Consider the following 57,671-nt stretch of genomic DNA (forward strand, 5'->3'; position numbering starts at 1 on the left):
CATCACTACATGAATACATAGTGTAGTGAGGCGAACGAGGGGAACTGAAACATCTAAGTACCCTCAGGAAAAGAAATCAACCGAGATTCCCTCAGTAGCGGCGAGCGAACGGGGATTAGCCCTTAAGTCTTCGGGGTGTTAGTGGAATGGTCTGGAAAGTCCAACGGTACAGGGTGATAGTCCCGTACACGACAACTAACCAAAGATGAAATCGAGTAAGGCGGCACACGTGATATGTTGTCTGAATATGGGGGGACCATCCTCCAAGGCTAAATACTCCTGACTGACCGATAGTGAACCAGTACCGTGAGGGAAAGGCGAAAAGAACCCCTGTGAGGGGAGTGAAATAGAACCTGAAACCGTATACGTACAAGCAGTGGGAGCGGTTCTTGAGACCGTGACTGCGTACCTTTTGTATAATGGGTCAGCGACTTACGTTTTGTAGCGAGGTTAAGCGAATAGCGGAGCCGTAGGGAAACCGAGTGTTAACTGCGCGTTTAGTTGCAAGGCGTAGACCCGAAACCCGGTGATCTAGCCATGGGCAGGTTGAAGGTTGAGTAACATCAACTGGAGGACCGAACCGACTAATGTTGAAAAATTAGCGGATGACTTGTGGCTGGGGGTGAAAGGCCAATCAAACCGGGAGATATCTGGTTCTCCTCGAAAGCTATTTAGGTAGCGCCTCGGACGAACACCTTTGGGGGTAGAGCACTGTTAAGGCTAGGGGGTCATCCCGACTTACCAACCCTTTGCAAACTCCGAATACCAAAGAGTGCTATCCGGGAGACAGACGGCGGGTGCTAACGTCCGTCGTCAAAAGGGAAACAACCCAGACCGTCAGCTAAGGTCCCAAAGTAATTGCTAAGTGGGAAACGATGTGGGAAGGCTTAGACAGCTAGGATGTTGGCTTAGAAGCAGCCATCATTTAAAGAAAGCGTAATAGCTCACTAGTCGAGTCGGCCTGCGCGGAAGATGTAACGGGGCTAAGCAATTCACCGAAGCTACGGGTGTGCACGATAACGTGTACGCGGTAGAGGAGCGTTCTGTAAGCCGTTGAAGGTGAAGGGGTAACCCACACTGGAGGTATCAGAAGTGCGAATGCTGACATGAGTAACGATAAAGGGGGTGAAAAACCCCCTCGCCGAAAGACCAAGGGTTCCTGTCCAACGTTAATCGGGGCAGGGTGAGTCGACCCCTAAGGCGAGGCCGAAAGGCGTAGTCGATGGGAAACGGGTTAATATTCCCGTACTTCTGCTAACTGCGATGGAGAGACGGAGAAGGCTAGGCCAGCACGGCGTTGGTTGTCCGTGTTTAAGGTGGTAGGTAGTGTGCTTAGGCAAATCCGGGCACACATATACCGAGAGCTGATGACGAGGTGCTACGGCACTGAAGTGGTTGATGCCATGCTTCCAGGAAAATCTTCTAAGCTTCAGGTTAGCAGGAATCGTACCCCAAACCGACACAGGTGGTCGGGTAGAGAATACCAAGGCGCTTGAGAGAACTCGGCTGAAGGAACTAGGCAAAATGGTACCGTAACTTCGGGAGAAGGTACGCTGCTGTTGGTGACGGGACTTGCTCCCTGAGCTGACGGCAGTCGCAGATACCAGGTGGCTGCAACTGTTTATCAAAAACACAGCACTGTGCAAACTCGCAAGAGGAAGTATACGGTGTGACGCCTGCCCGGTGCCGGAAGGTTAATTGATTGGGTTATCGCAAGAGAAGCTCATGATCGAAGCCCCGGTAAACGGCGGCCGTAACTATAACGGTCCTAAGGTAGCGAAATTCCTTGTCGGGTAAGTTCCGACCTGCACGAATGGCGTAATGATGGCCACGCTGTCTCCAGCCGAGACTCAGTGAAGTTGAAATTGCGGTGAAGATGCCGTATACCCGCGGCTAGACGGAAAGACCCCGTGAACCTTTACTATAGCTTGGCACTGAACATTGACCCTACATGTGTAGGATAGGTGGGAGACTTTGAAGCGGGAACGCCAGTTCTCGTGGAGTCGACCTTGAAATACCACCCTTGTAGTGTTGATGTTCTAACCTCGGTCCGTGAATCCGGACTAGGGACAGTGCCTGGTGGGTAGTTTGACTGGGGCGGTCTCCTCCCAAAGAGTAACGGAGGAGCACGAAGGTTGGCTAAACACGGTCGGACATCGTGTGGTTAGTGTAATGGCACAAGCCAGCTTAACTGCGAGACAGACACGTCGAGCAGGTACGAAAGTAGGTCATAGTGATCCGGTGGTTCTGCATGGAAGGGCCATCGCTCAACGGATAAAAGGTACTCCGGGGATAACAGGCTGATACCGCCCAAGAGTTCATATCGACGGCGGTGTTTGGCACCTCGATGTCGGCTCATCACATCCTGGGGCTGAAGTCGGTCCCAAGGGTATGGCTGTTCGCCATTTAAAGTGGTACGCGAGCTGGGTTCAGAACGTCGTGAGACAGTTCGGTCCCTATCTGCCGTGGGCGTTGGAAGATTGAGGGGGGTTGCTCCTAGTACGAGAGGACCGGAGTGAACGAACCGCTGGTGTTCGGGTTGTCATGCCAATGGCATTGCCCGGTAGCTACGTTCGGAATCGATAACCGCTGAAAGCATCTAAGCGGGAAGCGAGCCCCAAGATGAGTCTTCCCTTGGACCTTGAGTCCACTGAAGAGCCGTCCGAGACCAGGACGTTGATAGGCAGGGTGTGTAAGCGTTGTGAGGCGTTGAGCTAACCTGTACTAATGACTCGTGCGGCTTAACCATACAACCCAGATGGGTTTTGACTGATGGTTGAAGTAGATAGTCTTGAAGAAACCAGACTTGATTGAAGTGATAACTCAAGCTCGATAAGCGCATCAGCTTTCTAAATTGCATGTTCTTGCTGATAAGCGAGGGCATAACGAATTTGCTTGGTGACAATAGCATTGTGGAACCACCTGATCCCATTCCGAACTCAGAAGTGAAACGCAATCGCGCCGATGGTAGTGTGGGGTCTCCCCATGTGAGAGTAGGTCATTGCCAAGCGCCCAATAAGTGAAGAGGCCACCCAAGCGGGTGGCCTTTTTGCATTTGTTCTACAGCCCGATTATTTCAATTGCGTGCGTCAGTTGGCACTATTGCGGTTCAGAACTGAGTGATTTTACTTTCAGCGGTATAATCGGAGAAACGGAAGTGGAATGTCGTTTGGGTTGTGGTGCATGCTGTATCGCCCCCTCTATCAGTAGCCCCATTCCGGGAATGCCGGATGGCAAGCCAGCAGGCGTACGTTGTGTGCAGCTCAGCGATGACAACCTTTGCCTTATCTTCGGCCGCGCTGACAGACCCAATGTCTGCAGTGACTTTAAAGCCACCATAGATGTCTGTGGCTCCTCCAATGCCGAAGCACTTTGGATTATTACTTCCCTCGAGACACAAACCAGCTGATTGTAGGTGAGCTAAATGCAACTGACCCGCTATACGGATTTTGGGATTCGCACCCTGATGTATATGGCTGTTCAACCTGAGCGTACGGCTCTGTTCCGTATTGCAGAAATCACGGATGTATTTGATTTATCACCAAACCACGTATCCAAAATCGTACATCATCTGGGTAAAGCCGGCTATTTGCACACTGTCAGAGGCAAGGCTGGAGGCTTTCGGCTTGCCAAACCGGCTGCTGAGATAAACCTTGGTGCCCTGGTTCGTGAGCTTGAGCATTCCCTGGCTCCCATCGATTGCAGTAAACCCTATTGCCGCTTGCTGCCAGCGTGTCAGTTAAAGGGGGTTTTGGCCAATGCAGTGCAGGCATATTTGGCTGTGTTGGATCAGTACCAGCTGGCCGACATAGTCACCAACAGAGAAGAGTTGTTGGCTTTGCTGCCAGACTCGACTATTTCAATCTTACAACTGGACTAGCACCTTGTTGCTGAGCCAGGCGGTAGGGCAGTAGCTCAGAGGTTGGAACCAGGTTAATTCCTTCGTCCCTGAGCCTGTGAAGGTTGGCTTTGAGGAACTTTACCGTTGCCGGATGGGGGTGGGCGATAGCCACCACAAATCCCTGCTGATGTGCCTGTTCCATCATGAGTTTGAATTGCTTTTCCAAGCCACGTTTGCTGGTGTCATTATCGAGAAAAACATGACGTTTAAGCAAAGGAACGCCGAGCTGGTCGGCTTTGGCACCTGCCTTGCTGTACTTGGTTGTTAAACTGTCGACAAAGTATAAATTGTTGTGCTTTAGCCTCTCCATCACCCACTGCATATGGCTGTCCAGCTGTGTGAGCATGCTACCCATGTGATTATTTGCCCCCTTGGCAAAGGGAATTCTCACCATGGCGTCATCTACTTTGCGTTTGATCTCCTGTTCATTCATATCACTGGTAAGCCCCCCCTGACCGAGCGGTCTGGCGTTCAGTGATTGCATGGGGAGATGGAGCATGATCTCATGGCCCCGTTGGTGCCCTTTACCCGCAAGTTTGACGCCGAGGGGGCTAGATGGGATCACAGAAAGGGTGATGTCTTTTGGAAGTGACAGGACGTCCTCATCGGTATGACGATAGCCAATATCGTCGATGATGATAGCCAGTTGGGCCCCGTGGGCTGTAAACATCCCTGCTGCTAGCAGCAAACCAATCAAATAGCGCACTAAGTTATCGTTTTTATGTAGTTATTTTTGGTTTTCAATCCAGGCAATGGCCGATGCCAAGGTCTGATCTTCAAGTTGAGTTTTCGGTTGTTCTGAGCCGATTATAGGCATATCGGCGGCATCTTTAACAGTATTCTGAGCGGCAATTTTAATATCAGGCTCTATGCCTTTGGCATGAATATTATGGCCTTTTGGGGTGTTGTAATGGGCAATGGTAAGCTTGATGGCGCTGTCCATATTGACGGTGGGGATAAGGCTTTGCACAGTGCCTTTGCCAAAGCTGGTTTCACCGATAAGCAAGGCTCTGCCATTCTCCTGCAGCGCTGCGGCAAGTACTTCCGAGGCTGAGGCAGACCCCTTATTGATAAGCACCATCATGGGGACGTTGGTCATCAAGGTTTGCGGCGAGGCGAAGTAGTCAGAATTGGCATCGAAGTACCGCCCAGATGTGGAGACGATACGCCCCTTTGCCAGAAACAAGTCGGCAATTCTGATGGCTTGATCCAAAAGCCCCCCCGGATTATTCCGCAAATCGAGGATGAGTCCCTTGGGGGATTTCCATTGGCTGAGCTGCTGTACGAGCTCTTCTGTGGTGTTGTCCTGAAAACTGGTGAGCCGAACATAGGCAATGTCGCCCTCTAACCAACGTCCCTGAACCGATGCCACAGAAATGGTCGCAGGCCTTAGGGTGACCTGATAGCTGAGTTTGTCACTGTGCTCCAGTGTCAGGGTGATGGGTAGGTCATTCAGGCTGTGGTAGCGAATTTCTGCCAGCACAGTATTGAGATCCATGTCAGCCACCTGATGCGCATTCACAGCAATAATGGTATCGCCGGCCATAATTCCGGCTTTGTCGGCGGGAGAGCCGGAAAAGGGCGACACGATACGTATGAGTTTGTTGTCAGAAGCAATTTCAAAGCCGTAGCCGAAGTACTCACCCCGGTTGGTATCGCGGATATTGATAAGATCCTGATGAGACAGGTAGCCCGAATAGGGGTCGAGCTTTTTGAACATGCCCTCAATGGCGCCTTCGACGAGTTCATCCCTGCTTATCTGATTCACATAATAGGTCTCTATGGTGTCCATGATGTCTACCAACAATGGGTAGTCATACTGGCTGAGCACTGAACGGGCGTTTTCCTGCCCGGAGAGACTGACTGAAATGCCCAGCGCCAAACCGAAGACCATGGCACCGAGATAACGGATGAACTGCTTCATAAAGGCCCCCTGTTCAGTGGGAGCCTGATATCAACGCCTGCAGTAGTTTGCCGGGTCGACAGCCTGCCCCTTGTGCCTTATTTCAAAGTATAGGCCAGGCTGAGTTTGGCCACCGGAACGTCCAACCAGTGCAATGGTTTCGCCACTGCTGACTGTGTCTCCAGGGCTTTTAAGCAGTGCTTGGGCATGGCCATAAAGGCTCATGTAGCCCTGGCCGTGATCCAGCACCAACACCATACCAAAGCCTTTTAGCCAGTCGGCGTAAATGACTTTGCCATCAGAGATAGCGGTAATGCTCTGACCTTCCGGCGCAGAAAGGAGCACACCTTTCCACTTAATTTGTCCTGAACGGGTATTGCCAAAGGCCTCAGTCAAGCGTCCTTTGGTGGGCCAGTTCAGCTTGCCACGCTGATTCCCCAGGCCAATCAGTTTGGGGCTGGCCTTAACTGCTTTTACGGCCTGCTCCAGTACACGTTTGAGGCTGGCTTCTTCTATTTGCAGTTGCTCCAGTTCAGCGCCGCGCGAGCTTAGGGTTTTCTGCAGCTCCTTCAGCGTTGCCTGGCGCTGTGCCTGTTCGGTTTCCAGCGCCTTCACCTGCGCCTGCTGTTCAATTGCAAGCTGGTTGAGCTTTTCTTGTTCATCCAGCTGCTGCGCATGGTTTTGTCTCAGCTCATCCATGGTCTGTTTCAGCTCATTGATGGCCTTGATGCGGGCATTGTTGAGATATTGGTAATAGGCCAGCATGCGCTCTATGGTGGCGGGATTTTGTTGGCTGAGCAGCATCTTGGTGTAGTCGTGGTTACCGGCCAGGTAGGCGCTTGCCAGTTGTTTGGAAAGGGATTCCTGCTGAGTGGCTTTCTGGGCGTTGAGGGTTTTGCTGCGACTCTTGAGGCCATCGAGTTTACTGTCGACTTGTTTGAGGCTTGCCTGGGTAATTGCCATGGCCTTGGCGACCTTGGCAATAGCTTGCTCGTCTTGCTTCAGCAGACCCTGCAATTTTTCACGCTGTTTACTGGTGTCTTTCAGTGCACTTTGCTGTTTGGCTATCTGACTTTGGAGCGATTTAAGCTCAGCCTGACGCCGCGCCAGATCATCGGCCTGGAGCGGCAGTGATAGCAAAAGAAAGCCAGCGATAACGCCGGCTTTCCACAGTAAGTGCTGTGACAAATGGCTTACTCTTTAGTGGTGATGAGCACTCGTCCGGTCATTTCTGCCGGGATGTCCTGTCCCATTAGGTTCAGCATGGTGGGTGCTATGTCGCTCAGTCGACCACCTTCAGCGATGCTGGCATCCCGGCCCACATAAATGAAGGGTACCAGCTCGCTGGTGTGGGCGGTGTGTGCCTGACCCGTCGAAGGGTCTCGCATCTGCTCGGCGTTGCCGTGGTCGGCAGTGATAAGACATTCACCCCCCACTTTGGCCAGAGCATCTACCACGCGGCCGATGCAGGTATCAACGGCTTCACAGGCTTTGACGGCGGCATCGAAGTTGCCGGTGTGCCCGACCATGTCCCCATTGGGGTAGTTACAGATGATGACATCATACTTAGCAGATTCAATCGCTTCCACCAATTTATCCGTCAGCTCTGTTGAGCTCATTTCGGGTTGCAGGTCGTAGGTTGCTACCTTGGGTGAATTGATGAGGATACGGTCTTCACCCTCAAATGGCTGTTCTTTACCGCCATTGAAGAAGAAGGTGACGTGGGCGTACTTCTCGGTTTCGGAGATGCGCAGTTGTGTCTTGCCGCTGTTTTGCAGCACTTCGCCCAGGGTGTTAACCAGGTCTTCCGATGGGAAGGCGATGTCGCCCTGAATGTCACCGGCGTATTCGGTCAGCATCACAAAGTGGGTTTTTGGCGTAACGGTACGCTCAAATCCGGCAAAGGCAGGATCGGTAAAGCTGCGGCTGATTTGACGTGCGCGGTCGGCGCGGAAGTTCATAAAAATCAGCGCATCATTATCGTTCAGGCTCACGCTGTTGCCATCTGCATCCACAACCGCAGTGGGGGCAACAAACTCATCGTTCTCTTCTCGGCTGTAGGCGGCTTCCAACGCTTCGACAGCGTTGCTGGCAGTGTGCTTGCCCTTGCCTTGAGTGATGAGGTCATAGGCCTGCACAACGCGATCCCAGCGATTATCCCTGTCCATGGCAAAGTAGCGGCCCACGATAGAGGCAATGCGGCCCACGTTCAGCGAGGCAAACAGCTCGGTGAAGTGCGCCAGGCTGCCTTTGGCACTGCGTGGCGGGGTGTCGCGGCCATCGAGGAAGGCATGGAGGTAAACCTTGTTGGCACCGCGTTTTGCTGCCATGCGGATCATGGCTTCAATATGTTCTTCGTGGCTGTGCACGCCACCGGTTGACAGCAGGCCCATGATATGCACCGCGCCATTGGCGGCAATAGCGGCATCCACGGCCTTGCACAGGGCAGGGTTATGGTCAAATTCACCGTCTTCGATGGCCTTGCTGATGCGGGTCAGTTCCTGATACACAATTCGACCGGAGCCCAGGTTGATGTGGCCCACTTCGGAGTTACCCATCTGGCCATCGGGCAGGCCCACATCGTGGCCTGAGCCAGAGATAAGGCCGTTGGGGTAATTGGCTTTCAGACTATCCAGTACAGGTGTTCTGGCGTGAAAAATGGCATTGCTCTCCTGATCTTCACGATAGCCCCAGCCATCGAGGATCAGTAATGCCAGAGGACGTTTGGTTGTCATCTTGGTGTTAACCTCAAAATTGATAATTGGAAGAAGTGTTGGAATCGGAAAATTGTTCAAATATTACTACGACAGCCCCCGGGGGACAAAGGCATTTGCCCCGATTGCGACCATCGGCGGATTTTGTGAATAAGGCCGCCTTATTGACGGAGTGCCGGGCTGATTTGCTGCATTCTGGTGTCTTGATGGTATACTCTCTGCCCACATTGTTTCAGGTATCCTTACAGACGGAATATCATGCAAGAATACATCGAGTTTTTCAGGGCGAACCCCATGCTCAGCCTGGCTTGGCTGGGTCTGTTTTTGGCAGTGGTGATTACTACTGTTAAGTCTATGACTTCCAAAGTTAAGCACATCAGCACCCAAGAGCTGGTGCAGCTGGTTAACAAACAAAACGCCAAGGTAGTGGATGTTCGCGGCAAAGAAGAATTCCGCAAAGGCCACATCGTTGATGCGCTGAACATCACCATGTCAGAAATCAAAAATAATCAGATTTCTGCCCTTGAAAGCGCCAAGAAGAGCCCCATTATATTGGTATGCAACGCTGGCATGACTTCTGCCCAGGCGGCGCAATTACTGGTTGCCCAAGGTTTTGAGCAGGTATACAGCCTCAAAGGCGGTATGGGTGATTGGCAAGCGGCCAATCTGCCGGTGAAGAAGCGCTGAGCACTGCGCTACACGTTGTTTTGGGGAGTGACACTGACGTTGCTCCCCCGGGTGCATCAAGTACCCTTTTTAGTCGGCAAAGGCTTTTGAAGTTTTTTTAGCTGGCAAGATCTGAACCGGGACGGTACTGAGATCCATTGCGGCCTCAAAAGCCCAGCCCATAACTATATGGCTTTCAATGAAAAAGCCGACTTAACATATTGATTGACAGGTAGGAAATTATGGCTGAAGTAGCAAATAACGAACAACAAGCCCCACAGTTCAACATTCAACGTATTTACACCAAGGATGTGTCTTTTGAGACACCAAACAGCCCAGCCGTATTCCAGAAAGAGTGGAATCCAGAAGTGAAACTGGATCTGGACACCCGCAGCACCAAGCTGGCCGATGACATTTTTGAAGTGGTTCTGTCTCTGACCGTCACTGCCAAAAACGGCGACGAAACCGCATTCCTGTGCGAAGTACAGCAAGCCGGTATTTTCCACATTGGTGGTTTAACCGAGCCACAACTGGCACATTCTCTGGGTGCATACTGCCCCAACATCCTGTTCCCGTATGCCCGTGAATCTGTGGCCAGCATGGTTTCCCGCGGCACCTTCCCTCAGCTGAACCTGGCGCCGGTAAACTTTGATGCTCTGTTTGCCCAGTACGTGCAACAGCGCGCCGCTGCCGCTCAGCAGACTGAAGAAGCCAACGCGTAACAAGCGATGAAAGACACTGCCGATATCACGGTACTGGGGGCGGGCTCTTATGGCACCGCCCTTGCCATTTCTTTGGCCAGTAACGGACACAAGACCTTGCTGTGGGGTCATGACCCCGAGCACATCGCCACCCTGAGCCGTGAGCGCTGCAATGCCGCTTTTCTGCCCGGCATAAGCTTCCCCGATTGTCTGGTGATGGAAGCCGATTTAGGTAAAGCACTGGCTGCATCGCGCAACGTGCTGGTGGTGGTACCCAGCCATGTATTTGGTGATGTACTGCGCCAGGCCAAATCATTACTGCGTGCCGATGCCCGCATCGTGTGGGCGACTAAAGGCCTGGAGCCCGAAACCGGACGTTTGCTGCAGGATGTCGCCCGCGATGCGCTGGGCGATGCCTTCCCGTTGGCGGTGCTTTCAGGGCCTACCTTTGCCAAAGAGCTGGCCGCTGGCTTACCAACGGCAATCTCGGTCGCGGGCACAGATGCTGGCTTTACTGAGGATTTGGTGGAGCTGCTCCACAGCCCCAAACGCCTGCGGGTATATGCCAACGACGATTTTATCGGGTTGCAACTGGGCGGCGCGGTGAAAAACGTGATAGCCATCGGCGCCGGTATGAGTGACGGCATTGGCTTTGGTGCCAACGCCCGCACTGCGCTAATCACCCGTGGTTTGGTTGAACTCAGTCGCCTCGGTGAGGCCCTGGGTGCACAGCAGGCAACCTTTATGGGGATGGCTGGTCTTGGGGACTTGGTGCTGACCTGTACCGATAACCAGTCCCGCAATCGTCGCTTCGGTTTGGCTCTGGGCAAAGGTTGTGATGTGAATACTGCCCAGACCGAAATCGGTCAGGTGGTTGAGGGCTATCGCAACACCAAGGAAGTCTTCACTCTGGCGAAACGCCTTGGAGTAGAAATGCCCATCACAGAGCAAATCTACGCGGTACTCTACCAGGGTAAATCCCCGCTGGATGCCGCCAAAGAATTGTTGGCTCGAGAGAAAAAATCCGAGACCGCTGCGGCCGATTAAAAGCCGTACTGAGCCCGAAAAAAGGATGCTAGAATTGGCGTCCTTTTTTTATGTCCGGGAGTAACAGGCGGATGTCAGAGTGTAAGCATCATCAGGTCATCATTATCGGCGCGGGGGCGGCGGGGCTTATGTGTGCCCTGACGGCAGGTTACCGTGGCCGGGATGTGCTGCTGCTGGACAACGCCAAACAGCTGGGACGTAAAATTCTTATCAGTGGTGGTGGGCGCTGTAACTTCACCAACCTGCAAACCCAGCCATCGGCATACCTCTGCGCTAATCCACACTTTGTAAAATCGGCGCTGGCGCGTTTCACCCAATGGGACTTTATCGCCATGGTGGAGCGGCACGGTATTGCCTACCACGAAAAGACACTCGGTCAGCTGTTTTGTGATGAGTCGGCCAAAGACATAGTGGAGATGCTGACCACCGAATGTGATTGGGCCGGTGTGAAGATTCAGCTTCGCACTGAGGTGCTTAACGTAAGCAAAATCGAATCCGGCTTTCTGCTGCAAACCAGCGAAGGTAACTACAGCTGCGAGTCTCTGGTAATTGCCACCGGCGGCTTGTCTATGCCAAAGCTTGGCGCAACGCCCTTTGGATTCAAACTGGCACAGCAATTTGGTTTGCGGGTGCTGCCCACGACCGCCGGCTTGGTACCCTTTACCTTACAGCCAGATGACAAGAGCCATTTCGAGTGCCTGGCCGGGGTGAGTTTGCTGGTTACTGTCACTTCCGAGTCCGGTCAGTCGTTTTCTGAGGCGCTGCTCTTTACCCACAGAGGGATTTCCGGGCCTGCCATATTGCAGATTTCGTCATATTGGAAGCCGGGCGAAGCCGTGAGTATTGATCTCTTGCCGGGATTGAATTTTGTCGATTGGTACAAAACAATTAGTGTTGAATCGCCAAAATTGTCAATCAAGAACGCACTATCACGCCTGCTTCCCAAGCGATTTGTGGAGCGATTGCAGGAGATAGGTGCAATTCCGGATAAGGCGCTTAACCAGTTTTCCAGGGCAGAAGTGGATGCCATGGCAGACTACTTCGCCCATTGGTCCATTTCGCCCGGTGGTACTGAGGGTTATCGTACGGCCGAAGTGACTTTGGGTGGCGTCTGTACCGATGGGTTGTCTTCCAAAACAATGGAGGCCAAGGCCTGCAAAGGGCTTTATTTCATTGGTGAAGTGGTAGATGTTACGGGCTGGCTGGGTGGCTACAATTTCCAGTGGGCCTGGAGCTCGGGCCATGCCGCCGGCGAAGCCGTATAAACACAGCCATTGCGTCAGGTGTGGCAGTTGGCGGGTTGTGGCACTGCCCTTTGTGTTCTTAAGGTTTAGCGTGGCCCACGTCTTGTAATCTCAAATCTGGAGGGCTGGGCATCATGGGGCGGCTTCATACAGGTACGTTTAACCGCTTTAGCCATGCGCTTGCCAGCTAACAAGTAAGTTCATAAAAAATAATAAGTTTTACGTTTGTTCTCCCTGGGCTTGCCTTCAGCTTAACCGGCTTGAATCAGCAGTTGTACAGCAAGCTCGCGGGATCCGTAACGACTGAAGCCTCAGATAGCTTCGGTGCGACTCCTCGTTTTTCCATACTTTGCGGCCTTTTCATTCCCACATTTGCTTTGCTGCGCTCATTGCCTCTTGAAGGCTAAAAGAGGCATTTTCCCAATAAAATAAAGGCGTTTACCCATCGGGATCTTTTTCTGCTGCTACACTTTTTCTGACAGGGAATAACAGGGATGCAGGTCGGGAGCAGACAGTCGAGATGATGGAACCATACACAGTACTCGTCGTGGACGATGTTATAACAAACCTGATGATAATTGGGCAGAGCCTCAAGGGACTTTACCAAGTCCGTGAGGCCAGCAGTGGTGCTCAATGTCTGAAACTTGCCCGCAGCGAGCCCCAGCCCGACTTGATTTTGTTGGACGTGGTGATGCCTGACCTGGACGGTTATGAGGTTTGCAAGGCGCTGAAGAGTGACCCTGCAACCGCTGAGATCCCCATCATTTTCGTGACTGGCAAAGACTCGGATGAAGACGAACAGCATGGACTCGAACTGGGTGCCGTGGATTACATCACCAAGCCAATCAGGCCGGCCATAGTGCGTGCCCGGGTATACGCCCACATACAGCTCAAGCAGCAGCGAGACAGGCTGCAGTCGATGGCTATGCACGACCAACTCACCGGACTGTACAACCGTCACTTCCTGATTGAATGCGCATCACAACGTTTGGCCAGGGTGGTGCGTCATCGTAATCCCATGACGCTGGTGCTGCTGGATATAGATCATTTCAAACGGGTAAATGATAACTATGGCCACCTCATGGGCGACAAGGTACTGATTGAAGTTGCCCGATTGCTCAGCACCAACACCCGCCGGGAAGATGTAGTCGCCCGCTTGGGTGGAGAAGAGTTTGTGATATTGATGGATTGCAACCTGGATACGGCCGCCGCCAAGGTTGAGCATCTGAGAGGTATGTTGGAGGCGCTGTTGCCTGAGGGCATTCGGGTAACCGGCAGTTTTGGTTTGGTGGAAGCCAGCCCCTATAACGCTGACTTCTCGCATTTGTTGGTATTGGCCGATGACGGGGTGTACCGCGCCAAAACTCAGGGGCGGAACTGTGTTGTGTGTTACCGGGCTGAGGCGTCTGCCCTGCGGGGCAAGATGCAGATGGATTAACGGGGAACAAAGGCATGCGAAATAGTTGTCTGTTGTTGATGATGTGGCTGCTGCTATTCGGTTGCAGCGAGCCCAGGGAAAAAATCATCATCGCCATTAATCCCTGGCCCGGGTATGAGGTGCTTTATCTGGCCGAGCAGCAAGGCCTTTATGAGGCAGCGGGGCTCAATGTTGGATTTGTGCAGGTGGCGACTCTGTCTGATGCCCAACGTGCCTACTTGTCCGGCCGGGTTGCGGGCTTTACCAGCACCATGATTGAGGCGGTCCAGGTGGAGGCATTTGGAGGAAAACCGGTCAAGGTGGTGTTGGCTGCGGATTATTCTGACGGTGGCGATGTGATCCTCGCCCAGAAAGACTACGGTGATATTCCTTCTCTGAAAGGCAAAACCATAGGCTGTGAGGTAAGTTCGCTGGGCATTTTTATCCTCGCAAGGGCCCTTGCGGCCAACGGCCTGACGCTGGATGACGTCAAGGTCATCAATGTTGAGCAAGGCGACGGTCCTCGCCACTTGCAGCTTGGCCTGATAGACGCCATGGTGACTTATCCACCCTATTCCCTGGCCGCACTGAAGCAGGAGGGGGTGCATCAGGTGTTTTCCACCAAAGAAATTCCCGGCGAGATCCTGGACACACTGTCCATTTCAGCCGACACGCTTGCCCACAACCCAGACTTTGTTCCCAAACTTCGCCATGTATGGCAGCAGGCCCTGGACTATGTTCAGGATCATCCCAACGAAGCCATTGCCATCATGGCAAGGCGAGAGGGCATCCCCTCCGAAGACTTCCGGCAGGTACTCAATGATATCCATTTACTGGATGCCAGAGAAAATCAGGCATTGTTCGATGATGTTGCCGGCTTGGAAAACATGGCCAGATCCGTATGCACCACGTTAAGGCGGATAGATGCGCTTGAGAGTGACTGCAGCCATGTAATCGGGATGTTTGATGTTGCCGGGAGCCATTGATGAAGTGGTTTGGCGGTGGTAAGAGTCTTGGATACAAGCTGAATACGGCCACGGCGTTGCTGGCGGTGGCTGTGTGTGTGTTGGTTGGGCTTTACTACAAAAGCGATGTGCGTGAACGAATACGGGAAGTCGCGCGACACGAAATGGCCGACTTGGTTAATAGTTTGAATCTGGCGCTTGAAACCAAAGCCAATCGCAACGATGTGCAGCGCGTGATTGGGGCGTTATCAACCAAAGAGTCCATCCGCCGTTTAAGTCTTATCGAAGGCGAAAAAATTACCGCAGACAACCACGCTGAGTACATCGGCCGCACCGTGGCCGAAAGCTTTGGCAGCCAGGTCCAACAATTAATCAGTAATACACGCACCAAAAGCAGTGACGACCCCTTTTTGGAAAAGGACGGCGTGATCCACCAAACTGCACTCCTGTATCTGATTTCCCCCGAGCGACAGCGACTGAGGCCATTTGTGCTTTATGTCGCCTATGATCCCGCCGCCCTTGAATTGGCAGCCGAAAAAGGTTTTATGGAGTTCATCCTGATCCAGTCTTTGGGCTTTTTGCTGCTGATTATTATTAACACTTTGGTACAGCAAAGGGTGGTACTCGGCCCCATTAATGCCATTCGGCGACAGATAGAGGCCGATCCCCAAGCCGAGCTTGCACTCAAATCCGACGATGAATTGGGGCTCTTGATTGAAAGCTATAACGCCTCCATTCGCCAGCGCATTGAGCAGGCCAGAGAGCTTGAGGATTCGCGCCGCTACATAGACACAGTCATCAATGTCATTCCTGTGCAACTGGCGTATGTGGACTCAGCGCTCTGCTATCGTTTTATCAATCGTCGCTATTTGGTTTGGCTGGGTAAGAGTGAGCCAGAGGTTCTGGGTCACTTGGTGACAGACGTGCTGCCCCCTGCGGTTGAAGAGTTGATCATGCCTTACCAATTGAAGGCACTGAAGGGGGAGCTGCAAGTATTTGATGCCGAGGTTGAAGCCAAATACTTCCAGGCCACCTACGTCCCGGATGTGACCACAGACGCTGAAGTCGTTGGCTTTTTTGCCTGTGTGGAAGACCTGACCCCCATCAAAGCCAACGAGCGTAAAATTGAATCTTATGCGTTGGAGTTGGAGCATAAAAACGCCGATTTAGTGGAGGCCAGAGAAAAAGCCGAGGCAGCGTCGCGGATCAAAGCCGATTTTCTTGCCTGCATGAGCCACGAAATTCGTACCCCCATGAATGGCGTGCTCGGGATCCTCTCTTTGCTGGAAAAAACCGAGCTGTCCATCCAGCAAAAACACTATCTGGATGTTGCTTCCACCAGCGCCGAGTCACTACTGACACTGCTAAACGATATTCTCGACTTCTCCAAAATAGAATCCGGTAAGTTTGAAATTGATGAAGTGCCATTCGACCTTGTTCAGCTGCTGGATGATTTTATACAGCCCTTTGCGATCCGCGCCGAATCCAAAGGCCTTAAGCTGTTGATGGACATTTCCGGTGTTCATCTGCGTTGGGTGCGGGGGGACCCCGGCAGGATCAGACAAATTCTGGTCAATCTGGTGGGTAATGCCATTAAGTTCACTGAAGTCGGTTGGATAGCTGTGCGGGTTCAGGCGTCTGAAGACACGGCAAACGGCGTGTCCCTGATGGTGAGCATCGAAGACACAGGGATCGGGATCTCCAAAGACAAACAGGAGCTGCTGTTTACGCCCTTTACTCAAGCCGACTCTACCACTACCCGCCACTTTGGCGGCACAGGGCTTGGGCTATCTATTGCCAAGCGTTTGTGTGAGCTCATGGATGGCGATATCCGGGTAATCAGTGCAGAAGATGCCGGCAGTACGTTTAAGTTTCATTTACGGCTCAAATCCGAGGCGGCTTCAGGTACAGAGTGGCCGCCCACGCTGAATTGCCGCGCCCCCTTGCTGGCCGGCGAACTGGGCGCCGCTGAGCGAATGCTGTTCGAACTACTCGATTCATGGCAGCTAAGACCAGAGCTGCTGGATGCCAATACCCGCCTGGAACAGGCTCCTGCACTGGCAACTGCGGATTGGCTGATTTATTCGGTGCCTGAGCATCTGGTCTCCATCACCGATGAGCTGCAGAAGATGTCAGCATTGGCCACTGAAAAAGGGCTTAAGTTTCTGGCGATTATCTCCCATCGGCAACAAGTGGGGTTGGCTCCGGCAATACTGAGCAGTTGCCACTACCTGTGCAGGCCCATGGAAGCGCTCAAGCTGGTGGATATATTAAGTGATCGTGATGGCAATGAGGTGGTGCTGCCAGATGACACACAAAGCCAGATTAACGAAACCGCCCAGATACTGCTGGTGGAAGATAACAAGGTGAATCAGATGGTCGCGCTTGGCATGCTCCGCAATCTGGGGCTTCAGCATGTGGAAGTGGCGACCAACGGTTTACAGGCGCTTGCGGCACTGCAGAATCGGCAATACGACCTGATTTTGATGGATTGTCTGATGCCAGAGATGGACGGTTATCAGGCGACCCAGGCAATTAGAAAAGGTGAGGCAGGACAGAAGTTTAAAGATATCAAAATCGTCGCTATGACTGCCAATGCCATGAAGGGCGATCGGGAAACCTGTCTTGAGGCAGGTATGAATGATTACATCGCCAAGCCACTACATCAGGCGGAAGTTGCCAGGGTGCTTGAGCGCTATATTCCCCTGGACCGCTCATGCTGTGCGCCGTGCAACCCTCTGTCGGCAGACACCATACTGTTTGACCGTCACTGCGCCATTGAGCTGATGTCCGGTGACAGTGAGTTACTTGGCGACATACTCAAGGTGTTTGCCGAAGAGATGGCGGTGTACCTCGAGGCCTTTGAGAGCGCCATGGGCCGCAAGGACTTCGCTGCGGTGCGCACCGCGGTGCATGCCATCAAGGGTGCAGCAGGGAATCTGTGTATGTCGCCGCTGGCCGGTGTCGCCAAAGACATGGAAATGGCAGCCCGCAGCCTGGATTGGCCCTATCTGGAAGCTCATCAGGCGGAATTCATCGACGTACTGCAGCGAACTCTGGAACAAAGCCAATGCCCGACGACATAATTTGACTCCCGTCGTCTTATTTGGCCAAGAGACTTGGGCGTGCCGCTGAATATGCTATTTTAGGCAACTGTTAAGTTGCCGTATCGGCAGCCAATTCTCGCCATAAGGAAGCTCACATGGCCAAAGCCAAAATCGGGATTGTTACCGTCAGTGACCGTGCCAGCGCCGGCATTTACGAAGACCTGTCGGGTCAAGCCATTATTGAAACCCTCAATGCCTACCTGACCAGCGAATGGGAAAGCCTTTATCGACTGATACCGGATGAACAGGCCGACATTGAGTCCACGCTGATTGACCTGGCAGACAATCAAGGTTGTTGTCTGATTGTCACCACTGGCGGAACCGGGCCCGCAAAGCGCGACGTGACGCCGGAGGCCACCGAGGCCGTGTGTCATCGCATGATGCCGGGTTTTGGTGAACTGATGCGGGCCGAGTCGCTGAAGTTTGTGCCCACCGCCATACTGTCAAGGCAAACGGCAGGCCTGCGGGACGATACCCTGATAGTTAATTTACCCGGCAAGCCCAAGTCCATTCGTGAATGCCTGGATGCGGTGTTTCCCGCCATTCCTTACTGTATCGATTTGATGGACGGACCCTTCCTTGAATGTGACGAGTCAGTTATCAAGCCATTCCGCCCCAAAAAATAGGCGCTTGAGCCAGATGCATACCGCTGTGGTCAGGGGCCTCGTACTCTTGCTGCTGGCCATGGCGGCGGTAGGGTGCAGCTCCCGTTCCGGGCAGGTGCCGCCAGTGGCGCCGCAGGAAAGCCAGCCCCTGTCTCAGGCGCGGCTCCTGGCGCTTTACAGTGAATGGCGGGGCGTTCCATACCGGCTTGGCGGTATGAATAAGCGCGGCATCGATTGCTCCGCCTTCAGCCTATTGGTTTATCGCGATCTTGCCGGACTGAATCTGCCCCGCACCGTGGAGGATCAGCTCGCTCTGGGGCGCAGGGTATCAGAGGATGAAATTCAAAGCGGCGACCTGGTGTTTTTTAAAACCGGCTGGACTGTGTGGCACGTTGGCGTGTCCCTGGGAGATAGGCGCTTTGTTCATGCTTCCACCAGTCAGGGGGTGATTATTTCAACCCTCGATAATGGCTACTGGCAGCAAAAGTTCCGTCAGATACGTCGCTACGATTAACGGCATTGGCCCCGAACCTGGTCCGGAGAAGGGGTTCAGGGCTGCGGGAATCGGCAGCCAATGGCAAACGCCACCAGATCGCTTGGCACTTCCGCCAGCAGGTTCAGCGGCGTAGATGAAATAATGAGAGGGTGCTCGCTGTCGAGACGGGTGTCACCTATGCTGAGCTGGCCATGGCGCAGAAACACGCCGTAGACGCTGGCGCCGGTTTCAGCGGCCTGATGCCAGCGCTGTTGACCTGCCAGTTGTTGCCGGCTGGCCGATTTCAGCCTTCCTTTGGGTACAAACAGGTTAAAGTCTTCCACCACTGTGGCCATTAATTCCGCATGCACATTCAAACCGCCATCGAAGGCCCAGGCACTGCTGTCGGCGTGTTGAATCCTGGCTTCTGTCAGGGCGCTGCTGCTGAGCTTCATGGCGCCCTCCAATACCAGCAACAGGCGATCGTAACCACTGAAGTCACTGAACTGGCCGGATTGTTCAACCCGGGCGCAGCTCAGGCGGAATTCAAAGTCCCGGGCAGCCAAACTGCTGCCTTTGGGATGGATAAGCAGCTGAGTGGTGCTGCCACCGGCCCAGTCATTGGTCACGAAATCTTTGGCTGCCACCAGATGTATTGGCATTAGGTTTCCTTTAACCGCATGTCTTAGAGGAATTTTTGAACGTACCAACAGCTGGCGTGAATGTCGAGTCCCTGCTTTCTGGCCCATGCCAGTCCGTGACGGACCAGTTTTTCTGCCAGACCCTGTCCCCTGAGTTCAGGAGGAACGAAGGTGCGATTGAAGTCGATACTGTCACCCTGGCGATGATACTCCAGCCTGGCTTCCACGCCGTTGGCCGCTAATAAAAATACCTGATTGGTTTTATCGTGGATCACAGCATCCATGTTATGCCTTGTTAGAACGCTCACGCTTGCGTTGTTCTTTGTAGGTTTTGGCGGAGTCAGGCAGTGGACTGACCTTGCCGGTTTCAAGCCATTTTTTCAGGCGTCCGGCGTCACCGAGGTGGGTTTGTTTACCGAAAGAGTCGAGAACAACAAAGGCCACATCCCGTTTGGCCATTTTAGTCAGCATCACCAAACAGTGTCCGGCGGCATCGGTAAAGCCGGTCTTGGTTAAGCGAATGTCCCAACTATCTTTATTTACCAGTCGGTTGGTGTTGTAAAACGCCAAACTGTACCTGGGTTTGCCGAAAGTCACCGACTTGCTTGGCGTCGAAGAGAGCTGACCCAGCAGCGGGTAATCCTGCGAGGCCTTGAGCAGCTTTACCAGGTCGGCCGCAGTAGACACGTTGTGCACCGATAATCCGGTAGGCTCCACAAAGCGGGTGTTGGTCATGCCCAGTGCCTTGGCTTTGGCATTCATTGCCTTCACAAAGGCGTGATAACCGCCGGGATAATGATGTGCCAGGGTGGTGGCGGCACGGTTTTCCGACGACATCAGGGTCAGCAACATAGCCTCTTTTCGGCTCAGGGTGCTACCCAGACGAATACGGGAGACGACATTCTTCATCTCGGGGTTGTCTTTGACTTCAACCGCGATTTTTTCCCCCAGTGGCAGCTTGGCATCCAGGGTGACCATGGCAGTCATCAGCTTGGAAATCGAGGCAATGGGAACAACCTGATGAGGATTACTGGCGTAGAGCACTTCGTTGGTTTTGGTATCCACCAGAAGTGCACTGTATGAAGCCAGCTCCTGAGTGGGTTTGGCGTCTTTTTTAACCGCGCCCTGTGCGCTGGCGGCCGACAACAGGCCGAACATCAGCAGTGGACTGATGTACTTGAACAATTTGGATTTCATGCGCAATGCCAATGATAAAGTGATTGTTTGCTTGCCGTCTTCGCGGCAATACCTCAAGTGTAATCAAGGGTAAGACAATCACAAGCCTTCAAGGTTCGCTTTTTGAAAGATTTTTCAGGGTTGCCAGCATTTCTGACGGCATATCGGCTTTGCGTCCCAACTTGAAATCAAACATCACGGCGATGGAGCTGCCCGTGGTGGTGATGGCTTGCTGTGCCTCGCTGAACACCTCGTAATGCAAGGTGAAGCGATCCGGGTGTATGTCGGTCACGCGCACCCCCACATGCAATACGTCCGGATAGGTGACGGGTCGTTTGTATCTGGCCTGATTTTCACTGATCACGGGGCCAAGGCCATGGCGATACATGCTCTCCAGCGGGAAGTGCTGTTCAAAAAAGCCAATGCGGGCGGTTTCGAAGTATCTGAAATAGGCCACGTTGTTCACGTGTTGCAGGGCATCCATTTCACCCCAGGCAACAGTAATCTTGCTGACGTGGGAACAGAGTTCTGAGACTGATTTCATAATTCAAACGATTGTTTAACAGGTTTTCGAGCTTAACAGGGGTCTGCCCTGGGCTCAAGGGCAACAAAAACGCCCCGCGGTGCGGGGCGTTATTAGCAGTTTGAATTCAATCGAAATTCAGTTCGCTGAAGCTTTGGATGATGCGGTACTTACCGGTACGTTGTGCCGGCTCGCGCACCATTTGGCAAGTGATCATACCGGCCGCTTCGGCGGCTTTCAGCTCTTCAACCACATCGGAGACAAAGAGGATCTGTCTGGGGCTCAAGCTGATGGTATTGATAATGTTGGCGTAGGCCTGCTTGTCGAGCTTGTTGCCTGTGCGGGTATCGAAATGGCCGTTGAACAGCTCGGTCAGGTCGCCGCCATCACTGTGGCTGAAAAGCAGTTTTTGGGCATCCACTGAGCCGGAGGAAAAGCTGTATACCCGCAAACCCTGTGCCCGGTAGCTCTTAATGGCGTCGATAAAATCAGGGTAAATGTGGCCCTTGAACTCATCATTGGCGTAGCCCTGTTTCCAAATCAGTCCCTGCAGGGTCTTCAGTGGTGTGACTTTGCGGTCTTCTGCAATCCACTGCACCAAAATCTCGGCGACCCGCTCAATGTCGGCATCGGCTTCAAGGGCAATATCACGCACATCGCCGATGCAATAGTCCACCAGTGGATTGTGCTGGTGTTCGCGCAGAAAATCGGCCATGACCTTGGCGGAGTAAGGGAAGAGCGTTTCCTGAATAAAGTTGAGATCCGTGGTGGTGCCCGCTGTGTCTACGACTATGGCTCTGATACCCATGATATTTAATTACTCCACAAACTGATGCCTGGAAGACAGTGCCCAAGATGCAGGCAGATCCTAAAGTGAAATAAGGCTAATGACCAGATAATTCGGTCATTTTACGCCTTTGGCATGGGAACTTTAACCCATGGGCATGGCGTTTTTCCGTGTTCCTGCGCCCGGGTTTGTTTAGCGTCATAACAAGAGGTTAAACGACAATTAAATACAGGAACACTTATGCAGGAATCATCGGGATCCTCTCGGTTATCTGGATGGGCTGTTACACCACGGCGGCAATAGCCGCTTCCGACTGACTGGACCATACATCCTTTTGGCCGCACTGCTATCAGCGTATGCTGAGTCAGCCTGCGGCAGTGAGTTGGTGTGCTGCTTTCAACTGCGACTCTATATAACTCAGCAATTTGAGTCAGGCAGCCACTGCCCGGGTTTGGCACACTAACGTCGTTGAATTGCACCCCCCTTAGGTTAGGGGGCGATATTAAAGAGGCTGTAAGAGAAGCGAGTGAAACCAAAAGATATGCCATCAGACATAACTTCAGAGCTGGAAAGTGCCCTGGCGGCGACGTTACCGACAGGGCTCGACCCCAGGCTTGCGCGGGTGTGCGCCTACATAGGTCGTCATCTGGATGAGGATTTGAGCCTCGACAGCTTAAGTCGGGTGGGGCACTTGTCGCGGTTTCACTTTCATCGGTTGTTTGCGGCTGGGCTTGGCATTCCGCTGGGGCGCTTTGTGCAGCTGCAACGGCTGAAACGGGCGTCGTTCCGGCTCGGATTCGAGCATTCCATGCGGGTGCTCGATATCGCGCTGGAGGCGGGCTTTGATAGCGCCGAGGCCTTCAGCCGTGCCTTTAAGCGTGAGCTTGGCCTGAGCCCTTCTGCATTTCGACAGGCACCTGACTGGGCGCACTGGCACTCGGTTATGGACATCATCAACGTGCCCCGGCAAGGGTTAGCAGGAACCGATATGGACGTAAAACTGATTGAAATGCCAAGCCTGGCAGTCGCCTGGCTGGAACATAAGGGTAATCCGGCGCGGGTGCTGGACACCAGTGCCCGCTTTATCGAGTGGCGCAAGCAAACCGGTCTGTCACCTATCGCCAGCGCCCGCACTTTCGGCATTCCCAATGGCGACCCATCAACCATGGCTGCCCAGGACTTTCGCTTTAAGGTGGCGGGCAGTGTTAAAGCGCCCGTGCCTGCCAACCCGCATGGGGTGGAAAATGGTGAAATCGCTGGTGGACGCTACGCCGTTATCCGTCACCTCGGCAGCCACGCCAATATGGATGCCAGTATTTACGGTTTTTTCCGCGATTGGCTGCCCCAAAGTGGTGAGACTGTGCGCGAGGCGCCGCTGTTTTTTGAATACCTGAACTTTGTGCATCAGGTGGACGAGTGTGACCTTATCACCGACATCTATGTGCCCCTGAACTGACGGTGAGGCTTAATTCATCCGACAAAGACACTACTCCCCGGCTCGGGCATTAATGCTGTCGCCGGGGAGTAATCCTGCTTGCATTAAAGCTTGTGGCGGATCGCCTGCAGCAACGCCTCTGTCGTCCAATCCAGGCCGTTGTAAGGCAGGTCGGGGGCATAATATTCGCCGTTGCCGCGGCTGCGGTTGACATACATCTTGTTGGGAATGATCACCGCCCCAAGGCCGGATGGAAACGGCACTGTGCGGATATCCATGTAGCTGGAGTCGGCGCTGCTTGGCGCGCCAAACAGCCGGGTGTTGTCAAACAACTTGAATGCATCCAGCGCATCCAGGCAGGCACTGGCGCATTGGCCCGGCACCAGCGCAATCACCGCCGTTGTCAGCGCCGGGATGTCCCCGGGCCGCTCCTTCATGGCCTCGGCCATGCTCATTGCCGGAACCTCATCTTTTTGCTTGAAAAAGGGCTCGTTTTGCCTGAGTGAAGCCGCCATGCCATCGGCGGCCTCGGTGAAATACGGCAGGTACTCTGTCTGGCCCTCGCTCTCGAGCTCTTTAACGATACCTTGAACATATTCAGTATTACCGGGCGATGCCCGCCACCAGACTTCGGTGGCCGCCCCCTGCGCCTCAAGCCGGCGTAAAACCCGGCCTTCGCCCCACAATGCCTTAGCGACACGTTGGCTCCATAAAGATGAACCGCCCTGATTGTGGCGCAGGTCGAGCACTATGGTTTTTGCCTGAAGCAGTTTGCCCCGCTGCGCCGTGAGTTCACTCACCAGCTTGTCATAGGCGGCAGTATCATTTTCATCCGGGGTGAAGGTTGGCATGGCTACCCAAGCCGTATCCTTATGCCAACTCAGCCCCACCGGCAGGCGATCGCCGTTGTAATCGGTCTGCAATGCCTCGAGTGCCGCTTCCGGCCGCACTGACCAGCTCAGTGTAAGGCTCAGCTTGCCTTTGGTGGTATCAAACTCGCAGCGCTCCAGAGGGGCAATAAAGGGATTGCCATAGTCCGCGAGCACCCGGTGGCCGGAGTTCCACTTATGACCCGGTTGGGCTTTTTGCCCCTGAAATTGGAATACCCGCTCATCGAACAGTGTATCGACGGATTTACCGTCGCAGCCCAGTACCTTATCGCCGCGCTTAAGCTGTGGCAGGTCGCTGTAAGACACCCACAGGGCATCGCCACGCCAGACAGTATTAAATCCCGGCCAGCGGGTTTGCGGGACGTCCGCATCTTCAATGTTTGCGTAGGCACCGGCGTGGCCGTCCTGAAGGCCGGTGCTGAAACGGCTGATGGCGGCGATATAGCTGCTGGCATTGGTCACTCTGGGAATCAATGCCAGCGCATCGTCCCTTGCCATTTCGAGTTGGGCGCCGAAGCCGGGATTGAGCGGGTCGAACATGCCGGGGTGGTTGTCGCGGGTGATCTCAAAGGCGGCTTCGATGTCGGCTCTGGCGGCACTGGCCCAGGCGGCAGCGGTTTGCGGCAGCGCTGGTTCGGCGGCGGCCACAAACAAGGGGAATAGGGCAGAGATAGCGGCAGATATTTTCAGCTTCGATAGGTTCGTTTTCGATGCTTTTGTTTTCGATATTGTTTTCATGGGCCTTCCTGGCTCAATATTTGTGGTTGCTAATGGACCAAACTGGCGCGCTCGGCGGTTAACTGTCCAGCCAGCGGCGGAATTCGGCGCTGCGGGTCTTGCTGGTGATAAGGGGTTCATCGAGGCAGGAAAGATACACGGCCAGAGTATCTTTGCCATAATTTTCAAAGCGTTCGATAAAGTTGATATTGACCATGTCGCTGCGGCTGATGCGAAAGAACACCTCAGGGTCGAGCTGGGTTTGCAGTTCGTTGATGGAGCCGGAGGTGAGCATATGGTGCTCGCCGCTTGTGTCGCAGGCCATCACCACCCCGCCGGAGGTGCGAAAACAGGCCACTTCGGTAAGCGCTAATACCTGCATCCCCTGGGCCTTTTTCAGCAGCAGCCGACTCTTATAGCTGCCCGCTTTGGCGGCGGCCTTGGTGGCGAGGCTCAGTTTGAGCTGCTCGAAGTTGGCCATGGCTTCGCTGAAACGCTTGAAGGAAAAGGGCTTCAGCAGATACTCGATGCCCTGATTGGCAAAGGCCTGCATCCAGTATTGCTCGTAAGAGGTGGTAAAAATCACCGGGCAGGGCAAATCCAGCGCCTGCATGGCGGTAAATACCTGACCATCCAGCAATTCCACATCAGAAAATATCAGCTCAGGCGCCGCTATCCCCTGTGGCTGCTCAAAGAAGCGAATCACCTCATCCACCCGTGACAGCACCGCCAGCACTTCGGCGCCGTCGAAATAGCGCTCGATATAGCCTATCAGTTTCTCTGCTGCCAGCGGCTCGTCTTCAATGACCAGTATTTTCACGGCTTCTCCCTGTGTGATGGCCGCCGGTCAGGCGGCGGTGTGCGTTGCGGTGGTATGAGTTGTGGTGGCGGTTTGTGCCTTTGCTGCCGCCGCGTTTTGCAATGGAATGGTAATGCAGAACTCGCCATCGTCCTTGGTTACCCGAATGTCCCGGCCGCACAGGCTCAGGCTGCGGGCGGAAAGATTGGCAAGCCCAAGGCCGCTGGAAGCCGGTTTAAAGGCCTTTTCACGCATCGGGTTGCGGATTTGGATTTCGCCCTCGCAGATCTGCACCCTGATGGGCAGCGGCGCGGCGCTGTCACCCTGATTGTGTTTCACGGCATTTTCGAGGGTTAACTGCAAGGTGCAGGGCGGCAGCAGTTGACTGAGTGCTGCGGCATTGTCGGTGAAATCCGGCAGCTCAAGCCGATAGGCGCCATTAAAGCGAATATCCAACAGCGCCATATAGTCCCGGGCAAAATCGAGTTCCTGATGCAGCGGCACCAAAGGCCGCTCACGGTTTTCCAGCACATAGCGGTAGATGTCGCAAAAGGTGTGCAGAAACTCCTCGGCCTCGTCAGGGTCTTTACTGATTAGTGCCGACAATACATTGAGATTATTGAATAAAAAGTGTGGGTCAAGCTGAGCCTGCAACAGGGCAACCTGGCGTTCGAGGGCGAGTTTTTTCTCCCGCTCAAGCGCCACGGCTTGCTGCTGGTGGTTGTCCAGCACCTTGAGCACCAGAGTAACGCCGCCCACCATCAGGTGCAGCGCCAGATTGGTGGCGATAGACAGCAGCAGATGGTAGCCATCGATATGCTGCAAACCGGCGGCGATTTCGATGGGCAGGGTGGCCATGCTCATCAGCAGGGCAAAGGCGATGGCGGAAACCAGATACACCTTGATGTAGTGGCTCGGGTGGGGGCTGAGCCCTTGGCCTTTGCTCAGCAGCCGATAACATTTGAGGGTGAGCCACTGGGCCACAAAGGATTGCAGCGCAATCCAAACTGGGGCATCAAAATGCACCACCAAAGGCTCATCGGGGCCGGTTCTCAGCAGGGCGGCGTAAAAGGCCACCGCCAGTGAGAATGCAAAAATTGCCAGAATGTTGAGTAGCTTAGCCATTGCCATTAGTTAGTCCCTTCAGGAAGACGGAGTATAACCTGACCTTTTTCGTCGAGGAACTCCAGCTTGGCTTCGCCGCTTTCGGTCACGACCATCTGGATGCGTTTGTTGCCATCGGTGTCGTGCAGCTGCAACTTGGCATCGCCATTGAGAGTGCCGTAAAAGGCGCGGTAGGTGCCAAGCTGCTTGTCTTTCTCAAGCTGGGCGTAAATGGCTTCGGCCGTGGCAGTGTCGCCTGCTTTGCTCGCCTCCAGATATTCGCGCACTTTGGCGAAGTCCATTTCCTGGTCGCTGCGGTCCATCACAGTCAGGCCACTCAGCTGATAATCGCCCTGCTCTATGTGCTGCATCATCAGGGTTTGGTCCTGGTTGTAGCGGTCAAAGCTGATGTGCAGGCCGTGGTCTACCTGGCCGTCTTTTTTGTGGCCGCGGAACACAAAACCGCCGTTTTCGGTGCCTTCGTCGTTGTAGAAAATCATGCCGGGGCGGGCTTCTTCGCTGCGCCATACTTCCTTGCCGTACTTGTCGACCCCGGGGGAGCGCTCGGAGTTGGCCAGTACCATGCGGTTAAAGCCGCTCTTTTCGATGATGTTGATCCGCTCTACCGAGATTTCATCGAACACTTTGGGGGCGCTTGCCTGATACAGCTGCAAGGCGCCAAGGGCAACCAAGCCGCCCAGCAGCACACCATTGATGAGTTTTTGGGTTGAAAGCTGTTTTTCTAATTTATTGAGTGCGTTATCCATTGTTGGCTCCGTGAATTTATGGGGTTGCGACTGCATCGCCGCTGTTGTTGGAGCCAGAATAGGCAAACAAAAACCCCCGCTACAGTGAGAAACCCTGAGCGGGGGGAATTTGCCGATAAGCGGGGGAATTGGCGGTTAAAAGGTTAACCGCGTTTTTGCAGCACGAAGAACTGATAACCAAACTGGCCGAGGAAGCGGCTGAAAATATCAAGCTCCCGCTGCACATTGGCTAACGCCTGCGAGCCTGCCAGCTGCTTGGAAACCTCATCAACTCTCGCGGCGAGAGGGCCGGTAAAGCTCTGCCAGGCCTCATTACTCAGGCTAAAGCTGCCTATAACCTCAAAGCCTGCCGCCTGCATCTGTGCCTTTCTCGCCTCGACTGAGGTCATGGCGGGGTAGTCCTGCTGCCAGAAGGCTACGGCCTCAGGGTCTTTGTCGTCTGTCAGCCACACCAGATCGCTGAGTACCAGCACGCCGTTATCGACCAGCAGCTTACGCCATGACTTGAGCGCCTGTTCGACCCCCATGATATAGGCGCTGCCTTCGGCCCAAATCAGATCGGCGCTTGCCGCTGGCAGTGGGATGTCCGTCATGCTGGCGCACAGGGTGCTGACCCGGCTGGTTAGGCCGCTGTGCTGAAGCTGCTGTTGCAGCTCGGCCAATGCACCTTCTTCGTTGTCGATGGCGGTGATGCTGGCCTGGGTGTGCCTGGCCAGTACCCGGGTCGCCAGACCCTTGCCGCAGCCGATGTCGAGAATGCGCGTTGGCGTCAGCGGCACGGCTGCCAGTGCTTTTAAGGTATCCGCCTCGCTGCCCGGTGCCCAACGTGTCAGTGGGGCGAAAATGTGCATAAAGTCGGCCATAAATTTGTCGTGTTCGTTCATATCTTTAGATAACCATGTCAGGTGCAGTGCTTCTTTTTCGCTGAAGCCCTGGGTTTGTAACCAATCCAGATGCGCCTCGGGCGCTTCTTTTGTGAGGGACTCGTGCCACGCCTTCAAATCGCCTTCGCCCAGAAGGGCTGCAAGCAGTGTCCGCGCGGCCTGCTTTTGGGCAATCTCGGCGTCCAGCTCGGCTAGGCGGGTTTGCAGCAGTTCCCTGTCGATTCGCTCATCGAGGCAGGCCAGACACTCTTTTAAGGTGAGGCCGCCTGCCTGCAGCTTTTGGATCAGGGTCAGCCGTTGTACGTCCTTTTCGCTGTATACCCGGTAGCCGTTATCCAGCCGCTTGCTGTGGATAAGCCCCTGTTTCTCGTAGTAAAGCAGGGTTGATCGCGATAATCCGAGCCTTTGTGCCAGTTGTGAAATGCGTAATGCCATCGGCTTTGCCTCTTGTCCTGATAAGAGAACTTAAACTATGAAGCTATAGACAGGCCAACGGCGTTGCCGCGGTTTTTCTAAGTGATTGGCTGTGGCTGAAGTGGTTTGAAAACGCAACAGGGATGTCGAAAAACTATCCACCTGAGTTGCCGAGTGGCTTTGTCAGATGGGGTTATCTTCCTTTAGCCAACGCGGCTGCTGCTTTCTAAAGCCACTTGCCGCTCAATGATTGATGGCGTGTCGGCACGCCCCGGACTAATCGGTATACGTGGAGTCTTTGACCGGCTCCGAAGTGGCCGGGATCAAAATATTCATCCTCCGGGAATTCAGGATTTGTTGTCCGGGGATGCAGGCAGCAGGTACTTGAGTCCGTGGGTAAAACCCCGCGGTGCCACGCTTAAATGATCTTCGTCGTTGAGCACATCCAGCTTCAGCTGCAGAGAAGGATATTGGCGTGACTTAAGGGTTTTCTCGAAATAGCGCGCATCCGTGACCATGTTGTAACGGGTGGCATAACGTGCATCACTGGGCTTCATATCTTCGTATTCCCCGACATACAGGTACACTTTTGCGGGCAAATCTTTGTGGGATTTGGCATAACGTTTTTCGAAAGACCACATCACCTTGTTGTCATACCAAAATGATGGGCTGCCGAGCACATACCCGGCAAACATATCCGGATCGGTTAACAGCGCCTGCGCCCCCAACAGCCCGCCGTAGGAATGGCCCAGGAATAAGCGCCTTGCCTCATCGGTACGGTATTTGCCTGCAATAAAGGGCATGGCGCTGTGTTTAAGGTATTCAAGATACAGTTTCCCCTCACCATGGACACCCTTGGCGACATCTGAACCCGGGCCATTGGGCGTGGGGGTGTAGTCACGTCGGCGGCTCGGCATGCCATGATCGCCAACAGAATATGACAGGCCCACCAGAATAAAGTCTTCAATGGCGGGGCCGTGCCCATTCAGGCGCCTGGCAATCTGTTTCACCATGGCAAAGGCATAGTCCGCATCGGTGACATAGAGCACCGGATAGCGCCGCGAAGGCTCCTTTTCATAGGAGGCTGGCAGCGCCACAAACACCTGATAATCGCGGCCGCTCTTGGGGTCCGGCACGTCCCAAACCTGGGTATCTACCACTTCATAGAGTTGCCCACTGCCACGTTGCCCGCCGAGCAGAGATGCGGCCTGCACCCCGGTCGCCTTGGGGGTTGTCGGGGTGTTGGCAACGGTCAGGTTTGCTGTTGCCAGGTTAGCGGCGCAGGCAAGCAGAAGCGTGAATATCCGTGTCATGCAAAGAATTCCTTTCGGTAAGATGTGCCGAGAAGTCAGGCGGCAGGTACGCCGTAGGCGCAAAAGAGGCCATTGTTATGTGGTTTATGCGGCTTGTCTATGGAGATGTCAGGTGCTGTGCACAAGCAATGGCAAACAAAAACTGGTTGAAGGGAGCTTGACCTGGGTAGCTAAGCCCTTTGACCGGCGGCTTAAAACGACTATTGGGTTTTGGGAGTTGTGCCTGTCCTGTCTCTTGAGGTTTGCGGATGCAAAACCCGTCACTTTACAATAGGGGCAGGGTGCTCAAGGAGTTATTGATGAACAAAAAACGGAACAACAAGAAGAAGTGTATGCTGTAGCCAGCAAATTGATGCAACCGCAATCAAGTGTCACGCATGCTCTGGATATCAACTACCGTTATTTAAATACATTGAACCCTCGACCGCGATTAATACCTTATTGGCGATTATAGGTATCGTATGGAGCTTTTTTGTTTTCTTTATGCCGATGTATTTGGATAGCAAACCAAAAGAAACAATTTTAAAGATCGCTGACATATCTGGAGGGTATGTCGATGGCCTTTCCTTTAGAATTTTCAATGGTGGTAAGTCAAAGACGTTTATTAAGTCTGCTGAGATTGTCAGACCCTTTTACGGAGGGGAGGGATGGTACCATATCCATACATCGGCGGCAGATGTGTCATTACCGGTAGGGGAAACCTTAGTGGTGAAAACAGACTTTATTGACAAGCGGATCAGGCCCGCTAATGTTCGGAATCGCTTTCAACCTGATGAGTACGATACATGCTCCATAGTTGTCACCTATATAAATTCACTGGGAGAGTTAGCGAAAACCCAAGAAGGTTACCTTTGCGAGAGGTTGGATGATTTTGTTCGATTTGAAGAATTTGAAGTCAAAATGAACGAAAAATCGGTTAATTGAAATACTTGTGAATACAACAGGGACTGCTGAGGGATACACCGATCCCCTTCGAAGCGGCTGAGGGTGTTGCTGGATATGGCGTAGCGAGGCATGGATGCCGATGCAGCGCCAGTCGAATCAGGGATAAGCGTCTGGCGCGTTAGCCAATTTCCAGCATAAACCCGAAGGGGTTATCCGCTTCGTCGGGGCGTCGTTTGGGACGCAAGGGGCTTTTGGACGAGCAAAGCCCCTTGCCCGGGTGTGGGCAGGAAGCCCACGATCTTCTGCCAAGCGCAGCTTGGCTACAAACCATTCGCCAAACGCCAGTTTGGCACCGACGCTTTGGCACTGACCCTCTTCAGTCATAACAGCCTTGCGGCGACTGAGGCTCAGCATCACTGATGAATCAGTCTGCCACCCTTCACCACATCCACCAGAGGGTTCACGCCGTAGGAATAGGCCAGCTCCGCCGGGGTAGAGATACGCCACAGGCAGAAGTCGGCATCCATTCCTTCACGCAATATACCAACGCGCTGGTCACGGCCCAGAGCGCGGGCGGCGTTGCGGGTCACACCGGCCAGTGCTTCTTCGGGCGTCAGGCGGAACAGGGTGCAACCCATGTTCAGCATCAAGAGGGTAGAGCAAATGGGTGATGAGCCGGGGTTGAAGTCGCTGGCGAGCACCATGGGTACCTGATACTGACGCAAGAGATCGATGGGTGGCTTCTTGGTTTCCCGCAGGAAGTAGAAGGCGCCCGGCAGCAGTACGGCGCAGGTGCCGCTCTGGGCGATGGCTTTTACGCCGGCTTCGTCGAGGTATTCGATATGGTCCACCGACTTGGCGCTGAGGCGCGCGGCCAGTTCACTGCCGCCAAGGTTGCTGAGCTGCTCGGCATGCAGCTTGATATCCAGCCCAAGCGCCATGGCGGCGCTCAGTACCCGCTCTGTCTGTTCGAGGTTAAAGGCAATGTTTTCGCAGAATACGTCGGCGGCATCGGCAAGATTCTCGGCCACCACGGCGGGCAGCATCTCGTTTACCACCAGATCCACATAGGCATCGGTACCTGCCTCGCCCTGACCCTTGAACTCGGGCGGTACCGCATGGGCGCCGAGGAAGGTGGTGACTACATCCACGTGGTGATGTTTGCCAAGCTCGCGGGCAACCCGCAGCAGTTTAAGTTCGGTGTCCAGATCCAGGCCATAGCCGGATTTGATTTCCACCGTGGTTACCCCTTCTTTGGCCAGCGCATTCAGGCGGCGACGGGCGAGGTCGAACAGCTCGGCTTCGTCGGCTTCACGGCAGGCCTTCACTGTGCTGACAATACCGCCACCGGCGCGGGCGATGTCTTCGTAGCTGGCGCCTTGAAGACGCAGCTCAAATTCGTTGGCGCGGTTACCGGCAAACACCAGATGGGTGTGGGCATCGATAAGGCCGGGGGTCAGCCAGCCGCCATGGCCACGGTGTACCGGGGTGGCCAGCACATCAAATTCGGGTAGCTCACTGCGTTTGCCAAGCCAGGCGATTTTGCCATCTTTCACGGCCAGCGCAGCATCAGGGATGGCGCCATAGGCCTCGCTCCTGGATGGGTCCATGGTGGCAATGTTGATATCAATCCAAACCTGATCCCAAGACATGCTGACTCCTGCTGTGGCTGTGTTGTAGGGCATTCTACCAGTGTGACTGCCCAAAATATGATGAGGCAACCGACTAATCTATTGTTACGGCTTGATCTTTAGCTGACCAAGCAGTATCTACTTGTATATACAAGTTTGGATTATAGCCGACACTCAGGCGAGAAAGACAGCCGCAAACCGCGTCAGGCGGAAATTAAGGGATGCCCATGGCCACAGCCAAGTTTGCCGAAATCAAAGAATACATACGGCGCCATATTGAGTCGGGTCAGTGGGAAGAAAACACCCGGGTGCCCTCTGAGAATCAGCTGGCAGAGCAGTTTGGCTGCAGCCGCATGACAGCCCGCCGGGCCCTGACCGAGTTGGTTGAGGCAGGGGTGCTGGAGCGCTCTCAGGGACTGGGTACCTTTGTGGCGTCGCTTAAGTCGCAATCGAGCATGCTGTCTATTCGCAATATCGCCGATGAAATCAAGGGGCGAGGCCATGGCTACAGTGTGCGTGTGCTTGAGCTTGAGGCAATGGATGCCATCGCCCCCATCGCTATTGCGCTGGGATTGGAGGAAGGCGACGAGGTGTTTTATTCGCTGTTGGTGCACTGCGAGCAGGGTTTGCCACTGCAGCTTGAGGAGCGCTTTGTGAACCCTGAGCTTATTCCCCACTATCTGAAACAGGACTTCAGCAGCCAGACGCCACACGAATATTTGTCGCAGGTGGCGCCGCTTACCGAGGCGCGCCACACCATTGAGGCGATTATGCCCAAAGAGCAGGTACGCAGCCGCCTGAATATGCCCGAAGGCGAGCCTTGCCTGCAGATCATTCGTCGTACCTGGTCACGCCATGGCGTGGTGAGCTTTGCCCGTTTGATGCACCCCGGCAGCCGTTTCCGTCTTGGCGGTCATCTCACCTTTAAATAGCCCAAGCCCCATTTCAGCAGAACCGTGGCTGAGAATAACACCTTCAGTGTGCGGTTTTGCGAAAAACACCGTTTCAGTCGAAGGTTGAACAAGTTTAAATTTTAATTTATTTCAAACTGTTAATTAGTTTAATTCTTATTTGTCGGTGAATGGTTTTTTGCCAAGATCCCCGATTGTGGATAGCATAGTGCTTCGTTGGTTTTTGTTTGCTGGATAACGCTTTGCCAAGACTGCCGCGCCTGTCCCTGGCCCTGATGGCACCCCTGTGCCTGATACTGCTCTACCTGAGCCTGGTAGGGGCAGAGTTTTATTATGAAAAATCCCTGAAACAGGAGCAGGTGGCTGAAGCTCAGCTGGCACAGGTCAGGCAGCAGATGTTCCGCTTGCAGCACATAGTGTCGGACGCCATGGCGGTGCAGGATACCGACCGTATTGCCCAGGAGGTGTCGCTGGCGGCGACTGATCTTGAGTTGATGGTGCTGGTGCTGGTGGACCCTGCCAGCAACATTCGTTACGCCAACCATCTGGTTTGGCAGGGCAGTCGTGCCAGTCAGGTCATCGACGGTTATGAGCCCGCCCGGCACGAGCAGACAGTGGCCGGCCAGAAGCCCTGGGTACAGGTCAACCCCGACCGCTTGTCTATCCAGGCATACTACCCTGTTAGCCACAGTGGCGTTCCCCGCTATAGCGAAATCAACCTTATCTATCTGGAATACGACCTCTCCGGTGCATACAGCCGTTCCATCAGCGAGCTACAGCAACGCTTTTTGCAGATTTGGGGCGGCGGCGCTGTGCTGATCCTGATGTTTTTAACCGTGTTCCATTATGTGGGCGTCAGACCGCTGCGCAGTTTGCTGCGCTTGGCCCGTCTTAAGCAAGCAGAGCCTTTGGCGCAGACTGTGCCCATGGCGTCCAGCGAAGTCGCCAAATTGCAGCAGTACATGTATCAGACCGAACTCAAGCTCAAACGCACCCTGAAGCAGCTGCGGGATTCTGAGCAGCGTTGGCTGTTTGCGGTGGAAGGCTCGCAAACCGGTATTTGGGATTGGCAGATAAGCATTGGCGAGCTGTTTTTATCGGACCGCTGGAAAGAGATGCTGGGCTACGGCCCCACGGAGCTGAAAAATGAGTACAGCTCCTGGGAAAGCCACTTGCACCCCGACGATAAAGCCCGGGTGCTGGAGCGGCTGCAAAGCTATCTCAAGGGTGAGTCGGACGTGTATGAGAGTCGCCATCGTTTGAAACACCGTCAGGGGCACTATATTTGGGTGCTCGATCGCGGCATGGTGGTGGAGTGGGAAGAGGACGGTCGCCCGGCGCGTGTGATAGGCAGTCAGCGTGATGTGTCGGAAGATGTGCGTAATCAGCAGGCCATTGCCCATCAGGCCAACCACGACTCTCTGACCAACCTGGCCAACCGCCGGGCCGTGATGGATGCCCTGTTTGAGTTCCAGCAGGCCGGTCCCGGCAGCATGTTACGCCTGGGCGCCCTGCTGTTGATTGATTTGGACAACTTTAAACTCGTCAACGATGCCCTGGGCCATCACCACGGCGATCGTCTGCTGATTCAGGCGGCGGCCAGGTTGTCGGGCTTTTTCAGTGGTAATGCTCTTGTGGCACGATTGGGCGGCGATGAATTTGCGATTATGGTGCTTGACCTCGCGACCGACAATGAGCAGGCAGCCCATCAGGCGATGCAGCTTGGGGCCGAGCTTAAGCAGCAGATTGCCCGCAGTTTTCAGCTCTCGGATCAGCAAATCAATGTCACCGCCTCCGTGGGCGTGTGCCTGTTTGATAACCATCATCCGGTTGAGCCGGCGCAGCTGCTCAAGCATGCCGATATGGCTATGTACGCAGCCAAGGACGGCGGCCGCAACGGCTGTGCTCTGTACAGTGATGAACTGGAAGATAAGGCCACCGAAAACCTGTGGCTGCAAAACGAGCTGCGTCATGCCATTGAGCGTGAGCAGCTGTCGCTGGTATTTCAGCCCATCTTTAATCACGATGGTGAGCTGGTGTGCTGCGAGGCCCTGTGCCGCTGGCACCATCCGGAGCGCGGCGCCATTTCTCCGGCGCAGTTTATCCCGGTTGCCGAGGATTCCGGGCTTATCATTGGCATCGGCCAATGGGTACTGCTGGAAGTGTGCCGCACCCTGAAAGCCATGGCCGACAAGGGCACCCCAATGCCGGCGGTGGCGGTTAACATCAGTGCCCGCCATTTTAACCAAAGTGATTTCGTCGAACGTTTGCTGGCCTTGCTCAAGGCCCATCAGGTGTCGCCTGAACAGATTGAGCTGGAGCTGACCGAATATGCGCTGCTGTCCAACCTCAATGCCATCAGCGAGCGGATGCAGCGGCTGCGCAGCGCGGGATTCTCCATAGCCATCGATGACTTTGGTACAGGTTACTCGTCACTGAGTTATCTGCAGAGTCTGCCGCTTTCAAGGCTGAAGCTGGATGCTGCGTTTGTGGGCCGCATTGGCACCGAGGCGGGCAATGCCATAGTGAGGGCGATTGTTGAAATGGCCCACAGTCTCATGTTGAAGGTGGTGGCCGAAGGGGTTGAGACCGAGGCTCAACAGGCATACCTCTCAAGCCTCGATTGTGACTTCTTCCAGGGCTATCTGCTTGGTAAGCCGATGCCGGCTGCATCCTTGGTGGCACTGCGAAGCGGCGAGCAGCCTACAAGCACACATTACTTGGGCTGAACTGGCTGTAAAGACAGGGCATGCGTCAATGCATGCCCTTGTATTTGCGCAATGCCCCGAATCTTTTTTTCCTTTCGAGTGCCTGCGCTGGGATCAGTGCTCAGGCGAATGGCTGGCAAAAAAGTCCAGCATCGCCGTTATGGCTTTGGTGCGCGGGCCGTCGCATTCCATCAGGATTTCATGGCGGGCATCGTCAATCAGCAAGCGCTCGCACAGTCCTCCCAAGGCTCTATTCTGGGCCTTGTTGTCGACAATGGTGTCTTCACTGGCTTGCAGAACCAGCAAAGGGATTTTGCTCTCCCGCGCCGCCAATACCGCCTCGTCACAGGCATCCAAAGCTTCCAGCAGCCAGCGGTTGGTGGGGGAGCCCAGCTGCAGTTGCGGGTTTTGCTCATAGAGCTCGCGATATGCCTGATAGCGTGCCTCGCTCTTGGTGAGGTCGTTTTTGGCAAAAGGCGCCGGGGTATAGTCCTTGCCCCCCAGAATATAGTTGGGCAGCCCTTTGGCGCTGGCATCGAGCTTGTGCGCCAGCCAGCGCACAAACACCTTATTCATGGGCAGGCAGATGCCGTACATGGGGGCCGAGAAACAGGCGGCACTGAACACACCCGAATGCGCCTGCAAATACAAAGTACCTATGGCGCCACCCATGGAGTGGCCCGCCAGAAACAGCGGTGCTTTGGCCCGTGGGCGCACCACCTGCTCCATAAAAGCATGAAAGTCGGTGAGGTAGTCACCAAAGTGCGCCACATGGCCCATATGACGATTAGGCGTAAGACGACTCGATAACCCCTGACCGCGATGGTCGAGGGCATAGACACTGTAGCCGGCCTCATAAAAGGCCTGGTACAGCTCCAGATACTTGAGAAAGGCCTCAACCCGGCCGTTGGAAAAAACAATGCTGCCCTTGGGGCTGGGGTGTTCCAGTGCCAGCCAGGCGATGTCGACGCCCGGGCTGGTGGCAAGGCTGCCAAGCTCACAGCGCTGATACAGCGCCCTGAGGGCGGGTGGAATAGTCAAAGATGTGTTCAAAGCTGGTGTATGCATGTGAGACTGTTAAAGATGCCGGGGCCAGTGGCCCCGGACTTGATTCAGGCCGCTTTGGCGGCGGCGATAAAGTCGTTGATTTGTTGCTCCAGCACCGACAGGGGCACGCTGCCATGTGCCAGCACGGCATCGTGGAATGCGCGGATATCGAATTTTTCACCCAGCTCGGCTTCGGCCTTGGCCCGCAGACGCTTGATGGTCAGCTCGCCAATCTTGTACGACACCGCCTGACCAGGCCAGGAGATGTAGCGGTCGATTTCGGTATTCACGTTATGCAGCGACAGTGCGGTATTACCGGCCATAAAGTCGATGGCCTGCTGACGGCTCCAGCCCTTGGCGTGCATGCCGGTATCCACCACCAAACGTGCGGCGCGCCACATTTCATAGGTCAGGCGGCCAAAGTTGCTGTAAGGGTCAGTGTAGAAACCGCCTTCCAGTCCCAGGTATTCACTGTACAGACCCCAACCTTCGCCGAAGGCAGAGATATAACTGTAGCGGCGGAAGTTGGGCAGTTTGTCCAGCTCCTGATTGAGGGCAATTTGCAGGTGATGACCGGGCACGGCTTCGTGCAGGGTCAGGGCTTCCATTTCGTACAGTGGACGCTTGTCCAGCGCATAGGTGTTGACCCAGTAGTAACCGGCTTTGTCCGGGGCGGAGGAGCCTGAATAGCGGCCCGTGGTGTACTTGGGGGCGATTTCGGCCGGTACCGGCTCTATGCCGTAGGGCTGACGTGGCAGCTTGCCGAAGAACTTGGGCAGCATGGCGTCGGCCTTCTTGGCGATGTAGGCGGCTTCCTTCAAGAGCTGCTCGGGCGTGGTGGCATAGAAGCGCGGATCGGTGCGCAGGAAGTGCAGGAACTCATCGAAGCTGCCCTTAAAGCCTGTGCTCTTGATAACGGCTTCCATTTCGGCGCGGATACGGGCCACTTCTTTGAGACCCAGCTGATGTACTTCATCTGAGGTCATGTCGAGGGTAGTGTAGTAACGCACCCGGTTTTCGTAGAAGTCCTGCCCGTTTGGCATATCGTAGGCGGCAATGGTTTCACGGGCGTTTGGCATGTACTCGCCGGTCATGAAGTCATGGAATGCCTGATACTGGGGCAGTACTTTCTCTGCTACGGCCTTACGACCGGCTTGGGTCAGCTCGGCCTTGTCGGCGGCGCTGAAATGGGCCGGAAATTCCTTAAAGGGGGCGAAGTAGGTGCTGTCTTCCACCGGCACCATAAAGGCGCTGATGCTGTCTTCAAAGCCTTTGAGGGTGACCTTGGGCGGGGTGATGCCGCTTGCCAGTCCCTGACGCAGCCAGAAGGTTTGCTGGGCAAAGTACTGTGGCAGGGCATTCAGCTTGGCGAGGTAATTGTCGTAATCTTCGCGGGTCTTGAAGCTGCCCTTGGCCATGGAGGCAATGTACGCGTGGAAGCCGCCTTCGGACGAGATAGGCATGTAGTGGTCTTTAAACTGATACATGTCGACATCGTTCTGAATTTGCCCTTGAAGGATATCGGCATTGATGCGGTCTTCCTTGGAGAGCTTGCTGCGGTCCAGCGCCTTCAGCGACGCAAGAAGGCTCTGACGCTTGAGCTGAGTCTCGGCGAGGCGCTCGGGCGACAGGTCGGCGAGCTTGCCCGCAGCGGATTTATCACCCTGGTCGTATGCCAGTGACGGGCTGATTTCCAAATCCAGCCGCCAGGCCTTGTCGATAATGCTTTGCAGATTTTTATCGAGGATCACAGGGGCAACTTTGACCTCGGCTGCTTTGGGCTCTTCGGCGGCGGGGCGCTGCTGTGCACGATTGGCATCGTAAGAATACCTGTAGGCATCGCTGGCCGTGGTGTTGACGTTACAACCGGCGAGGGTGCCGGCCAGAGCCAGAGCGAGCAGTGTCGGTTTGAAGAGCTTGTGCATGCCGTTGTCCTTGTGATTTTGTGTTATCCAACGAGGGATTATGCCTGACTGTCGCCGCCTTGCCAGCCCGAACCCTTAACTTTAGGCACTAAGTTTGTGAGAATTTGTTGATTTTGCGAACAGATTGAACATTACTCAGATTTAAGCCTGCAATTGCGTGTTAAACTTCATCGCTGCCCAAGACCAGGAATAAAAACACAATTGGCGGGGCTTTCAAACAGGGGTTAACTATGATTGATAACAAGATTCCACTGGTGGATCTCCACCGGCATCTTGACGGCAACGTCAGGGTGCAAACCATTTGGGAGCTGGGTCATCAGCACGATATCGCCTTACCGGCGGACTCGCTGGAGACGTTGGCACCTTTCGTTCAAATTCAGGGTAAGGAAACCAGCCTGGTCGCTTTTTTGAAAAAGCTCGACTGGATGGTGGCCGTGCTCGCAGACCTGGATGCGGTGCAGCGGGTAGCCCGAGAAAACGTAGCCGATGCGGCGCTGTCGGGCCTCGATTATGCCGAGCTGCGTTTCAGCCCTTATTACATGGCGATGAACCACAAGTTGCCTATCGAAGGCGTGGTGGAGGCCGTGATTGACGGCGTAAATCAGGGTTTGAAAGCATATCCCCAGGTGAAGATTAACCTGATTGGTATCATGTCCCGCTCCTTCGGTGTGGATGCCTGCACCGCAGAGCTCAATGGCCTGCTTGCCCACCGCGACAAGCTGGTGGCCATCGACCTGGCCGGTGATGAGCTGGGTTTCCCCGGCAGCCTGTTTAACGATCACTTCAAGCGGGTGCGTGACTCAGGGCTTAACATCACGGTACACGCAGGTGAAGCCGCCGGTGCCGAGAGCATGTGGCAGGCGATTCAGGAGCTGGGTGCTACCCGTATCGGCCACGGCGTGAAGGCGGTGCAGGATCCCAAGCTGATGGAGTATCTGGCCAAGCACCGCATCGGTATCGAGTCTTGCCCCACGTCAAACCTGCAAACCTCCACCGTGAAGTCGCTTGATGAGCATCCGCTGCGAACCTTCGTGGATGCCGGTGTGCTGGCGTGCCTGAATACCGATGACCCGGGCGTAAGCAACATCGACATCAAACACGAGTACAGACTTGCCCTTAACGAGATGGGTTTCAGCGCTGCTGAGCTTGCCAAACTGCAGGCCAATGGCGTGGAGATGGCGTTTATCTCTGACTCAGACCGTAAGGCGCTGTACGCCGCCAAAGCCTGATTCAGCGAACCTTGAAGATAAAAAAACCGGCCCAGTGGCCGGTTTTTTGTTGGCTGAATTGGGCTTGCTGGCCCTATTCTGCGCCTTAAATCACCCTTGAGAACTGCTGCTGACGGGCCTTCTCGCGGAAGTACACGTCAAAACACATGCAGATGTTACGGATAAGCAGGCGGCCGGTGTCAGACACATGGATGCGACGGTTTTCAATGGTCACCAGCTTGTCGTCGATGAAGGTCTGCAGCAGCTTCAAATCCTGGGCGAAGTAGTCTTCGAAGGTGAAGCCGAATTTCTCGTCGATAACCGCCATATCCAAATCGAAGTGACAAATAAGCTGCTTGATGACCACGCGGCGGATTTCGTCGTCGTGGTTAAGCTTACAGCCCTTCCACAGCGCATGGCCATGGTCGTCGATGGCTTCGTAGTAGGGGCGGATATCTTTCTGGTTTTGGGCGTAGCAATCGCCAATCTGGCTGATGGACGACACACCCAGACCCAGCAGGTCGCATTCTTCCTGGGTGGTGTAACCCTGGAAGTTACGGTGCAGCTTGCCTTCGCGCTGCAGGCGCGCCAGCTCGTCATCGGGCTTGGCGAAGTGGTCCATGCCGATGTACTGATAACCGGCGTCCACCAAGGTCTCGATGGTCTGGTGCAGGATTTCCAGCTTCTGCTGCGGTGATGGCAGGTCTTCGTCCTTGATCTTGCGCTGAGCGGCAAAGCGCGCAGGCAAGTGGGCGTAGTTGAACACCGACAGGCGGTCAGGCGACAAGTCCAGAATGCGCTGGATGGTTTCGGCAAAGGTTTCAGGCGTTTGATGTGGCAGGCCGTAAATCAAATCCACGTTGGTGGACTCAAAACCCATGGCCTTGGCCTTGCCAATCAGGTCGAAAATAAACTGCTCGTCCTGCGGGCGGTTTACGGCTTCCTGAACCTGCTTGTTGAAGTCCTGCACCCCGATGGAGATACGGTTAAAACCGGCTTCCTTGAGGGTGTCGAGCATGGTCAGCTCAATCTCGCGCGGGTCGACTTCAATGGAGAACTCGCCTTCGTCGGCAAAGTTGAAGTTGTCCTTCAAAAGCTTGGTCAGACGCAGTATTTGCTCTGGGCTCAGGAAGGTAGGGGTACCACCGCCCCAGTGCATCTGGGTGACAGTGTAACCCTTGAACAGCGGGGCACGATTTAAGATTTCACTCGCCAGATATTCGATGTACTGATCGGCCTTGTGGGCGTGGCGGGTAATAACCTTATTGCAGCCGCAGTAATAACAAAGCTTGGCACAGAAGGGAATGTGAATATAGAGTGACAGTTTATCGCTCTTGCTGTGCTCAATGGCACTCAGCAAATCCTGCTCGGTGAAACCGTCGTTGAACTCCAGCGCCGTGGGATACGAGGTGTAACGGGGACCGCTGTAATTGTATTTCTCGATCATCGACTGATCCCAGCTGATTTGAGTTGGCTGCTTCAAGTCGTGTCCTCCGGTAATTTAGCAATGGGCGAAGTATGAAGACTTTAAGATCAAATAACCTTGATCCAGGTTGTAAATTTCGTCACAGGAGAAGGAATATCCATGAAAAAGGCGCTCTTGTCTGTCACTTTATGGACTTTATGTGTGAATGCTCACGCGCTGACACTCATCCACGCGGGAAGTATCATCGATGGTGAGGCGGCCAAGCCAGTGCGGGAGGCGACACTGGTGCTGGATGGAAATCGCATTCAGGCCATTGAGAAAGGATTTCGCGCCCCGGCTGAAGGCGACACTGTGATAGATTGGCGCGATGGCACCCTGATGCCGGGCTTTATCGATATGCACACCCATCTGACGTTTCAGGGCAGCAAAGACTCTTACCTCGAGCCCTATACCCTCAATCCTGCCGATGTGGCCCTGCGTGGGGTGATGTATGGCAAACGCACCCTGAATGCCGGTTTTACCACGGTGCGCGACCTGGGTGATGCCGGGCTCGGCTCTATTGCTCTTCGAAATGCGATAAACAAGGGTTGGGTGGAAGGCCCAAGGATATTTACCGCAGGTACCAGCATTGGCACCACGGGCGGTCATGCCGATAAGACCAACGGTCGCAACCAGGAGCTGGTGGGCGACCCCGGACCAAAGGAAGGGGTGATTAATGGTCCTGCCGATGCCTATAAGGCTGTGCGCCAGCGCTATAAAGACGGTTCCGACCTGATTAAGATTACCGCGACCGGTGGCGTGCTCTCCGTGGCCAAGTGCGGGGAAAACCCCCAATTTACCGATGAAGAGCTCAAGGCCATTGTGGCCGCTGCCAAGGATTACGGCTTTAAAGTAGCCGTGCATGCCCACGGTAAAGATGGGATGAAGCGGGCGATTCTGGCCGGTGTGAACACCATAGAGCACGGCACCTACATGGATGAGGAGCTGTTCCCCTTGATGAAAAAACACAATGTGGCGCTGGTGCCCACGTTGCTGGCGGGAGAGTTTGTGGCCGACAAAGCAAAAATCGACGGCTATTTCCCGGAAGTTGTGAGGCCCAAGGCAGCGGCAATCGGCCCCAAGATCCAGGGAACCTTTGCCAAGGCATACAAGGCCGGAGTGACCATCGCCTTCGGTACAGATGCCGGTGTGTATGAGCACGGACGTAACGGCCGTGAGTTTACCCTGATGGTCGATGCCGGTATGCCACCCATGGCGGCGATTCAGTCGGCCACCTCTGTTGCCGCCAGAGTACTTGGTCAGTCAGACATAGGTACATTAAAAGCGGGCATGTTGGCCGATGTGACCGGAGTAAAAGGAAATCCACTGGAAAATATCGCCTTGCTGGAGGCCGTTGACCTGGTGATTAAAGACGGCGTTCGAGTGAAGTAGACCGCACATAAAAAGGGCGCATCTGCGCCCTTTTTGATGGAGTGAAGCCGAGCTTCAGTGACTCGCCGCCAGTTTAAAATCTTTCAGACGCTTGGCGTCTTCGAGGATATCTTCTGTCAGTTCTGCCTCAGATTTCATGCGTTCAAAGTCGAGCTTCATCCGCTCCGGTTTCGGCAGGGCTTTACGCTGCTCCATTATCGGATGATGGCGAATGCGCTCGAAATGGCGAAAGAGTGCGGGGTAGTCGTTACTGACGCGCTCTGACAGCGACAAGACTTCGAACAGCTTGGCAATACGCACTACGCCTTCAGATATTTCGCATCTGTCTTCCAACATCGCCAGAGCGATATAGCGGATATCGGTGAAGATCTCTTCACGGCGTTTGTCGGCTGCGGCCTTGCGCTCCGCAATGGCAGCTTCCCGGGCCTGGGTTTGCTTTTTAAGCTTCCACAGCAGGCTGGCCGCATAAGCAGCGAGGACCAGTACAATCAGCGAACCCAAAACGATAAGCAAGGTTGGCATGGTCACTCCTCAACTCTCAGTCTTGATCCTGGTACTGCTTGAGTACATCTGCGCCGGATTCGAATCTTGCCAGCAGGGCATCATCGTCATCCCTGTCTTCTGCCTGAGCGTCTTCGATATCGGTAATACCCAGTTTTTCCATCAAGACTTCAATCTTGGATAACTGCTCGTCGAGCCAGCGCTGATCGTCGGCGCCGAGGACTCGGCCTTCTTCCAGACGATCCAGCAGTTCGTTCAGACGTGGGTCTTCTTCGAGTTTGAGCAGCAGCTGCTCATCGCTCAGTTTTGGCTGCTTGGGTTTAGGCGCCTTCACCTGAGGCTGAGTTTGGGGTGCCAGTTCAAGTGCCACAGGCTTTTTGCTGCCAAGACGTGGATCCTGTTTGCCCTTGCTACCGCGGTTGCCTTGCTTTTCGGTACCTGGATTCTGACGGCTACCGGACTTATTACCAGTGTCGCGTTTTTTTGAGGATTGCACGCGCTCGGACTTGGGGGTGCGAGGTGCCTGCTTGGGGGCTGTTCCGCCAGCTTTGCGTGTCTTCTTGATACGGGTCATGGGTCTCTAACTCCGAAATGCCTTGAACAGCCCGGCTCACAGGGCAGGGCATGAAATTGGGTCGCGTTTTATAGCAGATCCCGATGGTTTTTGCATCAGGATGAAGTCATTTTCGGCAAATATTAGCCGAAAGCCACTGTCAGCAGCCAAATATTCGAAGGTTTCCCGACAGGGAAAGCTGACATGGGCCGGGTTATTCTTATGGTGCCATTTACCAAAGCGTGATGGATTCGCCAGCATCCTGGTGCTGATTGCCAAAAAGCCACCGGCTTTCAGTAAGCGGCAAAAGAGCTGCCATTCCCGATGGGGTGCAGCAAAATGTTCAAACACCCTGAAACAACAAATAAAGTCGTATTGTATTTGCAAGGCATCGGGATTCGGTGCCGTAAAGGGATCGTAATGGCGCAGTGCGTGGCCTGCTGATTCCACTTGTCTGTGGCTCTCGGCGTCCAACACCCGGCCGTAGTTTAATCCTTGCACCTGCATGCCATGCAGACTTGTAATTTGCTCAAGCAGTGACAATAAAAACGGAGACAGCTGGCGTTGATTATCCTGGGTGCCACCGCGCCCGTAACGTTGACGAATTGCCTGTGGCGGTAAATGGGTTGCGCCATCAGCAAACACCATTCCACAGCTGGCACAACGATGGAAACTGCGTTTTTTGTCCTGATGGAATAACCGGGTGTCCAGCTTGAGGCACAGGGGGCAACGTCGCATTGAAAGGGTTCGCTTGAGGTTTACCAAGGCAGTGGCAGTATAACATGCACAAAAGAAAAAAGGCGGCAGTTAGACTGCCGCCTCAACACGGTGCCTCAGCACCTTATCCTGATTCCAAGTATCCATACTTGCTATGTGACTTTCCCGGTCAGATCCATCTTTTTTTTACTGCTTTCCTTGCGGAAATTTCTCGTTTTTGGTCGTCCAGACACTTTCTAAACCTGTCGCCATCCTGACCACAGCTTCCGTAGATGGTCTTCATGACACATCTGCTATCCAACCCGTCATCATTGACGCTGAGTAAACCATCCCTGTAGCAGTTACCTTCCAGTGATTACAGCATCCAGCCGGCGCATCCAAAGCATGTCGCTTCCGTTGCATCTCTATGCAGAGCACAGAGTTCCATTTGGTTGAGTATCCCTGAACTTTTAAGGGGAGTGCTAAACAGCAAGATGCCAAACGTGGCGTTCCCTTATTTGATTTCACCCGGACTTCATCACGAAATCACTACTCATTATTATTATTTGCGAGTGGGCTTAGTAATATTATTGTTATTGCTTGACTTTATTCTTATATCTTGAATGTAAACAGTACCGAAACCTGTATGTTGTTAGTATGATTTTTGCGCATACAGCTGGGTTCGCTTTGGTACGACGGACATTAAAGCGAAAACCGTGATCAGTGTCAAGTGAAAATATAATCAGTTTACGTAAACGTCAACTTTGCCGCAAAATAAAAGGGCGAACTCAGTCACCCTTTATCTGTATCAAAACTTACTTCAGATTAGCAAGGTACTTGGACAGTGCGTCGATGTCAGCATCGCTCAGCTTTTTCGCCACATCCTGCATCATACCGTTCAGGTCGTTGGTACGAGACTTGTCGCGGAACTTGGTCAGCTGGATCTTGATGTAGTTGGCATGTTGGCCAGCAACCATTGGGAAACCGGCTTGCTCGGTACCTTTGCCATCCGGCCCGTGGCAGGCGATACAGGCAGTAATACCACGAGACATGTCGCCACCCTTGTACAGCTGCTCACCCAGAGCGGGTACATCGGCAACTGGCGAGTGGGTTTGAGTCTGGCTTGCAAAGAAAGCAGCCAAATCAGCCATGTCCTGTTCATTCAGGGTCATCACCATGCCACCCATGATCGGATCCATACGGCCTTCTTTGCCGCCGGTCTTCATGGCACTTTGGAATTCGTGCAATTGCTTTTCCAGGTACTTAGCGTGTTGACCGGCCAGCTTGGGGTACATGTCGATCATGCTGTTGCCATCGGCGCCGTGACAGGCAACGCACAGAGCCGCTTTGGATTGACCCGCCGCCGCATCACCTTCAGCCATCGCATTGGTAGACATAGCAGCGAAAACAGACAGCGCAAGAGCTAACTTTTTCATAGCGTTCCAACTTCTTGTTAAGATTATTGTCCCGAGCTTACCGGCCTGGCCCGCAAGCGTGGTAATATAGCGTATATGTGATCGGGGCAATATTTTACACGAAAACGTGCAAAAGTAAGCAATTCTTCGACAAATTCTGCCCCAGCCTGACAATTATCCGGAGTCCACAGTGAATCAAACCCGTATCGATTTTCGCCAAGCCAAATTTTTGATCAGTGCACCGGATATTGCCCATCTGGACAAGCATCTGCCGGGTGATGTTGGCGTAGAAATCGCCTTTGCCGGCCGTTCCAACGCCGGAAAGTCCAGTGCACTCAATGCCCTGACAGAACAAAAAAGCTTGGCCCGTACCAGTAAAACCCCAGGGCGCACCCAGCTGATTAACGTATTTGAGCTCGATGCTCAGCGTCGTTTGGTGGACTTGCCCGGTTATGGATTTGCCAAGGTGCCGCTGGAGATGAAACACAAATGGCAAAATGCCCTGGGTGAGTACCTGCAGAAGCGTGCCTGCCTGAGTGGCGTGGTGGTGTTAATGGATATTCGTCACCCACTGAAAGATCTCGACCGGCAGATGATTGAATGGTCTGTTGCCAGTGAAATACCGGTACTGGCATTGCTTACCAAGGCCGACAAACTGGGTCAGAGTGAGAAGATGAAAACCGTCAATGCGGTGCGTAAAGAACTGGCAGAATTTGGCGATTGGGTATCGGTGGAGCCATTTTCAGCCTTGAAGGGCACAGGTAAGCCCAAAGTGCTGGCGATTCTGGACGCCTGGTGTCACCCGGATTGGTTGGTCGAAGAGTTGGAGCAAGCCGAAGACTAATGCCGTATCCCATGGATAAGCGCCGCGATAGCGGCGTTTTTTATTGCCTGTTGTCAGCAGTCTGGGTTTATCGGGCATAAAAAAACGCCGACGGACCAGCCATCGGCGCAAAGTCTTAGCTCTTTTGGGGAGAAGCTAAAAAATTCAACAAGACTCAAGTACCACCAAACTGCTTCGATGGCTCTCAATGAACACATCTTATCCACTCTCTCCGTGGATTTAAAGTAAAAACTCTAAAAATTTTTCAGGGCATAAAAAAAGCCCCAGCATACGAGATGCTGGGGCGCCATTATTTGGCATCACTATCAAGTGAAATAAAGGTCTGAAAGATAGAACATCTTAACCTCTGTACCCTACGCCAAGAATAATACTCCAAATGGCTGTAATATGAAAACAGTTTTTTTGAAAAAGAGATAATAATGTGAGGTCGATCGCATCAAAACGCTCATTTAAGCAGCTTTATTTGATCTAAAAATTACAATATAAGATGCATAAACAGTAACTTAGTTGTTTGTCCGGTATTTTAGGAATCTTTTTGATCAAAAGGCTACATCCAGAGTATTTGCTCGAAAGTGGGTTTGTTTGCCGGATACGGTACGGATTGTTCGGTGGTTAAGACTGTTGGGGTTGGCCGAAGTGCAGCACTCAGACTCGCTATGGGGGCACTTGGGGGTCTTTAGGGGGCCTTGAACGAGGAGCGGAAGCCGGCAGGGCGCCGTGCTGTTGCATTCATCCAGTTCAGGGAACGCCGTTTCTGGATGTTGATATCAACCAAAGCGGTTTGCCAATTGCGATGCTGCGCGCCCTGGGATTTGATTTACTCAGATGAAGAGGCCGCTGGCGGCAACAGCTTGCAGCCAGCGGGCAAATGTATGCTATCAGTGGGCCTGATCCCAGTTGTCGCCAAGGCCTGCTTCGGCCAGCAGGGGCACGTCGAGGCTTGCCGCCTGCGCCATCAGTTCACACACCTTGTCTTTCAGTGCATCGGCCTTATCGGCATCTACTTCAAACACCAGTTCATCGTGTACCTGCATGATCATCTGGATTTCACCCTGGGTCTCGGTCTTAATCCAGTGTTGAATAGCAATCATGGCCTTCTTGATGATGTCAGCGGCCGTGCCCTGCATGGGGGCGTTAATGGCAGCGCGCTCGGCAGCCTGCCTGCGCATGGCGTTGCGGTCACGAATTTCCGGCAAATACAGGCGGCGGCCAAATAGAGTCTCCACATAGCCCTGCTCGGAGGCCATGGCGCGGGTTTCTTCCATGTACTTGAGCACGCCGGGGTAGCGCTTGAAGTAGGTATCTATATAGCTTTGTGCCTCATTGCGGGGGATATCCAGCTGGCGCGCCAGGCCGAAGGCTGACATGCCATAAATAAGGCCGAAATTCACTGCCTTGGCGCGGCGGCGCTGCTCAGACGTCACTGTTTCAAATGCCACATCAAATACTTCTGCGGCGGTAGCCCGGTGAATGTCTTTGCCTTCGGCAAAAGCGCGCAGCAAGCCCTCGTCCTGCGACAGGTGCGCCATGATCCTCAGTTCAATCTGTGAATAGTCAGCCGCAAGAATGCGCTTGCCCTCGGGCGCCACAAAGGCCTGACGAATACGACGGCCTTCTTCGGTGCGAATAGGGATGTTCTGCAGGTTCGGGTCGCTGGACGACAAACGACCCGTAGCGGCGTTGGCCTGATGGTAGCTGGTGTGAACCCGGCCCGTGCGGCCGTTGATCATCAGCGGCAGCTTGTCTGTATAGGTACTCTTAAGCTTGGTAAGGCTGCGGTGCTCGAGGATAATTTTCGGCAGCGGATAGTCCAGCGCCAACTCAACCAGCACCTCTTCGGCAGTTGAAGGGGCACCCTTTGGGGTCTTTTTGATGACGGGATAACCCAGCTTGGTGAAAAACAGTTCCTGCAACTGCTTGGTAGACGACAGATTAAATGGCTCACCGGCAATCTCATGGGCCTTTTGCTCAAGCTCATCAATCTTGCGTGCCAGCTCTTCGCTTTGTTGACCGAGCAACATGCTGTCAATGAGCACGCCGCGACGTTCTATGTCTGAGAGCACATCAATCAGTGGCAGCTCGAGCTCGGTAAATACACGTTCCAGGCCTTCTTCTTTAATCAGGCGTGGCCACAGATGCTGGTGCAGCCTTAAGGTGATATCGGCATCTTCTGCCGCATAGGGTGCGGCCTGTTCCAAGGCAATTTGATTGAATGTGAGCTGTTTAGCGCCTTTACCGGCAATGTCTTCGAAGCCGATGTTTTTGTGCCCCAGATACTTGAGGGCAAGACCGTCCATGTCGTGGCGGCTCGCCACCGAGTTGAACACGTAGGACTCCAGCATGGTGTCAAAGGCCACACCCCTGAGCTGGATACCCGCGTTGGCCAGCACACTCATATCGTACTTGAGGTTTTGGCCAACCTTTTTAATGTCCGGATTTTCAAGCAGGGGCTTTAACTTAGCCAGGGTGGCTTCACGTGGCTGCTGATCCGGTGCGCCGGGATAGTCGTGACCCAGCGGCAGGTACGCAGCCTTGCCGGGTTCGGTGGCAAACGACAGACCGACCAACTCGGCCTGCATATAGTCGAGACTGGTGGTTTCGGTATCCACGGCGATGAGTTCGGCCTTACTGAGGCACGCCAGCCACGCATCCAGCTCGGCTTCGGTCAGCAGGGTTTCGTACTGAGTCTCAATGGCGGCAGCGACAGGTGCTTCACTGGTCTCCTGGCTGTCTGTGGATACTGAGGACCTGGCGCCAATGGGCGACTTGTTGTCCAGCACTTCCGCCAGCCAGCGTTTGAACTCCATCTCACCATAGCAGGCAATGAGTTCGTCACGGTTTGGCTCACTCAATGATAACTGGTGCCAATCTTGCTCGAGTTCAACATCGGTCTTGATGGTAGCGAGCTTGTAGGACAGCTCCAACATTTCCGCATTGTCGCGAATTTTTGCGGCCATGGTTTTGGCGCCGCGAAAACCGAGCTCAGTGACACAGTCGGGGTCGGAGAGCAGCTTGGCTACGCCTCCGGCGCCGGTCAGCATGGCCAGCGCGGTCTTTTCACCGACTCCGGGCAGGCCGGGGATGTTATCTGCCTTATCGCCCATCATCGCCAGCAGGTCGATGATAAGCTCTGGCCCCACACCAAACTTGGTCGTCACTTCTTCTGGGCCGAGTATGGTGTCGGTCATGGTGTTAATAAGGGTGATGTGCTCATTAACCAGCTGTGCCATGTCTTTATCGCCGGTACTGATGAGTACGCTGCGGCCTTCATTCCCGGCTTGCATCGCGATAGTACCGATTACGTCGTCGGCTTCTACGCCGGGAATACTGATTAAGGGAATGCCCAGCGCCTTGATAATGCGGTGCAGCGGTGCAATCTGGCTGCGCAGATCATCCGGCATCGGTGGGCGGTGAGCCTTGTATTCCTGATACATTTCATTGCGGAATGTCGGCCCCTTTGCATCGAATACTACTGCCATTTGCGTTGGCCGATAGCGGGACAGCAGACTGCGCAGCATGTTAACCACGCCATAGACGGCGCCGGTGGCTTCGCCCTTGGAGTTGGTTAAATGTGGGGGTGCATAATAGGCGCGATACAGGTAGGAAGAACCATCCACAAGGATGAGCGGGTTGCTGGCAATATCAGGCATAGATTCGGCTTCAACAGTCCATGGATTCTTGGGGGCTTAGCATGCCACAGATACAGGAATTCAGCCACAGCAAGCGGCTCACGGCTTGTGGATAAGTCTGTGAGCTAAAAGAACAACAAATAGGAGTGTTTTTCGATAAGGCTGAAGAACATGTTTTTATGTTGTTGATTATTATATATTATTTTTGTTTCTGTGAGGCGTATGGCAATTCCGTTAAATCATCCTGATCTGTGGATTTCTTTGTTGGTTGTTTTTATCAACCTGGCGAGCGATGCTACATCCTGTGCCATGCCGAAGCTGATGAAATAACTTAGCACGATTTTTAATCAAATCAATCAATATGTGACCATCTTGTTAAAACCAAATTACATAAGAGGGAATTTTTTATGAAAAATATCGCAGTACTCTTGGCGGGGTGTGGTGTATTCGATGGCAGTGAAATTCACGAAGCAGTACTGACATTACTTTCCCTGACCAAGGCTGGCGCCCGTTATCAGTGTTTTGCCCCGGATATTCCTCAGTTGCACGTGGTCAATCACCTTTCCGGCGAGGTTGCCAAAGACGAGCATCGCAACGTGTTGGTTGAGGCCGCGCGTATTGCCCGGGGCGATATCAAGGCAACCACAGAGCTCGACGTGGCCGGCTTCGATGCACTCATCATTCCTGGTGGTTTTGGCGCTGCAAAGAACCTGTGCAATTTTGCCCTGGTTGGCGCCGATTGTGATGTGGCGCCTGAGGTGCGTGACTTCATTGCTGAGTTCGCCCTGGCGAAAAAGCCGGTGGGCTTTATCTGTATTGCCCCTGTGATGATCCCCAAGCTCTATGGCAAGGGCGCCATTGGTACAATTGGTCACGATAAGGGGACCAGCGAAGCCTTTTGTAACATGGGCGGCGATCATCGTGATGCGTCTGTACACGAGATAGTGGTGGACGACGCCAACAAGATAGTGAGCACTCCGGCATATATGTTGGCAGGCAACATTGCCGAGGCGCATTCGGGCATTGAAAAGCTGGTTAACAAAGTACTGTCGATGGCCTGATAGGCCAAACTATGCAGTCGCCAACAGGGGTTTTAAGGATATAAGGCTCGTTCTTGACTGCTAGCTAGCGTCGGCGACTGTCCCAAAACCCCTGAAGCAGGCCTACCGAGAGTCCACCCAGGTGGGCGCCATTGGCCATGGACAGCCCAAGAAAATCAAAGAAGCCCAGCACCAACCAAACCAACATAAAGCCCATGTAGCTCGGCGGTAAATCAATTCCTGCTGAGGGCTTTCTTATACCCATCACAAAGGTGTAGCCTGCGACCGCATACACAACCCCGGACAAACCACCAAAGTTAGGGCCCGAAACATAATACTGAATGAGGTTGGGCAGGGTGCCGGCCACAAGCAGCAATATCATCAGTGGCCAGGAGCCGATACGGGTTTCAATTTTTCCGCCCAGATACCACCACCACAAGAGATTAAAGCTGATATGCATCAGTGAAAAATGCATCAGGGTCGGGGTGAAGACGCGCCAGATCTCGGCACTTTGGTCGGTGCCGCTGGCGCCGAAAAAGCTCAGCAGTGCGTAGGTGGGTTCGGCAAAGCCCAGATTAAAGGCGCCGTACACCAGTATGCACAACGCAAATATCGTGAGGGTGATGGGGCCGGCTGCGGTCACAAAGCGGCTCAGCAGCGCAAGACCGGGAGATCCGTAGTTAAGTTGAGTGTCTGTACTGCCGGTTTCCCAGGATGCCGCCAGGTATTTTTCATCACCTGGATGACGCAGGAAATTCTCGAATTCGGCCTGTGCTGCAGCCAGATCCTGTGGCTTAACAACCGACAGGCTCACGCCCTCGGCAACCGGGCTGATATGGCAGTCGATACCCCGGCTCTTGAGGTAATCCACCAGGGCCTGAGCCGCTCTGGCGTTGGGCAGTCGGCCGAATTCCATCAGAGATTGGCCATATGCCAGGCGCTGTAACCGCCATCGAGGCTGTACACCTGGTCGAAACCCTGCTCCACCAAATAGGCGGCGGCATTCTGGCTGCTGATACCGTGATAGCACACCACCACCAGGGGCTTATCCATATCGGATTCGGCGATAAAGCGGGCCAGGTTATCGTTGCTCAGGTTTACAGCACCCTCTATGTGGCCATTGGCAAAGCTCTGGGGATCGCGGATATCGGCAATTTGTACATCAGTACCTTGCTCGGTGCGCATGTGAATGAGTTCGTTGACGCTCAGATGCTTGAAAGCAGACATGAGATCCTCGGTAAATGAAAAGCGACAGGGGTAGTGTGCAACAGGGCACTGCAGTCTGTACAGTGCCCTGTTGGGATAGCTAAGCCGTGCACACCCGTTGTGGTTTGCACGCGCTTACGGGAGATTAATCCCAGCTGAGGATGACTTTACCGGATTGGCCGGAACGCATGGCGTCGAAGCCTTGCTGGAAGTCGTCCACTTTGAAGTGGTGGGTAACAATGGGGGACAAGTCCAGGCCCGATTGCAGCAGGCTGGCCATCTTGTACCAGGTCTCAAACATTTCACGGCCGTAGATGCCCTTGATGATGAGTCCCTTGAAGATCACCTTGCTCCAGTCGATGGCCATTTCGCCGCCGGGAATACCCAGCATGGCAATTTTGCCGCCGTGGTTCATGGTGTCCAGCATGGCATGGAAGGCAGCAGGAACGCCGGACATTTCCAGGCCCACATCGAAGCCTTCGGTCATGCCGAGCTCTTTCATCACGTCTTTGAGGTTTTCCTTGGCCACGTTAACTGCACGGGTGGCACCCATCTTACGGGCCAGCTCCAAACGGTACTCGTTAACGTCGGTGATCACCACATGGCGGGCACCCACATGGCGGCACACGGCTGCAGCCATGATGCCGATGGGGCCTGCACCAGTGATGAGCACGTCTTCACCCACCAGGTCGAACGACAGTGCCGTGTGCACCGCGTTACCGAATGGATCGAAGATAGCGGCCAGATCGTCGCTGATATCATCGGGGACTTTGAACGCGTTAAAGGCCGGGATCACCAGATATTCGGCGAAAGAGCCTTCGCGGTTTACACCCACGCCGGTGGTGTTGCGGCACAGATGGGTGCGGCCGGCGCGGCAATTGCGGCAGTGGCCACAGGTGATATGGCCTTCACCGGATACGCGGTCGCCAATCTTGAAGCCTCGGACTTCCTGGCCGATACCAACCACTTCACCCACGTATTCGTGGCCTACCACCATAGGCACAGGAATGGTTTTTTGTGACCACTCGTCCCAGTTGTAGATATGCACGTCGGTGCCGCAGATGGCGGTTTTACGGATTTTAATCAGCAGATCGTTGTGGCCCATTTCCGGCTTGGGGGCATCAACCATCCAAATGCCTTCTTCAGGCTTGAGTTTAGCAAGTGCTTTCATGTGCTTACTCCAAAACGGACATCAGATGATGCCCATTTCCTTACCAATACGGGTGAAGGCTTCAATGGCCTTGTCCAGCTGCGCACGGGTGTGGGCGGCAGACATCTGGGTGCGGATACGGGCCTGGCCCTTTGGCACCACAGGGAAGGAGAAACCAATCACGTAAATATCTTCTTTCAGCAGGCGGGCCGAGAAATCGGCAGCCAGCTTTGCGTCGCCCAGCATCACAGGAACAATGGCGTGGTCGGCACCGGCGAGCTTGAAACCGGCGGCAGACATTTGCTCGCGGAAATAACGGCTGTTTTCCCACACCGCTTCACGCAGGGCCTGGCCTTCTTTAAGCATATCCAATACGCGGATAGAAGCGGCCACGATGGATGGTGCCAGTGAGTTGGAGAACAGATACGGGCGCGAACGCTGACGCAGCCAGTCGATCACCTCTTTTTTACCCGAGGTGTAACCACCCGAGGCGCCGCCAAGGGCCTTACCCAGGGTACCTGTAATGATGTCTACACGGTCCATCACGCCACAGTACTCGTGGGTGCCACGGCCATTTTGGCCGATAAAGCCCACGGCGTGGGAGTCGTCTACCATCACCAGTGCGCCGTATTGGTCGGCGAGGTCGCACACACCCTTGAGGTTGGCAATCACGCCATCCATGGAGAACACACCATCGGTGGCAATCAGGATATGGCGTGCACCGGCATCGCGGGCTGCCTTAAGCTGGGTTTCCAGATCGGCCATGTCGTTGTTGGCATAGCGGAAACGCATGGCTTTACACAGACGCACACCATCGATGATAGAGGCGTGGTTCAGTGCATCGGAGACGATGGCATCTTCGGGGCCGAGCAGGGTTTCGAACAGGCCGGCGTTGGCATCGAAGCATGAGGAATACAGGATGGTGTCTTCGGTGCCGAGGAATTCAGACAGTTTGGCTTCCAGCTGTTTGTGGATGTCCTGGGTGCCGCAGATAAAGCGAACTGAGGCCATGCCGAAGCCGTGGTCGGCCAGTCCGGCCTGCGCGGCTTTGACCAGCTCAGGGTGGTTGGCCAGGCCCAGATAGTTGTTGGCGCAGAAGTTGATTACTTCATCGCTGCCAACCTTAATTGCAGTCTGTTGCGGTGAGACGATCACGCGCTCGCTTTTGTAGAGGCCTTCGGCCTTAACGTCGGCGAGTTGTTGTTTGATCTGCTCGTAGAATGAGGTTGATGCCACTGGTCTCTCCTTAGTTAACTTTATTCTGCTTTTGTTGGAGTGGCGGCATTCTACCCCTAAACCCAATCGGCCCGCAGCTTATTTTTGATGCACCAATGGCCGCATAAATTGCGCTAGGGCTGGTAGGGTTTTCACATAAAAAAAACTAATTTGTAACCTTGGGGTATGCCGCGCGGATATTGTTTGATTGTAGTCCGGTGACGCTGAAAATGTCACCGGATCATCAAGTTGGCCAGAGGTGAAGGGTAGAGGCCTGTATCAGTTGGTTTGAGAGCGAAAATGCTGCTCGAGACGATCGAAATTGGCCACTGAATCCGGGGTGGAATAGGCCTTGAAAATCATCAGTACCCGTAACAGACCTTCGTAGAGCGATGCCTTGCTGATGGTGGCAATGCTGGACTGGGTCAGCTTGTAGCTGATCCAAAAGCCGATAATCATCTTGATGGTGTCAGCCAAATCGGCAATGCGCTCGTCTTCGATTTGTAAAATACCGTCTTTTTTCAATTGATTGAGAACAGCAATCGACTGTTCCAGCACCGCTTGCTGCACCTTGAGATAACGGGCTTTAAGGGTTTCATCCCTCGCGAGAATGTCGGCCAGGTTGGCGTACATAAAGCGGAACTGCCACATGGTGTAGAACATGGCATCGAAATAGCTCATCAGCAGTTCAAGGTCGACCTTCTGATCTGCATAGGGCTTAAAGCCCAGCAGCAGATGTTGTTCGTACTGGTCGAAGATGCAGCGGATGATGTCTTCCTTGTTGCGGAAGTGGTAGTAGAGGTTGCCGGGGCTGATATCCAGATGGGCAGCGATATGATTGGTGGTGATGGTGCGCTCGCCATGCTCGTTAAAGAGCTCCAGGCTGGCCTGAATAATTTTGTCGCGGGTTTTCATGGGTATCCTGTCTTTATTATGGCGCGCCGCTTCCTGGCTAATCGCTCTGTGCTTATTCCTGCATCCCGGCTTATGTTAACATTGCCGTAATTCATCAGGCAAAACTCATGCATCTCTTGGTACTTATGGCTCGATTGCTCTATTCAGTTCTCTTATACCTGCTGTCGCCACTCTTGGTTCTTTACCTGGCACAGCGTGCCATAAAGAGCCCGGATTATCGTGGTCGCTGGGGCGAGCGATTTGGCTTTAAGGCACTGATGCCCACAGACATACTGATCCATTCCGTGTCCATGGGCGAAACCCTGGCGGCGATACCGCTAATTCGCGCCATTATGGCGGCCAGACCAAATCTCAGAATTACAGTGACCACGTCCAGCCCAACGGGTTCGGCAGAGGTCATCAAGGCCTTTGGCGACCGGGTACAGCATTGTTACTTACCCTTTGACCTTGGGTTTGCCGTTAACCGCTTTTTGAACCAATTGGGCTGCGCCGAGCTTATCATCATGGAAACCGAGCTGTGGCCAAACCTCATCGCCGGCGCCAAGGCCCGGGGCGTCAAGGTATCTTTGCTCAATGCCCGCTTGTCAGAAAAATCCGCCGCCAGTTATCAAAAGTTCGCGGCCCTCACTGTGCCCATGCTCAAGTCGCTGGACCAGATTGCGGTGCAAACGGCCAAAGAAGCAGAACGCTTTGTGACGCTCGGAGTGGACGCCTCACGGGTACATGTGTGTGGCAGTTTGAAGTTTGATATTCAGATCCCGGCATCCCGGCGTGAAGCGGCCCGGCAGCTGCGCCAACGTTGGGGACGGCAAGACCATCTGGTGTGGGTGGCAGGCAGCGTGCACCCGGGTGAGTTCGATACCATGCTCAGCGCCCATCGCCAACTACTTGAGCTGTTTCCCGAGGCGCTGCTGATTATGGTGCCAAGGCATCCTGAGCAGTTTGCCAACGCGGCCCGTGCCATACGTGACAGTGGCTTTAAGCTGGCCCTGCGCAGTGAGGGAGAAGCGCCGACAGCGGGTACTCAGGTGCTGCTTGGCGACACCATGGGTGAGCTCTTGACCTGGTACGGTGCGGCCGATATGGCCTTTGTGGGTGGTACCCTGGTGGTAAATGGCGGCCACAATCCCCTGGAACCCG

General features: G+C 54.1%; 49 protein-coding genes and 2 rRNA genes (2 of these 51 cut by a window edge). 22 read left to right on the top strand and 29 right to left on the bottom strand.

The features are described 5' to 3' along the window. From JQC75_RS00230 to JQC75_RS00245, 4 genes are all read left to right on the top strand, one after another. Window positions 1-2,749 (top strand): 23S ribosomal RNA (locus tag JQC75_RS00230); it begins 145 nt to the left of the window's first position. Window positions 2,750-2,894: 145 nt separating this feature from the next. Next, window positions 2,895-3,010 (top strand): 5S ribosomal RNA (gene rrf / locus JQC75_RS00235). Between the two features lie 147 nt (window positions 3,011-3,157). After that, the gene (locus JQC75_RS00240; RefSeq protein ID WP_203325574.1) at window positions 3,158-3,409 is read left to right on the top strand and encodes a YkgJ family cysteine cluster protein; all 252 of its coding nucleotides are present in this window, start codon (window positions 3,158-3,160) and stop codon (window positions 3,407-3,409) included. 15 nt (window positions 3,410-3,424) lie between these two features. Next, on the top strand, window positions 3,425-3,880 hold the full coding sequence (locus tag JQC75_RS00245) for an Rrf2 family transcriptional regulator (protein ID WP_203325575.1): 456 nt from the start codon (window positions 3,425-3,427) through the stop codon (window positions 3,878-3,880). On the opposite strand, the gene JQC75_RS00250 is transcribed toward JQC75_RS00245, so the two are convergent. Genes JQC75_RS00250 through gpmM form a run of 4 tightly spaced genes read right to left on the bottom strand, consistent with a single transcriptional unit; the run spans window position 3,855 to window position 8,539 of the window. Continuing rightward, window positions 3,855-4,607: a divergent polysaccharide deacetylase family protein gene (locus JQC75_RS00250; RefSeq protein ID WP_203325576.1), complete on the bottom strand. Its 753-nt coding sequence runs from the start codon at window positions 4,605-4,607 to the stop codon at window positions 3,855-3,857. The two genes, JQC75_RS00245 and JQC75_RS00250, sit on opposite strands and share 26 nt — an antisense overlap. 21 nt (window positions 4,608-4,628) lie before the next feature. Next, complete coding sequence (locus tag JQC75_RS00255) at window positions 4,629-5,825, bottom strand: S41 family peptidase (protein WP_203325577.1); 1,197 nt, start codon at window positions 5,823-5,825, stop codon at window positions 4,629-4,631. A 30-nt stretch (window positions 5,826-5,855) separates the two neighbouring features. Continuing rightward, window positions 5,856-6,992, bottom strand: a complete 1,137-nt coding sequence (locus JQC75_RS00260) for a murein hydrolase activator EnvC family protein (RefSeq protein WP_203325578.1) — start codon at window positions 6,990-6,992, stop codon at window positions 5,856-5,858. A 5-nt stretch (window positions 6,993-6,997) separates the two neighbouring features. Beyond that, window positions 6,998-8,539 (bottom strand): 2,3-bisphosphoglycerate-independent phosphoglycerate mutase, encoded by a 1,542-nt coding sequence (gene gpmM / locus JQC75_RS00265; protein ID WP_203325579.1) that lies wholly within the window; start codon window positions 8,537-8,539, stop codon window positions 6,998-7,000. 237 nt (window positions 8,540-8,776) lie between these two features. Here gpmM and JQC75_RS00270 point away from each other — a divergent pair, with 237 nt between their 5' ends. The 9 genes from JQC75_RS00270 (at window position 8,777) to JQC75_RS00310 (ending at window position 18,784) form a co-directional block, all read left to right on the top strand. Further along, on the top strand, window positions 8,777-9,205 hold the full coding sequence (locus tag JQC75_RS00270; protein WP_203325580.1) for a rhodanese-like domain-containing protein: 429 nt from the start codon (window positions 8,777-8,779) through the stop codon (window positions 9,203-9,205). A 221-nt stretch (window positions 9,206-9,426) separates the two neighbouring features. Next, window positions 9,427-9,906 (top strand): protein-export chaperone SecB, encoded by a 480-nt coding sequence (gene secB / locus JQC75_RS00275; RefSeq protein ID WP_203325581.1) that lies wholly within the window; start codon window positions 9,427-9,429, stop codon window positions 9,904-9,906. A gap of 6 nt (window positions 9,907-9,912) precedes the next feature. Beyond that, complete coding sequence (gpsA, locus tag JQC75_RS00280) at window positions 9,913-10,932, top strand: NAD(P)H-dependent glycerol-3-phosphate dehydrogenase (RefSeq protein WP_203325582.1); 1,020 nt, start codon at window positions 9,913-9,915, stop codon at window positions 10,930-10,932. A gap of 71 nt (window positions 10,933-11,003) precedes the next feature. Next, a complete protein-coding gene (locus JQC75_RS00285) occupies window positions 11,004-12,197 on the top strand; it encodes a BaiN/RdsA family NAD(P)/FAD-dependent oxidoreductase (RefSeq protein ID WP_203325583.1) in 1,194 nt (397 codons plus the stop codon). Window positions 12,198-12,696: 499 nt separating this feature from the next. Beyond that, on the top strand, window positions 12,697-13,614 hold the full coding sequence (locus tag JQC75_RS00290; protein WP_203325584.1) for a diguanylate cyclase: 918 nt from the start codon (window positions 12,697-12,699) through the stop codon (window positions 13,612-13,614). Window positions 13,615-13,628: 14 nt separating this feature from the next. Further along, window positions 13,629-14,579, top strand: coding sequence for an ABC transporter substrate-binding protein (locus JQC75_RS00295; protein WP_203325585.1), 951 nt, complete (start codon window positions 13,629-13,631; stop codon window positions 14,577-14,579). After that, window positions 14,579-17,644, top strand: coding sequence for an ATP-binding protein (locus JQC75_RS00300; protein WP_203325586.1), 3,066 nt, complete (start codon window positions 14,579-14,581; stop codon window positions 17,642-17,644). The genes JQC75_RS00295 and JQC75_RS00300 overlap by 1 nt, the downstream gene beginning before the upstream one ends. 116 nt (window positions 17,645-17,760) lie before the next feature. Then, on the top strand, window positions 17,761-18,291 hold the full coding sequence (mog, locus tag JQC75_RS00305) for a molybdopterin adenylyltransferase (RefSeq protein ID WP_203325587.1): 531 nt from the start codon (window positions 17,761-17,763) through the stop codon (window positions 18,289-18,291). A gap of 13 nt (window positions 18,292-18,304) precedes the next feature. After that, a complete protein-coding gene (locus JQC75_RS00310; protein ID WP_203325588.1) occupies window positions 18,305-18,784 on the top strand; it encodes an NlpC/P60 family protein in 480 nt (159 codons plus the stop codon). A gap of 35 nt (window positions 18,785-18,819) precedes the next feature. Here JQC75_RS00310 and JQC75_RS00315 read toward each other — a convergent pair whose 3' ends face one another. The 5 genes from JQC75_RS00315 to mtnC form a co-directional block, all read right to left on the bottom strand. Beyond that, on the bottom strand, window positions 18,820-19,407 hold the full coding sequence (locus JQC75_RS00315; RefSeq protein WP_203325589.1) for a HutD family protein: 588 nt from the start codon (window positions 19,405-19,407) through the stop codon (window positions 18,820-18,822). 23 nt (window positions 19,408-19,430) lie between these two features. Then, the gene (locus JQC75_RS00320) at window positions 19,431-19,670 is read right to left on the bottom strand and encodes a GNAT family N-acetyltransferase (protein ID WP_203325590.1); all 240 of its coding nucleotides are present in this window, start codon (window positions 19,668-19,670) and stop codon (window positions 19,431-19,433) included. A 1-nt stretch (window position 19,671) separates the two neighbouring features. After that, window positions 19,672-20,583 (bottom strand): D-alanyl-D-alanine endopeptidase, encoded by a 912-nt coding sequence (gene pbpG / locus JQC75_RS00325; RefSeq protein ID WP_203325591.1) that lies wholly within the window; start codon window positions 20,581-20,583, stop codon window positions 19,672-19,674. An 88-nt stretch (window positions 20,584-20,671) separates the two neighbouring features. Further along, on the bottom strand, window positions 20,672-21,106 hold the full coding sequence (locus JQC75_RS00330; RefSeq protein WP_203325592.1) for an acyl-CoA thioesterase: 435 nt from the start codon (window positions 21,104-21,106) through the stop codon (window positions 20,672-20,674). 106 nt (window positions 21,107-21,212) lie between these two features. Next, complete coding sequence (mtnC, locus tag JQC75_RS00335; protein ID WP_203325593.1) at window positions 21,213-21,893, bottom strand: acireductone synthase; 681 nt, start codon at window positions 21,891-21,893, stop codon at window positions 21,213-21,215. Between the two features lie 505 nt (window positions 21,894-22,398). On the opposite strand from mtnC, the gene JQC75_RS00340 reads away from it, so the two are divergent. Then, on the top strand, window positions 22,399-23,328 hold the full coding sequence (locus JQC75_RS00340) for an AraC family transcriptional regulator (protein WP_239002053.1): 930 nt from the start codon (window positions 22,399-22,401) through the stop codon (window positions 23,326-23,328). 83 nt (window positions 23,329-23,411) lie between these two features. Here JQC75_RS00340 and JQC75_RS00345 read toward each other — a convergent pair whose 3' ends face one another. From JQC75_RS00345 to JQC75_RS00370, 6 genes are all read right to left on the bottom strand, one after another. Further along, the gene (locus JQC75_RS00345) at window positions 23,412-24,935 is read right to left on the bottom strand and encodes a S41 family peptidase (RefSeq protein WP_203325594.1); all 1,524 of its coding nucleotides are present in this window, start codon (window positions 24,933-24,935) and stop codon (window positions 23,412-23,414) included. Window positions 24,936-24,993: 58 nt separating this feature from the next. Continuing rightward, window positions 24,994-25,734 carry a LytR/AlgR family response regulator transcription factor gene (locus JQC75_RS00350; protein ID WP_203325595.1) on the bottom strand — a complete coding sequence of 247 codons (741 nt, stop codon included), beginning with the start codon at window positions 25,732-25,734 and terminating at the stop codon, window positions 24,994-24,996. A gap of 27 nt (window positions 25,735-25,761) precedes the next feature. Then, window positions 25,762-26,838 (bottom strand): sensor histidine kinase, encoded by a 1,077-nt coding sequence (locus tag JQC75_RS00355; protein WP_203325596.1) that lies wholly within the window; start codon window positions 26,836-26,838, stop codon window positions 25,762-25,764. 5 nt (window positions 26,839-26,843) lie between these two features. Then, window positions 26,844-27,584, bottom strand: coding sequence for a hypothetical protein (locus JQC75_RS00360; protein WP_203325597.1), 741 nt, complete (start codon window positions 27,582-27,584; stop codon window positions 26,844-26,846). A 143-nt stretch (window positions 27,585-27,727) separates the two neighbouring features. Further along, a complete protein-coding gene (locus JQC75_RS00365; protein ID WP_203325598.1) occupies window positions 27,728-28,903 on the bottom strand; it encodes a MerR family transcriptional regulator in 1,176 nt (391 codons plus the stop codon). A 326-nt stretch (window positions 28,904-29,229) separates the two neighbouring features. Then, window positions 29,230-30,195, bottom strand: coding sequence for an alpha/beta hydrolase (locus JQC75_RS00370; RefSeq protein ID WP_203325599.1), 966 nt, complete (start codon window positions 30,193-30,195; stop codon window positions 29,230-29,232). A 441-nt stretch (window positions 30,196-30,636) separates the two neighbouring features. On the opposite strand from JQC75_RS00370, the gene JQC75_RS00375 reads away from it, so the two are divergent. Continuing rightward, window positions 30,637-31,119, top strand: coding sequence for a hypothetical protein (locus JQC75_RS00375; RefSeq protein ID WP_203325600.1), 483 nt, complete (start codon window positions 30,637-30,639; stop codon window positions 31,117-31,119). Between the two features lie 374 nt (window positions 31,120-31,493). Here the strand turns inward: JQC75_RS00375 and hutI are convergent, their stop codons facing one another. After that, entirely contained in the window at window positions 31,494-32,732 is a 1,239-nt protein-coding gene (gene hutI, locus JQC75_RS00380; RefSeq protein WP_203325601.1) for an imidazolonepropionase, read from the bottom strand. Between the two features lie 206 nt (window positions 32,733-32,938). Here hutI and hutC point away from each other — a divergent pair, with 206 nt between their 5' ends. Both hutC and JQC75_RS00390 read left to right on the top strand, forming a co-directional pair. Beyond that, window positions 32,939-33,643, top strand: coding sequence for a histidine utilization repressor (gene hutC, locus JQC75_RS00385; protein ID WP_203325602.1), 705 nt, complete (start codon window positions 32,939-32,941; stop codon window positions 33,641-33,643). Between the two features lie 221 nt (window positions 33,644-33,864). After that, the gene (locus tag JQC75_RS00390; RefSeq protein WP_239002054.1) at window positions 33,865-36,351 is read left to right on the top strand and encodes a putative bifunctional diguanylate cyclase/phosphodiesterase; all 2,487 of its coding nucleotides are present in this window, start codon (window positions 33,865-33,867) and stop codon (window positions 36,349-36,351) included. A 93-nt stretch (window positions 36,352-36,444) separates the two neighbouring features. On the opposite strand, the gene JQC75_RS00395 is transcribed toward JQC75_RS00390, so the two are convergent. Beyond that, window positions 36,445-37,371, bottom strand: a complete 927-nt coding sequence (locus JQC75_RS00395; protein WP_239002055.1) for an alpha/beta fold hydrolase — start codon at window positions 37,369-37,371, stop codon at window positions 36,445-36,447. Window positions 37,372-37,442: 71 nt separating this feature from the next. Next, window positions 37,443-39,302 (bottom strand): DUF885 domain-containing protein, encoded by a 1,860-nt coding sequence (locus JQC75_RS00400; protein WP_203325604.1) that lies wholly within the window; start codon window positions 39,300-39,302, stop codon window positions 37,443-37,445. A gap of 230 nt (window positions 39,303-39,532) precedes the next feature. Between JQC75_RS00400 and add the strand changes: the two genes are divergently transcribed. Next, the gene (gene add / locus JQC75_RS00405) at window positions 39,533-40,531 is read left to right on the top strand and encodes an adenosine deaminase (protein WP_203325605.1); all 999 of its coding nucleotides are present in this window, start codon (window positions 39,533-39,535) and stop codon (window positions 40,529-40,531) included. 85 nt (window positions 40,532-40,616) lie between these two features. On the opposite strand, the gene hemN is transcribed toward add, so the two are convergent. After that, complete coding sequence (gene hemN / locus JQC75_RS00410) at window positions 40,617-41,957, bottom strand: oxygen-independent coproporphyrinogen III oxidase (RefSeq protein WP_011758209.1); 1,341 nt, start codon at window positions 41,955-41,957, stop codon at window positions 40,617-40,619. A gap of 138 nt (window positions 41,958-42,095) precedes the next feature. On the opposite strand from hemN, the gene JQC75_RS00415 reads away from it, so the two are divergent. After that, on the top strand, window positions 42,096-43,367 hold the full coding sequence (locus tag JQC75_RS00415; protein ID WP_203325606.1) for a metal-dependent hydrolase family protein: 1,272 nt from the start codon (window positions 42,096-42,098) through the stop codon (window positions 43,365-43,367). Between the two features lie 54 nt (window positions 43,368-43,421). Here JQC75_RS00415 and JQC75_RS00420 read toward each other — a convergent pair whose 3' ends face one another. The 4 genes from JQC75_RS00420 to JQC75_RS00435 all read right to left on the bottom strand — a co-directional run bounded on the left by JQC75_RS00420 (window position 43,422) and on the right by JQC75_RS00435 (window position 46,553). Continuing rightward, the gene (locus tag JQC75_RS00420) at window positions 43,422-43,889 is read right to left on the bottom strand and encodes a DUF2489 domain-containing protein (protein ID WP_203325607.1); all 468 of its coding nucleotides are present in this window, start codon (window positions 43,887-43,889) and stop codon (window positions 43,422-43,424) included. A gap of 16 nt (window positions 43,890-43,905) precedes the next feature. Then, window positions 43,906-44,442 (bottom strand): Der GTPase-activating protein YihI, encoded by a 537-nt coding sequence (gene yihI, locus JQC75_RS00425; RefSeq protein ID WP_203325608.1) that lies wholly within the window; start codon window positions 44,440-44,442, stop codon window positions 43,906-43,908. 36 nt (window positions 44,443-44,478) lie between these two features. Further along, entirely contained in the window at window positions 44,479-45,159 is a 681-nt protein-coding gene (locus JQC75_RS00430) for a methyltransferase domain-containing protein (RefSeq protein ID WP_203325609.1), read from the bottom strand. Between the two features lie 773 nt (window positions 45,160-45,932). Further along, window positions 45,933-46,553: a c-type cytochrome gene (locus JQC75_RS00435; protein ID WP_203325610.1), complete on the bottom strand. Its 621-nt coding sequence runs from the start codon at window positions 46,551-46,553 to the stop codon at window positions 45,933-45,935. 169 nt (window positions 46,554-46,722) lie between these two features. On the opposite strand from JQC75_RS00435, the gene yihA reads away from it, so the two are divergent. Then, the gene (yihA, locus tag JQC75_RS00440; RefSeq protein WP_011758215.1) at window positions 46,723-47,376 is read left to right on the top strand and encodes a ribosome biogenesis GTP-binding protein YihA/YsxC; all 654 of its coding nucleotides are present in this window, start codon (window positions 46,723-46,725) and stop codon (window positions 47,374-47,376) included. Window positions 47,377-48,254: 878 nt separating this feature from the next. On the opposite strand, the gene polA is transcribed toward yihA, so the two are convergent. Continuing rightward, window positions 48,255-51,026, bottom strand: a complete 2,772-nt coding sequence (polA, locus tag JQC75_RS00445) for a DNA polymerase I (protein WP_203325611.1) — start codon at window positions 51,024-51,026, stop codon at window positions 48,255-48,257. Window positions 51,027-51,412: 386 nt separating this feature from the next. Between polA and elbB the strand changes: the two genes are divergently transcribed. Beyond that, window positions 51,413-52,066 (top strand): isoprenoid biosynthesis glyoxalase ElbB, encoded by a 654-nt coding sequence (gene elbB / locus JQC75_RS00450; protein WP_203325612.1) that lies wholly within the window; start codon window positions 51,413-51,415, stop codon window positions 52,064-52,066. 64 nt (window positions 52,067-52,130) lie between these two features. On the opposite strand, the gene glpG is transcribed toward elbB, so the two are convergent. The 5 genes from glpG to JQC75_RS00475 form a co-directional block, all read right to left on the bottom strand. Further along, the gene (gene glpG / locus JQC75_RS00455) at window positions 52,131-52,964 is read right to left on the bottom strand and encodes a rhomboid family intramembrane serine protease GlpG (protein WP_203327080.1); all 834 of its coding nucleotides are present in this window, start codon (window positions 52,962-52,964) and stop codon (window positions 52,131-52,133) included. Continuing rightward, window positions 52,961-53,272 (bottom strand): thiosulfate sulfurtransferase GlpE, encoded by a 312-nt coding sequence (glpE, locus tag JQC75_RS00460; protein WP_203325613.1) that lies wholly within the window; start codon window positions 53,270-53,272, stop codon window positions 52,961-52,963. The genes glpG and glpE overlap by 4 nt, the downstream gene beginning before the upstream one ends. A 124-nt stretch (window positions 53,273-53,396) precedes the next feature. After that, window positions 53,397-54,422 carry an L-threonine 3-dehydrogenase gene (gene tdh, locus JQC75_RS00465; protein WP_203325614.1) on the bottom strand — a complete coding sequence of 342 codons (1,026 nt, stop codon included), beginning with the start codon at window positions 54,420-54,422 and terminating at the stop codon, window positions 53,397-53,399. 21 nt (window positions 54,423-54,443) lie between these two features. Further along, a complete protein-coding gene (locus JQC75_RS00470) occupies window positions 54,444-55,637 on the bottom strand; it encodes a glycine C-acetyltransferase (RefSeq protein ID WP_203325615.1) in 1,194 nt (397 codons plus the stop codon). Window positions 55,638-55,895: 258 nt separating this feature from the next. Next, a complete protein-coding gene (locus JQC75_RS00475; RefSeq protein WP_203325616.1) occupies window positions 55,896-56,531 on the bottom strand; it encodes a TetR/AcrR family transcriptional regulator in 636 nt (211 codons plus the stop codon). 125 nt (window positions 56,532-56,656) lie between these two features. On the opposite strand from JQC75_RS00475, the gene waaA reads away from it, so the two are divergent. After that, on the top strand, window positions 56,657-57,671 hold the 5' portion of the coding sequence (waaA, locus tag JQC75_RS00480; protein ID WP_203327081.1) for a lipid IV(A) 3-deoxy-D-manno-octulosonic acid transferase. The gene runs 248 nt beyond the window's last position; 1,015 of the gene's 1,263 nt are visible here — the first part of the coding sequence; the start codon lies at window positions 56,657-56,659; its stop codon lies beyond the right edge, outside the window.

It is taken from the genome of Shewanella litorisediminis (assembly GCF_016834455.1).
Taxonomy (GTDB): domain Bacteria; phylum Pseudomonadota; class Gammaproteobacteria; order Enterobacterales; family Shewanellaceae; genus Shewanella; species Shewanella litorisediminis.

What these genes read in the sequence shown, in the direction of transcription:
- JQC75_RS00245 (WP_203325575.1), top strand. Translation starts at nt 3,425, where the DNA reads ATGCAACTGACCCGCTATACGGATTTTGGGATTCGCACCCTGATGTAT.
- JQC75_RS00300 (WP_203325586.1), top strand. Translation starts at nt 14,579, where the DNA reads ATGAAGTGGTTTGGCGGTGGTAAGAGTCTTGGATACAAGCTGAATACG.
- yihI (WP_203325608.1), bottom strand. Translation starts at nt 44,442, where the DNA reads ATGACCCGTATCAAGAAGACACGCAAAGCTGGCGGAACAGCCCCCAAG.
- hutC (WP_203325602.1), top strand. Translation starts at nt 32,939, where the DNA reads ATGGCCACAGCCAAGTTTGCCGAAATCAAAGAATACATACGGCGCCAT.
- JQC75_RS00345 (WP_203325594.1), bottom strand. Translation starts at nt 24,935, where the DNA reads ATGAAAACAATATCGAAAACAAAAGCATCGAAAACGAACCTATCGAAG.
- JQC75_RS00310 (WP_203325588.1), top strand. Translation starts at nt 18,305, where the DNA reads ATGCATACCGCTGTGGTCAGGGGCCTCGTACTCTTGCTGCTGGCCATG.
- JQC75_RS00475 (WP_203325616.1), bottom strand. Translation starts at nt 56,531, where the DNA reads ATGAAAACCCGCGACAAAATTATTCAGGCCAGCCTGGAGCTCTTTAAC.
- JQC75_RS00270 (WP_203325580.1), top strand. Translation starts at nt 8,777, where the DNA reads ATGCAAGAATACATCGAGTTTTTCAGGGCGAACCCCATGCTCAGCCTG.
- glpE (WP_203325613.1), bottom strand. Translation starts at nt 53,272, where the DNA reads ATGTCTGCTTTCAAGCATCTGAGCGTCAACGAACTCATTCACATGCGC.
- JQC75_RS00415 (WP_203325606.1), top strand. Translation starts at nt 42,096, where the DNA reads ATGAAAAAGGCGCTCTTGTCTGTCACTTTATGGACTTTATGTGTGAAT.
- mog (WP_203325587.1), top strand. Translation starts at nt 17,761, where the DNA reads ATGGCCAAAGCCAAAATCGGGATTGTTACCGTCAGTGACCGTGCCAGC.
- polA (WP_203325611.1), bottom strand. Translation starts at nt 51,026, where the DNA reads ATGCCTGATATTGCCAGCAACCCGCTCATCCTTGTGGATGGTTCTTCC.
- hutI (WP_203325601.1), bottom strand. Translation starts at nt 32,732, where the DNA reads ATGTCTTGGGATCAGGTTTGGATTGATATCAACATTGCCACCATGGAC.
- JQC75_RS00255 (WP_203325577.1), bottom strand. Translation starts at nt 5,825, where the DNA reads ATGAAGCAGTTCATCCGTTATCTCGGTGCCATGGTCTTCGGTTTGGCG.
- JQC75_RS00330 (WP_203325592.1), bottom strand. Translation starts at nt 21,106, where the DNA reads ATGAAATCAGTCTCAGAACTCTGTTCCCACGTCAGCAAGATTACTGTT.
- elbB (WP_203325612.1), top strand. Translation starts at nt 51,413, where the DNA reads ATGAAAAATATCGCAGTACTCTTGGCGGGGTGTGGTGTATTCGATGGC.
- gpsA (WP_203325582.1), top strand. Translation starts at nt 9,913, where the DNA reads ATGAAAGACACTGCCGATATCACGGTACTGGGGGCGGGCTCTTATGGC.
- JQC75_RS00365 (WP_203325598.1), bottom strand. Translation starts at nt 28,903, where the DNA reads ATGGCATTACGCATTTCACAACTGGCACAAAGGCTCGGATTATCGCGA.
- gpmM (WP_203325579.1), bottom strand. Translation starts at nt 8,539, where the DNA reads ATGACAACCAAACGTCCTCTGGCATTACTGATCCTCGATGGCTGGGGC.
- hemN (WP_011758209.1), bottom strand. Translation starts at nt 41,957, where the DNA reads ATGATCGAGAAATACAATTACAGCGGTCCCCGTTACACCTCGTATCCC.
- JQC75_RS00370 (WP_203325599.1), bottom strand. Translation starts at nt 30,195, where the DNA reads ATGACACGGATATTCACGCTTCTGCTTGCCTGCGCCGCTAACCTGGCA.
- JQC75_RS00320 (WP_203325590.1), bottom strand. Translation starts at nt 19,670, where the DNA reads ATGGATGCTGTGATCCACGATAAAACCAATCAGGTATTTTTATTAGCG.
- secB (WP_203325581.1), top strand. Translation starts at nt 9,427, where the DNA reads ATGGCTGAAGTAGCAAATAACGAACAACAAGCCCCACAGTTCAACATT.
- JQC75_RS00355 (WP_203325596.1), bottom strand. Translation starts at nt 26,838, where the DNA reads ATGGCTAAGCTACTCAACATTCTGGCAATTTTTGCATTCTCACTGGCG.
- JQC75_RS00285 (WP_203325583.1), top strand. Translation starts at nt 11,004, where the DNA reads ATGTCAGAGTGTAAGCATCATCAGGTCATCATTATCGGCGCGGGGGCG.
- add (WP_203325605.1), top strand. Translation starts at nt 39,533, where the DNA reads ATGATTGATAACAAGATTCCACTGGTGGATCTCCACCGGCATCTTGAC.
- JQC75_RS00420 (WP_203325607.1), bottom strand. Translation starts at nt 43,889, where the DNA reads ATGCCAACCTTGCTTATCGTTTTGGGTTCGCTGATTGTACTGGTCCTC.
- JQC75_RS00430 (WP_203325609.1), bottom strand. Translation starts at nt 45,159, where the DNA reads ATGCGACGTTGCCCCCTGTGCCTCAAGCTGGACACCCGGTTATTCCAT.
- tdh (WP_203325614.1), bottom strand. Translation starts at nt 54,422, where the DNA reads ATGAAAGCACTTGCTAAACTCAAGCCTGAAGAAGGCATTTGGATGGTT.
- JQC75_RS00400 (WP_203325604.1), bottom strand. Translation starts at nt 39,302, where the DNA reads ATGCACAAGCTCTTCAAACCGACACTGCTCGCTCTGGCTCTGGCCGGC.
- pbpG (WP_203325591.1), bottom strand. Translation starts at nt 20,583, where the DNA reads ATGAAATCCAAATTGTTCAAGTACATCAGTCCACTGCTGATGTTCGGC.
- JQC75_RS00295 (WP_203325585.1), top strand. Translation starts at nt 13,629, where the DNA reads ATGCGAAATAGTTGTCTGTTGTTGATGATGTGGCTGCTGCTATTCGGT.
- JQC75_RS00290 (WP_203325584.1), top strand. Translation starts at nt 12,697, where the DNA reads ATGATGGAACCATACACAGTACTCGTCGTGGACGATGTTATAACAAAC.
- JQC75_RS00360 (WP_203325597.1), bottom strand. Translation starts at nt 27,584, where the DNA reads ATGGATAACGCACTCAATAAATTAGAAAAACAGCTTTCAACCCAAAAA.
- mtnC (WP_203325593.1), bottom strand. Translation starts at nt 21,893, where the DNA reads ATGGGTATCAGAGCCATAGTCGTAGACACAGCGGGCACCACCACGGAT.
- JQC75_RS00315 (WP_203325589.1), bottom strand. Translation starts at nt 19,407, where the DNA reads ATGCCAATACATCTGGTGGCAGCCAAAGATTTCGTGACCAATGACTGG.
- JQC75_RS00435 (WP_203325610.1), bottom strand. Translation starts at nt 46,553, where the DNA reads ATGAAAAAGTTAGCTCTTGCGCTGTCTGTTTTCGCTGCTATGTCTACC.